General features: G+C 45.7%; 58 protein-coding genes, 2 tRNA genes and 1 pseudogene (1 of these 61 cut by a window edge). 49 read left to right on the top strand and 12 right to left on the bottom strand.

The features are described 5' to 3' along the window. From rpsF to dnaB, 6 genes are all read left to right on the top strand, one after another. A protein-coding gene (gene rpsF / locus ABSY64_RS07145) for a 30S ribosomal protein S6 (RefSeq protein WP_349642398.1) crosses the window boundary here: on the top strand, positions 1–172 show its 3' portion. The gene continues 125 nt to the left of window position 1, outside the view; 172 of the gene's 297 nt are visible here — the last part of the coding sequence; its start codon lies beyond the left edge, outside the window; its stop codon occupies positions 170–172. 31 nt (positions 173–203) lie between these two features. Beyond that, positions 204–755, top strand: a complete 552-nt coding sequence (gene ssb, locus ABSY64_RS07140; protein ID WP_349642397.1) for a single-stranded DNA-binding protein — start codon at positions 204–206, stop codon at positions 753–755. A 27-nt stretch (positions 756–782) separates the two neighbouring features. Next, on the top strand, positions 783–1046 hold the full coding sequence (gene rpsR, locus ABSY64_RS07135; protein ID WP_349642396.1) for a 30S ribosomal protein S18: 264 nt from the start codon (positions 783–785) through the stop codon (positions 1044–1046). Positions 1047–1155: 109 nt separating this feature from the next. Continuing rightward, on the top strand, positions 1156–3189 hold the full coding sequence (locus tag ABSY64_RS07130) for a DHH family phosphoesterase (protein ID WP_349642395.1): 2034 nt from the start codon (positions 1156–1158) through the stop codon (positions 3187–3189). Between the two features lie 12 nt (positions 3190–3201). Beyond that, a complete protein-coding gene (rplI, locus tag ABSY64_RS07125) occupies positions 3202–3654 on the top strand; it encodes a 50S ribosomal protein L9 (protein WP_349642394.1) in 453 nt (150 codons plus the stop codon). Positions 3655–3659: 5 nt separating this feature from the next. After that, positions 3660–5156, top strand: a complete 1497-nt coding sequence (gene dnaB / locus ABSY64_RS07120) for a replicative DNA helicase (RefSeq protein WP_349642393.1) — start codon at positions 3660–3662, stop codon at positions 5154–5156. A 35-nt stretch (positions 5157–5191) separates the two neighbouring features. Here the strand turns inward: dnaB and ABSY64_RS07115 are convergent, their stop codons facing one another. Beyond that, positions 5192–5497, bottom strand: a complete 306-nt coding sequence (locus ABSY64_RS07115; protein WP_349642392.1) for a hypothetical protein — start codon at positions 5495–5497, stop codon at positions 5192–5194. 9 nt (positions 5498–5506) lie between these two features. Next, positions 5507–6004, bottom strand: a complete 498-nt coding sequence (locus tag ABSY64_RS07110; protein ID WP_349642391.1) for an aminoacyl-tRNA deacylase — start codon at positions 6002–6004, stop codon at positions 5507–5509. Positions 6005–6074: 70 nt separating this feature from the next. Between ABSY64_RS07110 and ABSY64_RS07105 the strand changes: the two genes are divergently transcribed. The 19 genes from ABSY64_RS07105 to rlmH all read left to right on the top strand — a co-directional run bounded on the left by ABSY64_RS07105 (position 6075) and on the right by rlmH (position 22555). Further along, entirely contained in the window at positions 6075–6803 is a 729-nt protein-coding gene (locus ABSY64_RS07105; protein ID WP_349642390.1) for a GntR family transcriptional regulator, read from the top strand. Positions 6804–6974: 171 nt separating this feature from the next. Then, positions 6975–9428 carry a phosphoketolase family protein gene (locus ABSY64_RS07100; protein WP_349642389.1) on the top strand — a complete coding sequence of 818 codons (2454 nt, stop codon included), beginning with the start codon at positions 6975–6977 and terminating at the stop codon, positions 9426–9428. A 120-nt stretch (positions 9429–9548) separates the two neighbouring features. Continuing rightward, positions 9549–10361, top strand: a complete 813-nt coding sequence (locus tag ABSY64_RS07095; RefSeq protein WP_349642388.1) for a Cof-type HAD-IIB family hydrolase — start codon at positions 9549–9551, stop codon at positions 10359–10361. A gap of 121 nt (positions 10362–10482) precedes the next feature. Next, positions 10483–10605 (top strand): hypothetical protein, encoded by a 123-nt coding sequence (locus ABSY64_RS07090; RefSeq protein WP_349642387.1) that lies wholly within the window; start codon positions 10483–10485, stop codon positions 10603–10605. 207 nt (positions 10606–10812) lie between these two features. Continuing rightward, a complete protein-coding gene (locus tag ABSY64_RS07085; RefSeq protein WP_349642386.1) occupies positions 10813–10935 on the top strand; it encodes a hypothetical protein in 123 nt (40 codons plus the stop codon). Positions 10936–11123: 188 nt separating this feature from the next. Next, on the top strand, positions 11124–11246 hold the full coding sequence (locus ABSY64_RS07080) for a hypothetical protein (protein WP_349642385.1): 123 nt from the start codon (positions 11124–11126) through the stop codon (positions 11244–11246). Positions 11247–11392: 146 nt separating this feature from the next. Further along, complete coding sequence (locus tag ABSY64_RS07075) at positions 11393–11515, top strand: hypothetical protein (protein ID WP_349642385.1); 123 nt, start codon at positions 11393–11395, stop codon at positions 11513–11515. Between the two features lie 233 nt (positions 11516–11748). Then, complete coding sequence (locus ABSY64_RS07070; RefSeq protein WP_349642384.1) at positions 11749–11871, top strand: hypothetical protein; 123 nt, start codon at positions 11749–11751, stop codon at positions 11869–11871. A gap of 194 nt (positions 11872–12065) precedes the next feature. After that, complete coding sequence (locus tag ABSY64_RS07065; RefSeq protein ID WP_349642383.1) at positions 12066–12188, top strand: hypothetical protein; 123 nt, start codon at positions 12066–12068, stop codon at positions 12186–12188. Between the two features lie 132 nt (positions 12189–12320). Continuing rightward, positions 12321–12443: a hypothetical protein gene (locus ABSY64_RS07060; RefSeq protein ID WP_349642382.1), complete on the top strand. Its 123-nt coding sequence runs from the start codon at positions 12321–12323 to the stop codon at positions 12441–12443. A gap of 144 nt (positions 12444–12587) precedes the next feature. After that, positions 12588–12710, top strand: a complete 123-nt coding sequence (locus tag ABSY64_RS07055; protein WP_349642382.1) for a hypothetical protein — start codon at positions 12588–12590, stop codon at positions 12708–12710. 185 nt (positions 12711–12895) lie between these two features. Continuing rightward, entirely contained in the window at positions 12896–14539 is a 1644-nt protein-coding gene (locus ABSY64_RS07050; protein WP_349642381.1) for an ABC transporter ATP-binding protein, read from the top strand. Positions 14540–14616: 77 nt separating this feature from the next. After that, positions 14617–15597: a ribose-phosphate diphosphokinase gene (locus ABSY64_RS07045; RefSeq protein WP_349642380.1), complete on the top strand. Its 981-nt coding sequence runs from the start codon at positions 14617–14619 to the stop codon at positions 15595–15597. 115 nt (positions 15598–15712) lie between these two features. After that, a complete protein-coding gene (gene yycF / locus ABSY64_RS07040; RefSeq protein WP_349642379.1) occupies positions 15713–16426 on the top strand; it encodes a response regulator YycF in 714 nt (237 codons plus the stop codon). Positions 16427–16474: 48 nt separating this feature from the next. Beyond that, a complete protein-coding gene (locus ABSY64_RS07035; protein ID WP_349642378.1) occupies positions 16475–18346 on the top strand; it encodes an ATP-binding protein in 1872 nt (623 codons plus the stop codon). After that, positions 18339–19637, top strand: coding sequence for a hypothetical protein (locus ABSY64_RS07030; RefSeq protein ID WP_349642377.1), 1299 nt, complete (start codon positions 18339–18341; stop codon positions 19635–19637). The genes ABSY64_RS07035 and ABSY64_RS07030 overlap by 8 nt, the downstream gene beginning before the upstream one ends. Before the next feature lie 14 nt (positions 19638–19651). Beyond that, positions 19652–20431 carry a two-component system regulatory protein YycI gene (yycI, locus tag ABSY64_RS07025; RefSeq protein WP_349642376.1) on the top strand — a complete coding sequence of 260 codons (780 nt, stop codon included), beginning with the start codon at positions 19652–19654 and terminating at the stop codon, positions 20429–20431. Between the two features lie 66 nt (positions 20432–20497). Continuing rightward, entirely contained in the window at positions 20498–21613 is a 1116-nt protein-coding gene (locus tag ABSY64_RS07020; protein WP_349642375.1) for a S1C family serine protease, read from the top strand. 462 nt (positions 21614–22075) lie between these two features. After that, on the top strand, positions 22076–22555 hold the full coding sequence (rlmH, locus tag ABSY64_RS07015) for a 23S rRNA (pseudouridine(1915)-N(3))-methyltransferase RlmH (RefSeq protein WP_349642374.1): 480 nt from the start codon (positions 22076–22078) through the stop codon (positions 22553–22555). A gap of 25 nt (positions 22556–22580) precedes the next feature. Here rlmH and ABSY64_RS07010 read toward each other — a convergent pair whose 3' ends face one another. Further along, positions 22581–23231, bottom strand: coding sequence for an NAD(P)H-hydrate epimerase (locus ABSY64_RS07010; protein ID WP_349642373.1), 651 nt, complete (start codon positions 23229–23231; stop codon positions 22581–22583). 81 nt (positions 23232–23312) lie between these two features. Between ABSY64_RS07010 and ABSY64_RS07005 the strand changes: the two genes are divergently transcribed. From ABSY64_RS07005 to ABSY64_RS06985, 5 genes are all read left to right on the top strand, one after another. Further along, positions 23313–23642 carry a hypothetical protein gene (locus ABSY64_RS07005; protein ID WP_349642372.1) on the top strand — a complete coding sequence of 110 codons (330 nt, stop codon included), beginning with the start codon at positions 23313–23315 and terminating at the stop codon, positions 23640–23642. Positions 23643–23689: 47 nt separating this feature from the next. Next, a tRNA-Ser gene (locus ABSY64_RS07000) sits at positions 23690–23777 on the top strand. 110 nt (positions 23778–23887) lie between these two features. Continuing rightward, positions 23888–24469, top strand: a complete 582-nt coding sequence (locus tag ABSY64_RS06995; RefSeq protein ID WP_349642371.1) for a TMEM175 family protein — start codon at positions 23888–23890, stop codon at positions 24467–24469. Positions 24470–24500: 31 nt separating this feature from the next. Continuing rightward, entirely contained in the window at positions 24501–24950 is a 450-nt protein-coding gene (locus ABSY64_RS06990; protein WP_349642370.1) for a GNAT family N-acetyltransferase, read from the top strand. A gap of 88 nt (positions 24951–25038) precedes the next feature. Continuing rightward, positions 25039–25392, top strand: a complete 354-nt coding sequence (locus tag ABSY64_RS06985; protein ID WP_349642369.1) for a DUF1516 family protein — start codon at positions 25039–25041, stop codon at positions 25390–25392. A gap of 36 nt (positions 25393–25428) precedes the next feature. On the opposite strand, the gene ABSY64_RS06980 is transcribed toward ABSY64_RS06985, so the two are convergent. From ABSY64_RS06980 to ABSY64_RS06965, 4 genes are all read right to left on the bottom strand, one after another. After that, positions 25429–25818, bottom strand: coding sequence for a tautomerase family protein (locus ABSY64_RS06980; protein WP_349642368.1), 390 nt, complete (start codon positions 25816–25818; stop codon positions 25429–25431). A gap of 34 nt (positions 25819–25852) precedes the next feature. Beyond that, entirely contained in the window at positions 25853–26953 is a 1101-nt protein-coding gene (locus tag ABSY64_RS06975; RefSeq protein WP_349642367.1) for an SLC13 family permease, read from the bottom strand. Next, the gene (locus ABSY64_RS06970; RefSeq protein WP_349642366.1) at positions 26953–27498 is read right to left on the bottom strand and encodes a TetR/AcrR family transcriptional regulator; all 546 of its coding nucleotides are present in this window, start codon (positions 27496–27498) and stop codon (positions 26953–26955) included. The genes ABSY64_RS06975 and ABSY64_RS06970 overlap by 1 nt, the downstream gene beginning before the upstream one ends. Before the next feature lie 120 nt (positions 27499–27618). Then, positions 27619–28188 carry a TetR/AcrR family transcriptional regulator gene (locus ABSY64_RS06965; protein WP_349642365.1) on the bottom strand — a complete coding sequence of 190 codons (570 nt, stop codon included), beginning with the start codon at positions 28186–28188 and terminating at the stop codon, positions 27619–27621. 148 nt (positions 28189–28336) lie between these two features. Between ABSY64_RS06965 and ABSY64_RS06960 the strand changes: the two genes are divergently transcribed. The 3 genes from ABSY64_RS06960 (at position 28337) to ABSY64_RS06950 (ending at position 32299) form a co-directional block, all read left to right on the top strand. Further along, the gene (locus tag ABSY64_RS06960) at positions 28337–29824 is read left to right on the top strand and encodes a DHA2 family efflux MFS transporter permease subunit (protein WP_349642364.1); all 1488 of its coding nucleotides are present in this window, start codon (positions 28337–28339) and stop codon (positions 29822–29824) included. Next, the gene (locus ABSY64_RS06955; RefSeq protein WP_349642363.1) at positions 29821–30351 is read left to right on the top strand and encodes a DUF4811 domain-containing protein; all 531 of its coding nucleotides are present in this window, start codon (positions 29821–29823) and stop codon (positions 30349–30351) included. Before ABSY64_RS06960 ends, ABSY64_RS06955 begins: the two co-directional genes overlap by 4 nt. A 238-nt stretch (positions 30352–30589) precedes the next feature. Next, entirely contained in the window at positions 30590–32299 is a 1710-nt protein-coding gene (locus ABSY64_RS06950; protein WP_349642362.1) for a peptidoglycan amidohydrolase family protein, read from the top strand. A gap of 42 nt (positions 32300–32341) precedes the next feature. Here the strand turns inward: ABSY64_RS06950 and ABSY64_RS06945 are convergent, their stop codons facing one another. Further along, complete coding sequence (locus tag ABSY64_RS06945; protein ID WP_349642361.1) at positions 32342–32917, bottom strand: cadmium resistance transporter; 576 nt, start codon at positions 32915–32917, stop codon at positions 32342–32344. 121 nt (positions 32918–33038) lie between these two features. Here ABSY64_RS06945 and lepB point away from each other — a divergent pair, with 121 nt between their 5' ends. Further along, a complete protein-coding gene (gene lepB, locus ABSY64_RS06940) occupies positions 33039–33653 on the top strand; it encodes a signal peptidase I (RefSeq protein WP_349642360.1) in 615 nt (204 codons plus the stop codon). A 42-nt stretch (positions 33654–33695) separates the two neighbouring features. Here the strand turns inward: lepB and ABSY64_RS06935 are convergent, their stop codons facing one another. The 3 genes from ABSY64_RS06935 to ABSY64_RS06925 form a co-directional block, all read right to left on the bottom strand. Then, positions 33696–34235 (bottom strand): YagU family protein, encoded by a 540-nt coding sequence (locus ABSY64_RS06935; RefSeq protein WP_349642359.1) that lies wholly within the window; start codon positions 34233–34235, stop codon positions 33696–33698. A 122-nt stretch (positions 34236–34357) separates the two neighbouring features. After that, a tRNA-Lys gene (locus ABSY64_RS06930) sits at positions 34358–34430 on the bottom strand. Positions 34431–34485: 55 nt separating this feature from the next. Continuing rightward, complete coding sequence (locus ABSY64_RS06925; RefSeq protein ID WP_349642358.1) at positions 34486–34815, bottom strand: VOC family protein; 330 nt, start codon at positions 34813–34815, stop codon at positions 34486–34488. An 88-nt stretch (positions 34816–34903) separates the two neighbouring features. Between ABSY64_RS06925 and ABSY64_RS06920 the strand changes: the two genes are divergently transcribed. The 13 genes and pseudogenes from ABSY64_RS06920 to ABSY64_RS07620 all read left to right on the top strand — a co-directional run. Beyond that, positions 34904–36463: an ABC-F family ATP-binding cassette domain-containing protein gene (locus ABSY64_RS06920; protein ID WP_349642357.1), complete on the top strand. Its 1560-nt coding sequence runs from the start codon at positions 34904–34906 to the stop codon at positions 36461–36463. A gap of 130 nt (positions 36464–36593) precedes the next feature. After that, complete coding sequence (locus ABSY64_RS06915) at positions 36594–37331, top strand: amino acid ABC transporter ATP-binding protein (RefSeq protein ID WP_349642356.1); 738 nt, start codon at positions 36594–36596, stop codon at positions 37329–37331. Between the two features lie 18 nt (positions 37332–37349). Continuing rightward, entirely contained in the window at positions 37350–38219 is an 870-nt protein-coding gene (locus ABSY64_RS06910) for a transporter substrate-binding domain-containing protein (protein ID WP_349642355.1), read from the top strand. Continuing rightward, on the top strand, positions 38216–38857 hold the full coding sequence (locus tag ABSY64_RS06905; RefSeq protein WP_349642354.1) for an amino acid ABC transporter permease: 642 nt from the start codon (positions 38216–38218) through the stop codon (positions 38855–38857). Before ABSY64_RS06910 ends, ABSY64_RS06905 begins: the two co-directional genes overlap by 4 nt. A 3-nt stretch (positions 38858–38860) precedes the next feature. Then, entirely contained in the window at positions 38861–39520 is a 660-nt protein-coding gene (locus ABSY64_RS06900; RefSeq protein WP_349642353.1) for an amino acid ABC transporter permease, read from the top strand. 67 nt (positions 39521–39587) lie between these two features. Next, a complete protein-coding gene (locus tag ABSY64_RS06895; RefSeq protein ID WP_349642352.1) occupies positions 39588–40451 on the top strand; it encodes a transporter substrate-binding domain-containing protein in 864 nt (287 codons plus the stop codon). A 148-nt stretch (positions 40452–40599) separates the two neighbouring features. Further along, positions 40600–42246 carry a peptide ABC transporter substrate-binding protein gene (locus tag ABSY64_RS06890; protein ID WP_349642351.1) on the top strand — a complete coding sequence of 549 codons (1647 nt, stop codon included), beginning with the start codon at positions 40600–40602 and terminating at the stop codon, positions 42244–42246. A gap of 11 nt (positions 42247–42257) precedes the next feature. Beyond that, positions 42258–43175, top strand: coding sequence for an ABC transporter permease (locus ABSY64_RS06885; protein WP_349642350.1), 918 nt, complete (start codon positions 42258–42260; stop codon positions 43173–43175). A gap of 9 nt (positions 43176–43184) precedes the next feature. Then, positions 43185–44207 carry an ABC transporter permease gene (locus ABSY64_RS06880; protein WP_349642349.1) on the top strand — a complete coding sequence of 341 codons (1023 nt, stop codon included), beginning with the start codon at positions 43185–43187 and terminating at the stop codon, positions 44205–44207. A 12-nt stretch (positions 44208–44219) separates the two neighbouring features. Beyond that, positions 44220–45269: an ABC transporter ATP-binding protein gene (locus ABSY64_RS06875; protein WP_349642348.1), complete on the top strand. Its 1050-nt coding sequence runs from the start codon at positions 44220–44222 to the stop codon at positions 45267–45269. Position 45270: 1 nt separating this feature from the next. Beyond that, complete coding sequence (locus ABSY64_RS06870; RefSeq protein WP_349642347.1) at positions 45271–46194, top strand: ABC transporter ATP-binding protein; 924 nt, start codon at positions 45271–45273, stop codon at positions 46192–46194. A 64-nt stretch (positions 46195–46258) separates the two neighbouring features. Then, positions 46259–47770, top strand: coding sequence for a peptide chain release factor 3 (locus ABSY64_RS06865; protein WP_349642346.1), 1512 nt, complete (start codon positions 46259–46261; stop codon positions 47768–47770). Between the two features lie 175 nt (positions 47771–47945). Then, a pseudogene (locus ABSY64_RS07620) lies at positions 47946–48056 on the top strand (KxYKxGKxW signal peptide domain-containing protein); the annotation flags it as partial. Positions 48057–48874: 818 nt separating this feature from the next. On the opposite strand, the gene ABSY64_RS06860 reads toward ABSY64_RS07620, so the two are convergent. Then, positions 48875–53164 (bottom strand): hypothetical protein, encoded by a 4290-nt coding sequence (locus ABSY64_RS06860; RefSeq protein ID WP_349642345.1) that lies wholly within the window; start codon positions 53162–53164, stop codon positions 48875–48877. 106 nt (positions 53165–53270) lie between these two features. Here ABSY64_RS06860 and ABSY64_RS06855 point away from each other — a divergent pair, with 106 nt between their 5' ends. Next, entirely contained in the window at positions 53271–53642 is a 372-nt protein-coding gene (locus ABSY64_RS06855) for a hypothetical protein (protein WP_349642344.1), read from the top strand. Positions 53643–53881: 239 nt separating this feature from the next. After that, positions 53882–56740: KxYKxGKxW signal peptide domain-containing protein (locus ABSY64_RS06850; protein WP_349642343.1), on the top strand; the 2859-nt coding region annotated here is incomplete at its 3' end.

Here is a 56740-nt window from a genome sequence, read left to right as displayed (position 1 = left end):
TGACTGGGCAAACCGCCGTTTCGCATATGAAATTGCAGGTTACCGTGAAGGTACTTACCATGTTGTCGACTTTACTGCCGATGACAACAAGGCTGCCGCTGAATTCGATCGTTTGGCAAAGATCTCATCTGACATCTTGCGTCACATGATCGTTAAGCGCGATGCTGAATAATTTCTAATTCCACTGGGAAAGGACCTAAAAGATGATCAATCGAGTTGTTTTAATTGGGCGCTTAACCCGTGACGTGGAATTGCGCTACACTCAATCTGGTGTTGCGGTTGGAACATTCAGTTTGGCGGTTAACCGTCAGTTTACTAATAGCAATGGGGACCGCGAAGCGGACTTCATTAACTGTGTAATCTGGCGTAAGTCCGCTGAGAACTTTGCCAACTTTACTGGTAAGGGTGCCCTTGTGGCAGTGGAAGGTCGCTTGCAGACCCGTAACTATGAAAATAGTGCTGGTCAGCGAGTTTACGTGACCGAAGTCGTCGTTGATAACTTCTCACTTTTGGAATCCAAGAGTGAAAGCGAACGTCGTCGTGCCCAGAACGGTTCTTCTAATGGGGGAAACGATTTTGGTAACGGTGGTTTCAACAACCAATCGGCTGGTAACGTTGATCCTTTCGCATCAGCTAACCAAAATAATCAGAACAATAACAATCAGGCACAGTCGAATGGAAACGATTCAACGAACCCATTTGCCGCTGGTAATGGCGATTCGATCGACATTTCCGATGATGACTTGCCTTTCTAATAACTCTTTCAGAAAGGAGCTAATATCATGACTGAACAAAACTCACGTCCACAACGTCGTCGTCTTCAAGGTGGCCCACGTCGTCGCCGCAAGGTTGACTACATCGCTGCTAACCACATCGAATACGTTGACTACAAGGACACTGAATTGCTAGAACGTTTCATCTCAGAACGAGGCAAGATTTTGCCACGTCGCGTTACTGGTACTTCAGCTAAGAACCAACGTAAGGTTACGACTGCTATCAAGCGTGCTCGTATCATGGCTTTGTTGCCATTCGTTGCGGAAGACTAATCGCAATTTAATTAAAAGTCGAGACTTCGGTCTCGTCTTTTTTTATACAAAAGTGACGGCCGTCCTTGTGTTAAACTAAAGGTATTAGAGGCTCTTACGAGGGGAAATTATGAAAAGTTTATGGAACTTTGCCAACTTACCAAAGTTCATTAAAAATTCCAATTTTACTGCCGTTAACTGGCTGATTGTCGTTATCAGTGTTTTCTCAGTTATCTACGCTTTTATGGTCTACTGGTTGCTGGGTATTTTCTGGCTCCTAGCAGTCGTTTTTGCGCTGCGCTTTGCCATCCGTTCCATGAGTACGGTCAGCCAGGATACCGAAGAGTACCTGAATGATTTGACCTACCGCGTTTCCAAGACACAGCAAGAAGCATTGATTGATATGCCGATTGGAATCGTGATTTTGGACGATGACAACGAAGTCGACTGGATTAACCCTTACATTCAGACCTTCTTGGGTAGCGAAGATGTCCTGGGACACAAGCTCAGTGACATCGATAGTCAGTTGGCCCTGGCGGTTAAGAATTACGAGGAATCCGACACGAACCCAACGATTACTTGGTTGGGCCAGACTTTCTCAGTCTTCGTACAAAAAGGGATGAACGCCATCTACTTGATGGACGTAACTCAATCGGCTGAAATCCAAAAGCAGTATGAAGACCACCGACTGGTTGGCGGTTTGGTTTCCGTTGATAACTACGAAGAAGTGACCGATGGCCTCAGCGAATCGGAAACGTCGAAGTTGCGTACCTACGTGACGAGCGAATTGTCGGACTGGGCGATTGCCCACGGACTCTACCTTCGCCGTCTTAGCCCAGTTTCTTACATTCTTTTTGGTTACCAGACTGGTTTGCATGCTGCTGAAAAGGACAAGTTCGACGTGATTAAGCACATTCGTGAAGCCACGGCGCAGAAGAATTCGCCTTTAACCCTGTCGATGGGTATCGCCTATGGCGAAGAAGACATTAACCGCTTGATTCGTCTGGCCCAAACCAATTTGGATTTGGCACTGGGTCGTGGTGGTGACCAAGTGGTCGTTAAGGCCGAAGACGCTTCCGCCCGTTTCTATGGTGGTACTACTAACCCCATGGAAAAGCGGACCCGTGTCCGTGCCCGCGTAATCTCCCAGACGATTGCGGAGTTGATTGACCAGGCCGACAACGTCATGGTCGTTGGCCACATGATGCCTGACCTCGATGCCATTGGTTCGGCGCTGGGTATCTGGCGCTTTGCCCAGACCCGCAATAAGCCGGCCTATGTAGTTGTCGATGAAAGCAACACTTATAGCGATATTCAGTTGCTTTTAGCCGAGTTGCGCAAGACGACGCCGAAAGACCCAACGCCCGGTCGTGATATCGGAGTTTCCATCATTAACGAGTCCGACGCGATGGAAAAGAGTGATGAACGAACGTTGATGGTCCTTGTTGACCACGCCAAGGAATCTTTGGATGGCGCACCCGAGCTTTTGCATCAACTAAAGAACCGTTTGGTAGTTATCGATCACCACCGTTTGGCCGAAAAGGGCTTGGAAGCTAAGCCTTTGCTGTCCTACATCGAACCTTACGCCTCATCAACTTCTGAACTGGTCACGGAACTCTTGCAGTACCAAAACCAGACGGGCGCCCCCATCACCAAGTTGGAAGCTACCGCTATGTTGGGCGGTATTCAGGTCGACACCAAGAACTTTGTTTTGCGGACGGGTTCCCGTACTTTCGACGCCGCAAGTTACTTGCGTGCTAACGGTGCGGATGGTAACTTGATTCAGGCCTTTATGAAAGAAAAGTTTACGGACTTTAAGGCCCGGACGCACTTGATTAACTTGACTGAAATCGAGGACAACGTTGCCATTGTTACTGGTGAAGAAGACGAGATTTATGCTGGGGTTATCACAGCCCAAGCGGCTGACGAACTTTTGCAGATTTCGGGCGTGGATGCATCCTTTGTCATCACGAAACGTAAGGATGGTCGCGTCGGCATTTCGGCTCGGTCAACTGGTAATTTCAACGTTCAAACGATTATGGAAGCGCTGGGTGGCGGTGGTCACTTGTCCAACGCGGCAACGCAGATGGCCGACGTGACAACCGAAGAAGCACACGAAGAGCTAGTGAAAGCCATTGCTAAACAAAATGAAGCACAAGAATAAGGAGGCAGATTCATGAAAGTTGTATTTTTAGAAGACGTTAAGGGTCGCGGTAAGAAGGGCGAAATTAAGGAAGTTCCTGATGGCTACGCCAACAACTTCTTGATCAAGAACAAGAAGGCCGAACCCGCTACTGGAAAGAACTTGGGAGCCGTTAAGGGTCGCCAGCGCGCCGAAGAAAAAATTGCAGCCGAAGAATTGGCTGACGCAAAGAAGTTAAAAGACTTCTTTGAAGATGAAAAGACAGTTGTTGAATTAAAGGGTAAGACTGGTGCTGACGGCCGCCTCTTCGGTGCCGTTTCAAGCAAGCAAATCGTTGCTGCCCTTGAAAAGCAATACAAGATTAAGATGGACAAGCGTAAGATGCAGTTGGACCAGCCCATCCACTCCCTCGGATTTGTGGATGTGCCGGTTAAGTTGCACCGCGATGTAACGGCAAACCTACGGGTACACGTCAGCGAGGAATAAGGTGAATGGATAACAGTTTAGTATCAAATGAATACCGGCAAGCGCCGCAAGACATTGATGCTGAGCGAGCAGTTTTAGGGTCGATTTTCTTCGACGTTAACTCTGAGAGTGCCATGGCAACCGCTTCAGCTGTCTTGGAGCCCAGTGACTTTTACCGCCAGGCCCACCAAACGATTTTTAAGGCCATGCAGCTTCTTGTCGATGAGCAGCGCCCCATCGACATGCTGACTTTGCAGGATAAGCTTAACAGCATGCAACAGTTGGAAAATGTTGGGGGAATGGCCTACCTAGCCGAGCTGTCAGAAAGTACAGCTTCGGCCGCTAACTTGCGCCACTACGCGGATATTGTCCACGAAAAGGCCATTTTGCGGCGCATGATTGAAACGCTGACGCACACCATGACCCTGGCTTATGACGGCAGTGATAACAGCGAAGATTTGTTGGAAGAGCTTGGCCGTAAAATGGATAATCTGGCCGAAAATCGCTCTGACGACAACTTGCGCGCTATCAAGGATGTTTTGCGTGAGTTCCAGGATAATCTGGATAACGCAGCCGAAAATGATAGCGATGTGGTTGGCCTGGCTTCGGGCTATCCCGATTTGGACCACTTAACGCACGGTTTCCGTGAAGATCAGATGGTCGTTATCGGTGCTCGTCCGGCCGTGGGTAAGACGGCCTTCGTTTTGAATATCGCCAAGAACGCTGCCAAAAACGAAAAGGTGCCAGTCGTCGTTTTCAGTTTGGAAATGTCGGCGGTTGATTTGGTTACGCGTTTAGTTGCTGCAGAAGGGGCGATTGATTCTAACCACCTGACGACGGGTCAAATGGATCGAACGGACTGGCAGTCTTTGACGGTTGCCATGCAGTCCTTGGCTCAAATGCAGATTTATCTGGATGATACGCCGGGAATTCGCATGAACCAAATTTCGGCCAAGTTGCGTAAGCTCGAAAAGGATTTGCTCAGCCAAATGACCGAAGATGAGCGCGATGAGAATCCCCATCCACTTGGACTTGTCATGATTGATTACCTTGGTTTGATTGAGTCGGGTAACACGGAAAGCCGTCAACAAGCGGTTTCTGAAGTTTCTCGTCAAATTAAGAAGCTCGCCAAGGAATTGCACACACCCATCATCGCTTTGGCTCAGCTGAGTCGTGGTGTTGAGCAGCGTCAGGACAAGCGCCCAATCCTTTCGGATTTGCGTGAATCTGGTTCGATTGAACAGGATGCCGACATTGTTGCCTTCCTATATCGTGAAGATTATAACCGCAGTGATGGTGGCGAAGATGACGGTGGCTACGGTGCTAGCGCTGGACCTGATCCTCGTGACGAACAGGATGCCGTCGAAACCGAAGTCATTTTGGAAAAGAACCGTGCCGGTGCGCGTGGAACGGTCAAGTTGATGTTTAATAAACCGACTTTTAAGTTCTCGCCAATGGCGCCTTCCTTCCGGGATGACGGACCTGCAGGTGCAGGGGCTAACATTTCAAATGGATTTAACTAAAAAAAGCAGCTCACGCGAGCTGCTTTTTTGTATGTTTAATGATTTTGCGCGGGTGCCATCGAACTAGAACTAGCCGGTTGCGCCGAACTGCTCTGCGCAGGTTCGTGCATGCTGCTAGATGACGACGATGAAGAAGAAATAGAACTCGATGAAGAAGGTTCGTATTTGTCGCTAGAATTATCCGGACCAAAGCCATCCATCGAGCTTGTTGAAATCTCAGAGGAAGACGAACTCGAGGAACTGGATGAACTTTGATCGTGCGATGGTGCCGTCCCAATCGCATAACAGAAGACGATGAAGGCCAGCACCAAAATCGAGAGAATTATCGCTACTTTTTTCATAATTTAACCTTACTCCAGGAGATCAACAAAGGGGGCGTCAACCAATTTAGCAACCTCATCCGGATTGACTTGGTCGGAGCGACCGAGTTCGCCACCCGAGACCAGGAAGTAATCGCGGCCTTGCGCACTGGCATCAAAATAAATTGGGAAGTGCTTGTTTTGCCAAATTCCAACCGGATTGTTGGCACCGTGGATGTAGCCGGTCGTCTTTTGCAATTCCTTCAAATGAATCATTTGAACTTTCTTATTGCCAGAAGCGGCTGCCAATTTTTTCAAGGATAGATGTTGGCTAATTGGTAAAACAGCCACCACTGGACCGGTCTTGTCACCATGGGTAGCCAAGGTCTTGTAGACGTCTTCGTACTTGACGTTGTACTTGGCCAAAAGGGCATCGCGTTCTTCGTCCGTCTTATCCAAAATATTTAAGTCGAGGGGTTTGTAGTCAATCCCGTGCTTTTCTAAAACCTGCTCTGGCAGGGTTTTCTTGCTTTTTTTCTTCTTTGCCATAGCTTTATTTTAGCACATTCAGCCAATCACGGCGTCTGGTCGGACCAATTTATGGTATGATGAGATTACTATGTCAGATGCTATCTATGTTTCGGTGCAAGCCGATATTAAACAAAAAATTTATCAGGGCAAGTACCAAGATCTCAAGCTACCGGACGAACGTAGCTTGGCTTTGGAGTACGATGTTTCCCGTTCTTCGATTAAGCGTGCGCTTAACGTCCTCGTCCAGCAGGGTATTATTTTCAAAAAGCGCGGTAGTGGGACTTTCGTGAATCCTCTTTACTTAAAGAACCAAGCCATTTTCCAGCAGGAAGGTTCCAATCTAGGGGTCTCGGATTCTTTCCGAATTAACGGGGAAGCCCCCAGCATTAAGCTTTTAGATTTTAAAGTGGTGCCGGCCACGCCCGAACAGCAGCAAGCCCTCTTCCTTAATGAAGGCGATTTTGTTTACGAAATCAAACGGTTGCGCAGTATCAAGGACCAGCCCTTCATGATTGAGTCAGGTTACGTGCCCATTTCTTTGCTGCCGGGATTGAACCGCGATATTGTGGCCAAGTCGATTTACGAGTACGTTGAACAGAAAAAGTCGCGTTCTGTGACCAAGTCCTTTATGACCATCATGGCTGAGCCTAGCACGCCCGATGACCAGAAATTGCTTCATCTAAAACCAACCGAACCAGTCGGTATCATGGAAGGAATTTTCTTCATGGACGATGGCACCCCTTTGGAATACTCAACGATGCGTTTGCATTACCGTTACTTGCGTTACAATGCTTTCGTTTCCTTGGATTCCGAATAATTGGTACCTACCAATTTAATTTAATATACGACCAAAATGCTAAAAATCCCGGACCAATCGGGCTTTTTTTCTTGAATTGAATGAAAGCATCCCTTATACTGGTAACTGTAAATAACGGAGCAAATTCGTGTTTATGAATTCTCGTAAAAACACTAAGGAGTACTGGAATCTATGGTTGATTACAATTCAAAAGATTACTTGGAACTCGTTGATAAGTGGTGGCGTGCAACCAACTACTTGTCAGCTGGAATGATCTTTCTTAAGAGCAATCCATTGTTCTCTGTAACAAATACCCCAATTCAGGCTGAAGATGTTAAGGTTAAGCCAATTGGACACTGGGGAACTATCTCAGGTCAGACTTTCTTGTATGCTCATGCTAACCGCTTGATCAACAAGTACGACTTGAACATGTTCTACATTGGTGGTCCTGGACACGGTGGCCAGGTAATGGTTACGAACGCTTACCTTGATGGTGAATATACTGAAGACTATCCTGAAGTCACTCAAGACTTGAAGGGTATGTCAACTTTGTTCAAGCGTTTTTCATTCCCAGGTGGAATTGGATCTCACATGACTGCTCAAACTCCAGGTTCATTACACGAAGGTGGAGAATTGGGTTACTCATTGTCACACGCTTACGGTGCTGTTTTGGATAACCCAGATCAGATCGCCTTTGCCGTTGTTGGTGATGGTGAATCAGAAACTGGTCCATCAATGACTTCATGGCACTCAATCAAGTTCTTGAACGCCAAGAACGATGGTGCTGTTTTGCCTATCTTGGATTTGAACGGATTCAAGATTTCTAACCCAACTGTCTTCTCACGTATGTCAGATGAAGAAATCACTAAGTTCTACGAAGGACTTGGATTCTCACCTCGTTTCATCGAAAACGATGACATTCATGACTACATGGCTTACCACGAAAAGGCTGCTAAGATCTTTGATCAAGCCATCGAAGATATCCAAGCTATCCAAAAGGATGCTCGTGAAAACGGTAAGTACGAAGATGGTACTATCCCTGCATGGCCTGTAATTATTGCTCGCCTTCCTAAGGGTTGGGGTGGTCCTACCCACGACCAAAACGGAATGCCTATCGAAAACTCATTCCGTGCCCACCAAGTTCCATTGCCTCTTGCACAAAAGAAGCTTGAAACTTTGCCACAATTCGAAGAGTGGATGAACTCATACAAGCCAGAAGAATTGTTTAACGCTGATGGTTCATTGAAGGATGAAATCAAGGCTATCGCTCCTAAGGGCGACAAGCGTATGTCAGCTAACCCAATCACTAACGGTGGTCGTAAGCGCGGTGAAGATCTTAAGGATCTTGACTTGCCTGATTGGCACGCATACACCAACAAGATCGACGACTCAAACCGTGGAACTTTGTTGCCAGACGCCAACCACAACATGGACATGTTCACTTTGTCAACTTACCTTGAAAAGGTAATGCAAATGAACCCTAAGTCATTCCGTGTATTCGGACCTGACGAAACCATGTCAAACCGTTTGTGGAGCTTGTTCGACACGACTAACCGTCAGTGGATGGAACAAGTTAAGAACCCTAACGACCAATATGAAGCGCCAGAAGGTCGTATCTTGGATGCACAACTTTCAGAACACCAAGCTGAAGGTTGGCTCGAAGGTTACACTTTGACTGGTCGTGTTGGAATCTTCGCATCATACGAATCATTCTTGCGCGTTGTTGATTCAATGATCACTCAGCACTTCAAGTGGTTGCGTCACGCTTCAGAACAAGCATGGCGTAATGACTACCCATCATTGAACTTGATTTCTACTTCTACTGCCTTCCAGCAGGACCACAACGGTTACACTCACCAGGATCCTGGTATGTTGACTCACTTGGCCGAAAAGAAGTCAAACTTCATCCGCGAATACTTGCCAGCCGATGGTAACGCTGCTTTGGCCGTTATGGACCGTGCGTTCTCAGAACACTCAAAGGTTAACCACATGGTTATCTCAAAGCAGCCTCGTCAACAGTGGTTTACTGCTGATGAAGCCGAAGAATTGGCTAGCGAAGGTTTGAAGACTATCGAATGGGCTTCTACTGCAATCAATGGTGATGTTGACATTACCTTTGCCTCAGCTGGTACTGAACCTACTATCGAAACTTTGGCCGCATTGTGGTTGGTTAACCAGGAATTCCCTGAAGTTAAGTTCCGCTATGTAAACGTTGTTGAATTGCTTCGTTTGCAGAAGAAGTCAGAAGCTGCCGGTAACGACGAACGTGAATTGTCAGATGACCAATTCAACAAGTTCTTCCAAGCTGACACTCCTGTAATCTTCGGATACCACGGTTACGAAGACTTGGTAGAATCATTCTTCTTCGAACGTAAGTTCCGCGGTGACGTGTATGTTCACGGTTACCGTGAAGATGGTGACATCACTACCACTTACGACATGCGTGTATACTCACACTTGGATCGCTTCCACCAAGCTAAGGAAGCCGTTAGCGTTCTTTCAGGACGTGGCGTAATTGACCAAGCTGCTGCTGATACATTCATCTCAAAGATGGACGACATCTTGGCAAAGCACATGAAGGTTACTCGTGAAGAAGGACATGATATTCCTGAATTCACTGACTGGAAGTGGTCAGCTCTTAAGTAAGCTGATATTACAAAAAGGACCGGTTTCCCGGTTCTTTTTTTGTGGAATGAAAACGCATAGTGTTGGGATTTGTTATAATAGAAATACGAATTTTAAGCCAAAAAATGGAGATAAAGCGTAATGACTGACATTAAAATTGTTTCAATTGATATCGATGGAACGCTCCTCAACGACAAGCATGAAATCACGCCTGCCGTTAAGGATGCAATCCACGCTGCTGAAGCGAAGGGTGTAAAGGTTGTTATCACGACCGGCCGCCCTTTAAGTGGTGTCCGTGATATCTTGAATGAGCTTGGTATGAATAGCGACGATCAGTACGTAATTACCCATAATGGTGGCCTCATGATGTCTGCCTCAGGCCACAAGACGCTTTTCCGGGCCGAACTATCATTTGAGCAATTTGAAGCCATTAACGCCTTCATGGAAGCCGAAAAGACCTATGTCCAAGTTGAAAGCGCTGACCAGGCTTATACGCTTGACCACAAGGTAGGCTATTGGGCCAGCTATGAAAACGTCTTGGTTGACTTGCCTTTGACGGTCTTTGATGACATGTCCGAATTGAAGAATATTGATTTCATTAAGGGCATCGCCATGGCCAACGAAGAAGAACTTGACCGTGTGCAAGCTGCCGTGCCAGCTGCCATCAAAGAAAGCACTGCTGTCGTTCGTTCTACGGCGCATAACCTCGAATTCATGAACAAGGATGCCTCAAAGGGAAACGCCCTCTGGGCCCTTGCTGATATCCTGGGCGTTGACCGCCAGGCTACCATGGCCATTGGTGACCAGGAAAACGATCATTCGATGATTGGACAAGCTGGGATTGGCGTTGCCATGGGGAACGCCATTGACTCAATTAAAGAGTTGGCCAACGTCCAAACTACTGACAATAACCATGATGGTGTTGCCGAAGCAATCAAAAAGTACGTGCTTTAATAGACTAAATGAACAGATTTATCTATTGTGTGTAACATTACTGTAATCTTAGTATTACATTTGACATAATCGTTATTTTGTTGTAATATTAACTCATCAATTAAGGAAGGAGTTTTCGCACATGTTTTCAATTAATTTCCCACACTTCTTGCCTGGTTCATCAAACACCACGCACGTAAGCAACTCAAACAACAGCCCATTGGCTAACGTATTCTCATTCTTCTTGCGTTTGTTCGGTAAGTAAGATAAATACGTAGATGGCTATAATATGTCATTTATCGAGTCGATCATCTTCGGATGGTCGGCTTTTTTGATGTCTTTAATCATTGAATGTATTGATAAACACTTTGAATAAATATGTGTAACATTGCTGTAATATTTGTATTATGTTTGACACATTCTGTAATTTGTTGTAATATATAGTCACCAAAGAGAGGAAGGAGTTTAGCACATGTTCTCAATTAATTTCCCACACTTCTTGCCTGGTTCATCAAACACCACACAAGTAAGTAACTCAAACAACAGCCCATTGGCTAACGTATTTGCATTCATCTTGCGTTTGTTTGGAAAGTAAAATAAATAAGGTTAACAGACCTTGTTATCATTGGTGAAAGTCGGCTACCTTCGGGTGGCCGATTTTTTTCTTCTCATTTTAATGTATCTGATATTTTTGAAAATATTTTCTGACCACATTTTAAAAAGTTGTCATTTATCTAGATAGTGTTATAATAGGGTTATCAAGAAGGAAAGGAGCTAACACACATGTTCTCATTGGATTTCTGGCACATCTTGCCTGGTTCATCAAACACTACTCATGTAAGCAACTCAAACAACAGCCCATTGGCTAACGTATTTGCTTTCATCTTGCGTTTGTTTGGAAAGTAAAATCAATAGAGTCATTTGACTTTATTATCATTGGTAAAGGGTCAGTTGCCTTCGGGCAGCTGGCTTTTTTGTTTGCTCTGTAATAATTGCATCTTTTTAGAAAGGTGCTATACTCAAAGTATCGAGAGAAGGAAGGAGATTAGCACATGTTCTCATTGGATTTCTGGCACATCTTGCCTGGTTCATCAAACACTACTCATGTAAGCAACTCAAACAACAGCCCATTGGCTAACGTATTTGCTTTCATCTTGCGTTTGTTTGGAAAGTAAGATTATTAATGAGTCGATCATCTTTGGATGGTCGGCTTTTTTGTTGCTTTAATTTACTTAAGATACTTTTCACATTTAATTGTTCAAAATCTATAATTATTACAAACATATTACAAAATAAACAAAACATTAGCGTTTAATTAGTATTATATTTTAATTTATTTAAAATAATTCTTGTATATTTGGAATCCTATGCTAAAATTAAAACATCAAGAGGGAAAGGAGATAAACACATGTTTTCAATTGCATTTTGGCACATCTTGCCAGGTTCATCTAACACTACTCACGTAGCAAACTCAAACAACGCCCCATTGGCTAACGTCGGAGCATTTATCTTGCGTTTGTTCGGTAAGTAAGATTAACCCTCAGGAATCACACGTACACAATATTCCAATTAATAAGATAGTAAAGACGAGCACCTTCGGATGCCCGTTTTTGCTGTCTTTTTTTAAAAATCTGTTTAAGACTGGCGATTTAGGCTTGATAAAATGATCGTTTTCGGGAAAGTTTGGTATAATGAAAGTATCAATAGGGAAAGGAGTTTGAATACATGTTCTCAGTTGATTTTTGGCACATCTTGCCAGGTTCATCAAACACTACTCACGTAAGCAACTCAAACAACAGCCCATTGGCTAACGTTTTTGCATTCATCTTGCGTTTGTTCGGAAAGTAAGATTTACTTTCGGAACGGTGTTTGTAACCGTTTAATGGAATGGATACCTGAGGGTGTCCGTTTTTTTTGTTGCTATTTTTCGGCATAATTGGTAAGCTATTATCATATCTTTTTATGAAAGGAGCAACACACATGTTCTCATTGGATTTCTGGCACATCTTGCCCGGTTCAGCAAACACTACTCATGTAAGCAACTCAAACAACGCCCCATTGGCTAACGTTGGTGCTTTCATCTTGCGTTTGTTCGGTAAGTAAAATAAATTTAGAATCGTTTTTAACGATTTTATTAAGAATAGGCACTTTTGCGCCTATTTTTTCTTTTTTTCGGGACTAAAATTGATTTTTGTCCAATAAACTGCTAAGATAGTTTATATCTTATTAAGAAAGGAGACCGTGTACATGTTCTCATTGGATTTCTGGCACATCTTGCCTGGTTCAGCTAACACTACTCACGTAAGCAACTCAAACAACGCCCCATTGGCTAACGTTGGAGCATTCATCTTGCGTTTGTTCGGTAAGTAAGATAAATCTTACTCACTACGTGTGAACCTAACTTATAAGGCCAGTATCTTCGGATACTGGTTTTTCTTATATCCAAATTACGGTCTACTTTATGTTAAAATGGCAGTACTAAGGTCTTTTCAGGCCATATTACTTGTCGATTAAGAGAAAAGGAAATGATCAGCAAAACTGATCATTAAATTAATATGAATTCAACAAACGGACTATTCCGCTTTATTAAAAAATACGCTGATATTAATTTCAAGAAGTTCTATGCAGGAATTATCATTACGGTAATTTCCGCCTTTAGTGCTTTGCTGTTTAACAGCAGTGTGACACCGGTCGTCAACTCCTTTAGCAAAGGAGGACTCCAGTATTCAAAATTGATTCTTCCAATATGCTTGTTGATTTTTGACTTGATTGCAGGTGTGATTTCCTTCTATCTATTGGCAACGGTGGCTTATTCTGCCGTGATGCAAATTCGCAAGAAGCTATGGCGCCGTTATAACTTCTTCTCCTATATGAAATTAAGCGAAAATTCATCTGGTGTCCTTGCTAGCCGCCTAGTGAATGATACGAACTTAATTTCAGATGTCTTATCATCTTCTTTACCCCAATTGTTAACGGCTGGGATTACGATTGTCGGTTCCTTTGTGATGCTGCTGATTATCAGCGTCAAGTTAACATTAGCTTTAGCGGTACTCTTGCCAATTCTTGCTTTCATCTTGGCGACGATTTCCAATAAGATTTCAAAGTATTTTGCGCAAACGCAAAAATTAACGGCGGATGCTAATCAAATTGCAGTTAGCATCTTGCAATCAGATATTGTAATTAAATCCTACGTCGCTGAAGATAAATCAACACGGCTTGGTGATGACATCTTCTCAAGGATTTACGGAGTTGCGCGCAAGCAGTTGAAGCTAATTGCTTTGCTTAATCCTTTGGTTTCAGTCTTGACCATGACAATGATTTTGAGTGTCATGGTACTCGGTTTCTTATCAGTTTCATCTGGTGGAATGACGATTGGAGCTTTGACCTCCTACATTTTGTATACCTTTACCTTGATGGCACCCTTGTCGAATGTAACAACGGCCTATGCCAACATGGCAAAAATGAAGGATGTTGTTGCCAACCTCGAACGCCTATTCGAAACGCCCGTCGAGGACGTTGAACCTGGTCAGCAGAACTTGATGGACATTGAAAGCTTGGAAATCGTGGAAGGCTCTTTCCAGTATCCTGGTGGCCACGCCCTTTACATCCCACGTTTGAAGATTGGCGAACACGAGTTGATTCGCCTTCGTGGTAAAAATGGGTCGGGTAAGTCAACCATCTTGAAGATTTTGGCTGGTATGTATGATTTGGACGAAGGTCATTTCTACATCAATGGCATCGACCGTCGTGACGTCAACATCTTCTCTTTCCGTGAGCACTTGGCCTTTGTTGACCAAAACTCATCAATGCTACCTGGCTCGATCCGCGATAACCTCTTGCTTGGTTTTGATAATCCGGCTACGGTTCCGGATGAAAAAATCTGGGAAGCCTTGCGTCAAGTTGAGTTGTATGACTTTGTCATGAATTTGAGTGACGGCTTGGATACCGATATTGCTGAAAACGGTGGTAACTTCTCTGGTGGGCAGCGCCAGCGTTTGGCGATTGCTCGTGCTTTGATTGCGGATTGTGATTTCTACTTCTTCGATGAAATTACTTCCGACTTGGATCAGCAAACGAAGGAAATTATTGTCACTTTGATGCGTTACTTGCACCATGTGCGCAATAAGACGGTGGTTTACATTGACCACGATGATATTTCAATCGATGGTGAACGTTCTATTACAGTTAACGCCGATTAAGAAAAGGCTCCCTGGAAGGGGGCCTTTTTTGTTATAATAACTTTAAGAAGAATGCATTTGCTATGACGGAGTAAATTATGCCTAAATCAAACATGAAGTTGTTTTCACTGAGCTCGAACCACCCTTTGGCTGAGAAAATTGCGGCTGAAGTTGGTGTTCCGCTAAGTGACATTTCGGTTAAACGCTTTGCTGATGGCGAAGTACAGATTAACATCGAAGAAAGTGTCCGTGGTAGCGAAGTCTACGTGATCCAGTCAACTTCATCACCAGTTAACGATAACTTGATGGAACTGTTGATTATGATTGATGCTTTGCGCCGTGCAAGTGCTGATCAAATTAACGTTATCATGCCATACTATGGTTACGCCCGTCAGGACCGTAAAGCCCGCTCCCGCGAACCAATTACGGCGAAATTGGTTGCCAACATGATCGAACGTGCGGGTGCAACGCGAGTTATGGCACTTGATTTGCACGCTGCCCAGATTCAAGGATTCTTTGATTTGCCAATGGATCACTTGCAGGGCGCACCGCTTTTGGCGGATTACCTTATCGAAACGGGAATTGCTGATAAGCAAAACGCCGTTGTCGTTTCACCGGATCACGGTGGGATGACGCGTGCTCGTAATTTGAACAACATGCTTGGTTTGGATGCGCCGGTTGCCGTAATTGACAAGCGCCGTCCAAAGCCTAACGTTGCCGTTGTTGGTAACATTGTTGGGGATGTGAAGGGTAAGACGGCCATCTTGATTGATGACATGATTGACACGGCCGGAACCATCACCCAGGGTGGTAAGCTGGTCATGGAACACGGTGCCAAGGAAGTTTACGTTGTGGCTTCGCACGCCGTCTTCTCTGGACCAGCGGTAGAACGTTTGAAGAATTCACACTTCAAGAAGGTTATCGTGACCGATTCCATTAACTTGCCGGAAGACAAGAAGTTCGACAAGTTGGAAATCGTTTCAGTCGGTGAATTGATTGGTGAAGCTATTCGTCGTGTCAGCTTGAACGAAGCGATTAGCCCACTCTTCCACCACCGCTTCCACCGTCGTAATCAGTAATTATTGGAGCTCCCGAAAGGGGGCTTTTTTCTTACAATTAGATGTCAGATTGTGACCACTTGTGGACCTATGTTATAATTGATACTGATAAACTAGGCGGAGAATGGGGGCCAGTATGACTAAGATTTTGGTTGTCGACGATGAGAAGCCAATCTCAGATATTATTCGATTTAATTTGACGAAGGAAGGTTACGATGTCGTAACCGCGGCTGATGGCCAGGAAGCTTTGGATTTGTTCGAAGAAGAACATCCAGACTTAGTTTTGCTGGATCAAATGTTGCCTGAAGTTGATGGAATCGAAGTTTTGCGACAGATTCGTTCCAAGACTGAGACTCCAATCATCATGGTAACGGCTAAGGATAGCGAAATTGATAAGGTCTTGGGACTCGAAATGGGTGCCGATGACTACGTCACAAAGCCATTCTCAAACCGTGAATTGGTTGCGCGTGTTAAGGCGAACTTGCGTACGCGTCGCGTACCGACGCCTACTGCAGATGAACCAATGGCGATCACCGAAGATATCCATTTGGGTAAGTTGACTATTCACTCACAGGCCTACATGGTTACCAAGGGCACGGAAGACATCGAATTGACGCACCGTGAGTTCGAATTGCTCTTCTACCTTGCTCAACATATCGGTCAGGTTATGACCCGTGAACACTTGTTGCAACAGGTTTGGGGTTATGACTATTTTGGAGATGTTCGTACTGTCGATGTGACGGTTCGTCGTCTTCGTGAAAAGATTGAAGATAATCCAAGCCATCCAACTTGGTTGGCAACACGACGCGGAGTTGGTTACTTCTTGCGCGCCTCGGCTGATGAATCTTAATTTCAAACGGGTTCGGGGCATTTGCCCCATGCTAGGTGTTTAATTTTCATGACACATATTTTAAAGTTCTTACAATCGATCCGTTTCCGAATCGCCTTAGTGTTTGTGCTCTTCCTTGTATTTGCACTTGAATCACTGGGCGTTTTTTTCGTGCACCAAATGGAAAAACAGGATTTGGTGGCCTTTCAGGATCAAATCACTTTGCCACAGTACGTAACGAACCGAGTGAAGATTGCCCTGACCAACAGCAACAAGGCGGCCGGGGACAAGGAAATCGAAGGCTTGCTTGCGGGATTTACCAACAATAACATCGAAAACATTCAAGTTATCGATAAGAGTGGGACGATTCGTGGAACTTTGATTGCTGGTCAGCAGGAACGTGGTCAAAAGACTGAAGATCCCAATACGCTGAAGGCTTTGACCGACGATCCTAACTTCTTTAACACGCGAGATGTTACCAGCAACAACGAACGTCAGGAAATTATGACGATTCCGCTGGAAACAACTAAAGAGGGAAATAACCGCGAACTCCTCGGGGTTATCGTCGTCAATGCCAGCTTGAAGCGCCTTTATGAAAACATCAATAAGATTATGTGGCTCTTCATCATTGCAGGGCTGGTTGCGCTGTGTTCCTCAATTTTGCTGGCGATTTTCCTATCCAAGACGATTACACAACCGATTGAAATTATTAACAAACAAACGGCTAGCATCGCTGCCGGTGATTATTCCATGATTAACCACATCTATGGAACGGATGAAGTCAGTCAGCTGGCCCATTCGGTTAACGAGCTATCGCAGCGAATTGAAGATTCCACTGAAACCATTTCGGCTGAGCGAAACCGTTTGAATTCGGTTTTGACCCACATGGCCGATGGGGTGCTATTGGCGACGCGCCATGGGCAGGTCACCATCATTAACCAGGCGGCCTCCAACTTCCTGGAAGTTGATGAAGGCCAAGCCTTGGGTAAAAACGTCATTGATCTTTTGCATCTGGAAGGGAAGAAGACGGTTGAAGATCTATTGGAAGACCAAACGGACTTCCCCGTTAACTTCTCTCGTGATGGTAAGAATCTGATTGTCCAAACTTACGTTTCCTTGATTAAGCGTCAGTCCGGTTTGATTTCCGGTATTGTTTTGGTTTTGCATGATATTACTGAACAAGAAAAGATTGATGCTGAACGACGGATGTTTGTTTCCAACGTTTCGCACGAATTGCGGACGCCTTTGACCTCTGTGCGTTCCTATGTCGATGCATTGGCCGATGGTGCCATTGATGACAAGGAAGTCGCTAAAAACTTCTTGTCCGTTGTCCAAGGTGAAACGCAGCGGATGAATCGTATGATTAACGATTTGCTGGAGCTTTCTCGTTTGGACCAGGGAACCATGGAAGTTCGGACCGAATTGGTCAACTTGAACTCGCTCTTTAACTTTGTCTTGGACCGCTTCGACATGATTTTGGATAACGAAAGCTTGGACGAGCAGGTTAAAAACAAGAAGGACTACAATATTGTCCGCAACATCACCAAGGAAGACGTCTGGGTCGAAGTTGATCCGGACAAGTTCACCCAGGTTTTGGACAACTTGATGAACAATGCCGTTAAGTACTCCCCTGATGGTGGAACCATTACGGCCACGCTTGAAAAGCGTAAGGGTCAGGCTTTGATTTCCATTAAGGATCAGGGTCTTGGAATTCCTAAGAAGGACCTTGAAAACATCTTCAACCGCTTCTTCCGTGTGGATGAATCGCGGTCACGTATTCAGGGTGGTTCTGGCCTTGGTTTGGCCATTTCAAAGGAAGTGGTCGAAAAGTTTGGCGGCCGTGTTTGGGCTGAATCCGTGGAAGGCAAGGGTTCAACTTTCCACATCGCACTCGACGCTGTCGAAGATGACTTGCTAGAGGGGGATGACTGGGATGCTTAAACGTGCTCTTTGGGTCGATTCAACTCTGAAAGTTGTCTTGGCCATCGCTTTTTTGACTTCGGTTTTGCTGACTTTTGGAATCTTTAATTTGGCTTCCAACGCCGGTACCGGAACGACAGGAGTGGAAGATCTCCAACTCCAGAACTCCCTTTTCCAACCACGACAGTTCCTCTACACCGATAAAAGCGGTGACTCTTATCAATATAATTTATCCACGAAGCAGGAAGGTAAAATCATAGATTTGCTTTCCACTGCTGAATTTGGCTCATTTCGTGAAGATGAATACAACAACCGTAGTTTGGCCGATCTTTTGAGCCAGCCTGAAACGGTTGTTTTGCACTATAGTGACGTAACGCCGGTGGCTTATTTTAACGGCCACTCGGAAGACACCAATCGTCACATTAAAAACAAGAATTTCGATTATGTGATTTTTTCAATTCATGGGGGCCATAACGTCTACTTCGTTGATAGCCGTCAAGGAACTGTTAACCAGACGACCTTTAAACAGGTCAACTGGCACCGAATTCAAGCAGCAGTTAATGACTGGGGCGATTCGCAGCCGGTCATCTTTGCGCCAATCAAGAATCAGATTAATGTTCTGTATAGCCAGTCCTTTAGCCGTCCGGTTTATACTTACCAAATTCACACGTCCAGCGTGGATGACTTTAACGCAGCCATGTTGGGCTCGGTTAACCAGTTCTCAACCAGTAAGGTCGGGGATTTGCAGAACTATCACAACAATTATTCCGGTCAGAGTAACACTTACCACCCTAATAATCAGACCTTGGTTTTCCAGTCGGAAAACGAGGTGGCTGACCCAGCCAAGACCTATTTGGGGCGTCTAAAGGTTAGTTTTGATCAGCTTGAAGTTTTGAAGAAGGAGCTCCCCAATTTGGGACTCTTCCAAAGCTCTGATCACGGTGGAACGATTTCATTTCGAACTTATGTTGATAACGTGCCAATCTTCTTTGATGGTGGTTTGCCAACGCTTACGAGTCAAATTGATGACAAGGGCCGCCGTCAGGCAACCTACAAGCTTGAAGGGTTGGGCATTCCAGCGCCGAACTCAGAAGGTCAGGTCAAGCTGGATTCGACCAACACCGTTTTGAAGAAGCTGAATAATAGCCAAAAGAGCGAAAATTCATATCAGCAGTTAATGGTGGGCTATGTTTGGCAAGTTAATAAAGACAACAAGAACTTGGTTGATTTAGTGCCAACTTGGATGGTTCAGGATAAAAACGGTACTTGGTATAGCCTAGACGATTATCTTGAACGCACTCAGACAGATTAAGAAAGGAGGCTCATATGCAGTTTCGTCGAATTTTAATACTAATGTTGGGACTTGCTTTGGGCCTCGATCTTTTCTTGTTTTCCGTTTGGCGAACGGGCGTGACCAGCCGTGAAATGGATAATGATCCTAATGCTAGTGCGGTCGCTGCCATTGAAAAGCAGGGAATCAAGCTAGAGTCCTTGTCGACCAAGACGCGTCGTATCAACTACGTGGCCGCTCAGTCGGATTCCTCCTTCTCTGCTACGACCAACAAGCTAAATTTGGACGACCAATCGATTAAGGGCAGCGCCCTGCTGGGAACCGTTAATTTGGATAAGAACACCGGTAACGAAGCTGTCCCAGCCTATGCCCGCGCCCTTGCTAAAAAACTTGGCTATCAGGAAAATACATTGATGACCAAGTTTTACAAGGGTAATGAACCGGAAGCTACCTATGTCTTCGGGCAAATGGTCGATGGCCTGCCGGTTGTAGCCAAAGAGGGGCAGTTGCAGCTGTCTTATAACCGTTCCAACCACAGTTTTGATTTTTCACAGCACCATTTGACGGCAATCAAGACTTTGCACGATTCGCGTGAAATTATTTCCGAAGAAGCCGCCATTGTGGCGCTCTACCGTTACAATCAGCTGAATAAGGGGGAACATCTTTCCTCCGGAACGCTGGCCTATGACACGGAAGACACGCTGAACGGTTACCAAATTTATCAGCCGGCTTGGGTCTTCTTAAAGACTGACAAAGCAGGCAACAAGACCTTCTTGAAGATTAACGCCTTCATGGGGAAGCAAACGATTGATTAAATTTAATGTATAATTAAAAAAGTGCAAGTATCCTAGTTCATATATTCAACTGGAGTTTTAGTCAGCATGCAAAAGAGTTTAAGTAACATTATACTAATCGGCGCCGCTGCAGGATTACTAGGCGGGGGCGGGGTTTTAGTTGGCCAAGAAATCTACGACAATTACCAGACGACCCACAGCCCGGTCCGTTTAAAGTCAGAAAATACACAAGAGTTATCGTCTAGCAGCAATGCTACCAGTGCCTATAACAAGGTGGCGAATGCCGTTGTTTCGGTTTTGAACTTTAAAAAATCTGGCGGTAGTTACACGGAATCTTCCGAAGGTTCCGGCGTTGCTTACCGTAAGGCCGATGGTTCCGCTTTTATCGTGACCAATAACCACGTTATTGATGGTGCCGACAAAGTTCAAGTCATCAATAACCAAGGCAAGCAGGTCATGGCCACGGTTGTCGGAAAGGATTCGACGACCGACTTGGCGGTCTTGAAGGTTGAAGATTCCGCGATTAATTCCGTTGCCTCTTTCGGTGATTCGGACAAGATTTCAGTTGGGCAAACGGTTTTGGCGATTGGCTCGCCACTTGGCTCCCAATATGCTTCAACGGTGACGGAAGGAATTATTTCCGCCACGAAGCGTTTGGTGGAAGCTAATAATGGCGGTTCAACGGTTATCCAAACCGATGCAGCCATTAACCCTGGAAATTCTGGAGGACCATTAATTAACTTGGCTGGTCAGGTCGTTGGAATCAATTCAATGAAGCTGTCGGCCTCAACAACTGGTTCAACGGTCGAAGGAATGGGCTTTGCTATTCCTGCCGACCAGGTTGTCGATATTGTTAATAAGCTGGCTAAGTACGGTAAAATCACCCGTCCTGCGCTGGGCATCGAAATGGTTAACCTGTCACTGGTTCCAGCCGACGACCAAAAATCAACGCTCAAGCTTCCAACATCCGTGACTGGTGGGGCCGTCGTTATGAAGGTAACGAAGGGCTCTGTTGCCGAGAAGGCAGGGCTGTCTCAGTACGACGTCATTACAGCAATCGACGGTAAGGCTGTTAATAACATTGCTGATTTGCGTGAAAACCTCTATCAGCACAGTGTCGGCAGCAAGATCACGATGGACTTCTACCATGGTTCAACCAAGAAGACCGTTAAGATTAAATTGACACAGCGTTTAGCAAACTAATCCTTTGGGATTAGTTTTTTTACTTGGATTTTTCCTGACTAAAATGAATTTTAAAAAAGTAAATGTTCGGAAATAGTCGATTTTGGCTGACTTTAATCTTGATTTAATCTACTTTTTTGGTTGGCATAAATGGTAAAATCCGAATGAGAAATCCGACTTCTGTGGGGCGAACATTTGTGCTTATGCACAGCTGTGGATATTAATGTGGATAACTGTGGAAAAGTTAAGGAATGGTAAAGCAAATCCGTTGAAAAAGGGCTTTTTATGCCAAAGATGTTATCCACAATTTGATGAACTTATCCACTGCGTAGAGCTTATCAGTGGTAATAAGTCCTCGAAACGCCCATGTAGAGCGCTTCGTTCGGAAATAATTTTCTGGGGATACTTGTGGATAACTGTGGATAAGTCCTGCTAATAAATTAGTGGATTATGCCGTAAAATATTAAGAAAAGGTAAAGAACTATGAAAATTAAGATGATAACTGTAGGAAAACTTAAAGAAAAGTACCTCAAAAGTGGCATTGAGGAGTATGCCAAGCGCATGTCACGTTTTGCCAAGTTGGAATTAATTGAGGTGCCGGATGAAAAGACACCAGAAAAAGCCAGCGATGCCGAAAACACGGAAATTATGGCCAAAGAGGGTGCCCGCATCCAAGCCAAGATTGGTGAACGTGATTACGTCGTAGTCTTAGCCATTGAAGGCAAGCAGTTCCCCTCTGAGGAGTTCTCGGAAAAGTTATCCCAGGCTATGTTAAACGGCTATGGCACGCTGACCTTTATCATCGGCGGCTCCCTAGGGCTCGATCCAGCCATCAAAAAAAGTGCCAACTTGCTCCTCTCTTTTGGAAAGTTGACCCTGCCCCATCAATTGATGCGTTTGGTTTTGATTGAACAAATCTATCGGGCCTTCATGATTCGCGAAGGTTCTCCATATCATAAATAAAAAAGCACTGCTGTCAGCAGTGCTTTTATTTGGCTTGTGAGAAGATGAAATTTTCGGGGGTGAGTAGGCCGATGTCTTTAACGATAACCTCGCCAGAGAACTTCTTGCCGCCGCCCTTGGTTAAACCAACCTTTTCGTAACCAAAGGTCACGGTTGACTTGGCCTTGAGTGCGGATCCTAGAACTTCACCAGTGTTGGCTGAAATACCAGTTGGAACGTCGATTGCGACCACACTGTTATCGGCGTGGTTAGCAGCGCGCATCATCTTTTGCAAACCGTCGGGGATGGTATTGTTCAAACCGGTTCCGAAGATGGCATCGATGATGAGGGTTGCCTTTTGGAAGTCTGACTTTTCCGAACGGGTCAAACCACAGTGTTCCGCGATTTTAAGTTGGTGTTGGACGCTGTCCTTAGCGCGGTTGAGGTTCCCCACGAATTGTAGGGAAACGTCGATGCCTTGCAGGTGGAGCAGGCGGGCGAGAGCGACCCCGTCAGCGCCATTATTGCCTAAGCCAGCGAGGACTAGCACGTTGGAAAGGTCAAAGTTGCCGGCTCCAATCACTTCTTGGACAGCCATGGCAGCCCGTTCAATGAGAACTTCCTGGGGCACCGCCATGGTTTGCATGGTGTATTCTTCAATTAGTTGCAGCTCAGATGTTGTAACGAGTTGTGTCATCTTACCTACCAAATCTAGTATAATGAGTTATGTTTCATTATACTAAAGTATCGTTAAAATACCAATTTGAAGGGGATTAGCATGGATCAACTTGATGTTGCAGAAGATTTACAAACAGTGAAGGACCAAGTCGCCATTTTGACGGCCCGTGGTTTTGATGTGACGGAAGACCAAGTTATGGCCGATGCCTTGCAGCGCGGTTTGCAGGAAATGGTTGATGAACGCCTTGGCGCAGGCTATGACACGGTTAAGTGGTCAGACAAGCAGGAACTGCAGATTTGGGATATGTACAATGAGCTTGTCGGTACCTTGAGTCCGCAGGGCGACAGCCTTTTGGATGATTTTCGACAAAACGATGATAAAATCTGGGATTACTTCCACGAGCAATTGCGCCGCATCGTTAGCCGCTAAAAACTATTGCAGCTTGAAGCCGAGTCTGGTATGATATTATCTGTTATGGAGAAGTACTCAAGCGGCTGAAGAGGCGCCCTTGCTAAGGGTGTAGATGTGTAAAAGCATGCGAGGGTTCGAATCCCTTCTTCTCCACTCGGTTAAAGCCACAGCGTAAGCTGTGGTTTTTTTGTGCCTACAGACGCTTGAAAGCGGAATGGTGTAGGATAAAGGCTGAAGTATTTGATAGGAAATGGAGCATCTTCATGACTAAAGAACGATTGAATGCAGTAACTGATGGTGTTTTCGCCGTGATTATGACCTTACTAGCCTTAGATTTGCCACAGCCTAAACAACCTTTGACTATCGGCAGTTTCGCTGACGTCAACGTGCGTTTGTTGGCTTACTTGCTCTCTTTTTTGGTACTGGTAAGGCTCTGGATTTATATCAATAATGGCTGGCAGTTCGTTCAGCGTATAAACAACCGCGTTATTTGGTTGAACTTTATTTCACTCTTTATTTTGACCCTCTTTCCCTATGCTACGACCATGGTTGCGGAAAATTTTAATAATAAAATCGCGCAAACCATCTATGGCGTTTTAATTTTTTTGACCAATGCACTTAATGCCTATATCTACACTGAATTGGGTAAGTTGCATCAGGATAACCCGACGACATTGCAGCAATTCGATGTGCGAATGAAGACGATTCGGTTTGATCTTGTGCTTAAAGCAGCTGGAATTTTGCTGACTTTGACGATTTGGACGCCGGCGGCCTTCTTTGCTGTCATGCTTTCCATGGTCAGTCCGACCTTGGTGAAGTGGGTTAAGTTTGCTATCAGGAAGTAATTGATTGAATTTTAATGATTGGAGAAAAATTATGGAAGATACTCAGTTTCAAGTTCGAGCAACTGATGAATTAAAGGCGCAGGAACTACTAGAAATTTTGAAGGAACGAGTTAAAGTCTTCGTTGTAGAGCAAAACTGTGCGTACCAAGAAGTTGATGATAAGGATGGGGATGCAGTCCATGTTGTTTTGAAAAATTCGGCCGGCGCCATTTTAGCTTATGCTCGAATTGTTTCGAGTGACGAACCCGGCTACATTAGCTTCGGGCGTGTCTTAGTGGTCCAAGAATACCGTCGCCATCACTTAGGCCGTCAATTGATTGAAAAGACGCTGCAAGAGTGTGAGCGGCTTTATCCGGACAAGAAAATTAAAATCGCTGCACAAGCATACTTGCAGAATTTCTATGCTTCCTTTGGTTTTCAGGCGGTTTCGGAGATTTATGATGAGGATGGCTTGCCCCACATCGATATGATCCGCGGATAAAACACCTATACCAATATTTCAGTTTGCGTTAAGATTGTAGGTGAACTAGTTTCGATTTGGTTCCTAAAAAATTTTAAGAAGGTAAATTATGTATCTCTGGCTTCACATCATCGTCGCCTTGGCCATGATCGTACTTTTGATTGTGGACTTGCGCAAGGAAAATGGTTCACTGCCCGTGGCCATGACTATTCGTACTTTGTACTTGGTTATGCTGGCCGACGGAATCTACCTGGCCTTTAAGGCTTGGCACCGTGCACCGGTCTTGGTTTCGTTTAAAATCGTCGCTTCGATTCTGGTCATCGGCTACATTGAATACTTGATGGCTCGCCGTGCCCGTAACCAACTCAGGCAGTCCGATTATTACATCGCGGCCGGTATCATTGTGCTTTTGGTCATTTTAGGCCTCTTCACAGCCGGTTTCCGTCCTTGGATTCACTTGTAAAATAAAAAAGACCCGTGTGGGTCTTTTTTATTAGGCTTACAAATCGCCGTTGATAAACTGGGCCTTACCTTGACCGAATGACCAGTCTTCGGAATCGTTGTTGACGATTGAAACGACCAAGTCATCGGGATTCAAACCAAGCTTAGCCTGCAATTCGCTGGCCAATTGGGCGTAGAAGGCTTCCTTGTCGGCGCGTTCGCGGGGACGTGAAATGATGGAGAAGACAATGGTGTCCTTAGTTCGCTTGAAACCAAGACCAGCATCGCCAACCTTCATTTGGTAGTCCTTGTGTTCGTTAACGACCTGGTAGCGATCACCATCGGGCGTGTGGAAATTCTTTTGCTGAGCAGCGTAGGCCACGTCCAAGAGGGTGTTAATGTAATTTTCATCGTGACCTTCGCGTAGGTCAATTTTCATCAATGGCATAAAAAGTCTCCAATCAGTTTTTTTAATGGTAACACTAATGCAAGAGCAGCGCGGCGATTCCTGTCAGAATTAATAACAGCAAGAGATTAATTCCGAGAAAGACTGGCCAAATTCGTTGGGCGCGTACTCCAAAGTGAAGGCGATACTGGCGCAAGGCCAATAAGTTGGCGAGGGACGCAACTAGCGTACCCAGTCCACCGATGGAAACACCCCAGAAGAGAGGTTGTAGGGCAAAGTGGAACTTGTCGAGTAGAATTGCGACCGGAACATTGGAAATGATTTGGCTAGTCAGAGCGGCAGCGATAAACTGGCCAAATCTTGAACTAATTTGGCCATACAAGTCGCTGACGAAGGGCAGGCTGCTAATGGCGCCGACAATCAAGAAGAAGTTGAAGAAGGTGAGCAAAATTCCATAGTCTAACTTGGTGAATTGGCTGGGCGCTAAATAAAGAGTAATCACGACCAGAAGAACTAAGCCGACGGTTAGGTTCATGAAATTCAGCAGGGTTGCTAAACCAGCCAGACTTCCAACAACCAAGCAGAAAACAGCGGGTGCCGTCAAAGTTAGGGCTTCGACCTTAACTTGGCTCTGCACAGGGATTTTAGGCGTGCTGAGCAAGATAATTACAAGTAGAAGTACAGTTATGCCAGCTAGCGGCAGGGCAATTTGCCCAAAATATGCCAGGCTGGGCTGGAACTTGCTTACGAGGTAGATATTTTGCGGATTACCGAAAGGCGAGAGGGCCGAACCAAGGTTGGCGAAGATGGCTAGATAGGTAATGACGCGGGCATCGCTCAAATGGAATTCGTGGTGCAAGTGATAATAAAGCGGCACGAGGGTCAAAATCGCAATGTCGTTGGTAAAGAAAAAGGATGTGCCGATAGCCAAGAGTAAGAGACTGCCAAGCAGGCCACGTTGATTATGCGAACTAGCCAGTAACTTGCGCGCCAACCAGGTAATAATTCCTAATTTTTCGTAGATGCCAATCAGGAGCATTAGGGTAAAGAGCTCGAAAATTGTTTTCCAATCAACGGCAGCTATACGAGCGCGACCAAATAAAACGACCAGCAGCATGAGCAGCGTGGTCGTTAACAAAGTTTTATCGGCTATGAATTTGTGTACGAATTTAGTCATTAAAGTAATTCTTGCACACCAACCGCGATTTTGCCACCAAGAGCCGACATTTCGCGAGGAGTATGGTTGAAGTCGTTTTCGACCCAGTTATCAATCAAGTTGATAATGCCCCCGATGGCGAAGATGTGTAGCTCGGGTGACTGCCGCGCAAAGTTGATCAAATCAGAGTTGTAGCGATCGGCGTAGAACAGACCGTCGCGGACCAAGTACATCTTGTCGTTGTCGTGTAGAATCCGCAGGAAGTCCTTTTCCCGTGATAGCACGGTAAAAAGATTAAATAGAATTGACTGAAAATTTTGCGGATTGTCGGACTCAATCAATTCGAAGAGCCGCTGGGACATCCGCCGAACCAACAAACCGAGTAGCTGGTCGGTGTTATCAAAATGGCGGGAGAAGGTACGCCGTGATAAATGAGAATTTTCACAAATCTGATTAACAGTAATATCCTTATAAGGAACAGTTTTTAACAATTGGGCTAAACTGTCCGTAAAACGATCTTGTGTGGCCTGGACTTGCTTTTGGCGTTTCACAACTGTTTGTGGCATGGCGCTACCCTCTCTCATTGGTATATCTGATATTTTTCAATTAATTTCGACTCTAGTATACGCCTTATATACCTAAATGTCTATATCAGACAGATGTTGGACAGTTACCAATTTTGTGTCTCAGGAATGCCTAGCTTCAACCTTTTGACGCAGTTCGGGGCTAAGCGAAGCGGTGAAAATTTTTGCTAGTTCTTCGGGACTCTCTTTCGCGCCGCTTTTGAGCCATTCCACTTGCAAACTATAAATGGCTCCTGAGATGACGGCGTGTTCGTAATGGTTAACGGGGGTATTCCGGTGAGCATCATCAGAGATGCGCAGATCCTGTAAAAATTGGAAGAAGTAGCCTGACAGACCGCTATCGATAAGTTGTTGCAACTTCACCTGATTTTCTTGGAAGAAGCGAAAAGCAATCACGAAGCGCTGTTCAAAGGGATGTTCGATATCATGATGCTGCTTGAAGTATTCGATCAGCTGCTGATGCCCAGTTTTGGTTAAGTCCGTTAGGTAGTAGCGTAGGATTTCTTCCTTGTCATCGAAGTTACGATAGTAGGAAACACGGGCGACGCCGGAACGTTCGATTAGTTCTGAGATTTTGATGTTGGACAGGGGCTTTTCTTTTAATAGAGAAAAAAGTCCTTCAACGATTTGATTTTTGACCCGGATGTTTTCCGGAGAACAATTGTTAGCCATGAATCTGCTCCGCTATTTGATACCGCTAGTGTATGTGATTTATTTTCGAAATGCTAGCGGGAATTTCTTTGTTGACGAGAAAAATTTCTGGTGCTAGAATCAATTTAACATAACTGATACAAAATGTATCACCGAAAGGAAAAGAATTATGATTACTGATCAAAACGGTAAGCAATATAACCGTTGGTTGGTCATGGCGGTCATGATGATTGCGATGATGGGTGGAGCCCTCATGCAGACATCTTTGGGAACTGCCTTGCCAACTTTGATGACGTCTTTCGACATTAACTTGTCAACGGCGCAACAGGCAACCACTTGGTTCTTGTTAATTAATGGAACGATGATTCCTTTGACGGCCTACTTGGCCAACCGCTTCTCAACGAAGTACTTGCACATTGCAGCTTATGCCTTGCTAACAGCGGGGGTCTTGATTTCAATGTTGACCCCTGAAAAGTCCAGCATGTGGTGGCTTTTCGTTGCTGGACGAATTGTAGCCGCAGCTGCCGTCGGGGTGATGATGCCCATGATGCAGATTATCGTGGTGAACATGTTCGGTGCTAAGGAACGTGGTGCGGCCATGGGTCTGATGGGCTTGGTTATCGGTATGGCGCCAGCCTTTGGTCCAACTTTGACTGGTTGGATTTTGGAAAAGGATCATACCATCCTTGGTTTGACGCTGTCTGATAGCTGGCGTTCAATCTTCGTGATTCCTTTGATTTTCATCGTGGTGGCCCTTGTTTTGGCACCATTCATGATGAAGAATGTCATGAAGACCAAGAAGATGAAGGTTGATTTCCCTTCATTGGTATTGTCTGTTATCGGTTTTGGCCTCTTCCTCTGGGGCTTCACCAACGTCGGAAGCCAAGGTTGGGGTGACTTTGGACAAGTTATCTTGCCAATCGTGGTCGGTTCTTTGATGCTTGCCCTCTTCGTATGGCGTCAATTGAAGTTGCCAGTACCATTCTTGGACGTGCGCGTCTTTACCAAGAAGAACTTTACGATGGCAACGATTGCCTTGATTTTGGCTATGATGGCCATGTTCGGGGTTGAAATGATCTTGCCAACTTACTTGCAAAACGTTCGTGGTTTGACACCTTTGAACTCTGGTTTGGCCCTCTTGTGGGGTGCCTTGATGATGGGATTGCTCTCACCAGTTGCCGGTGTTTTGTACAACAAGGTTGGTATCTGTCGTTTGGCCTCATTTGGTTTCTTGATTATCATGTTGGGTTCATTCCCTTACATCTTCTTGACTGCCGAAACGCCAACGATTATCATCACGGTTTTGTATGCCGTTCGTATGGCGGGGGTTGCCTTGGTTATGATGCCTGTTACGACAGCAGCCATGGGTGCCTTGCCCGATGCAAAGGCTGCCGATGGAACTGCTGCTAACAACACCTTGCGTCAGGTTTCAACGTCAATCGTTGTGGCCATCTTGACCTCTGTTGTTCAGGATACGATTAACCGTAATGCGCCAAGCAGCGGCTTGAAGCTAACTGATCCTTTGAAGTTTGCTAGCCAAAGTTTGGATGCCTCATTGGACGGCTTCCGTATCGCCTTCATCATTGCCTTCTCATTTGCCCTTGTTGGCTTTATCTTGGCTTTCTTCTTGAAGGATGAAAAGGGGGATGCAGAATGATTATTTGGATTATTTTGATTCTGGTCATTTTGACCGGAGTGGCATTCTTTGCCATCAATAACAGCGCCTTGCGTTGGCTTGTCTCAGGTATTATGGTTCTTTTGACTGCAGCGGCAGTTATTGCATTGGCCATGAACATGCATAGCCACTTCGGCATGGAAAAGCAAACGGTTACCTCAACCAAGCAGGTTTATTCAATCTTGCCAGCTCAGTCACCGATTGGTGCGGTAGCAGCGAAGAAGATTGGTTCTAACGACTATGTTTTGGTTTATAAGGATCATGCTAACGATGCCAAGCCGGAAACACACTTTGCACCCGACCAAAAGCACATTGTTGAAACAGTGAAAAAGTCAGCCGGCTACAAGCAGACTGATGTAAGTAATGCTCAGGTCGTTACCAAGACGACACGCTGGGTTTACAAGAATAACATGACGAAGTGGCTCTTCCAGCAGAAGAACGAAGATAACATTATTTCCGTTCGTCACACTTTGGAAATTCCACAAAACTGGCTCGTGAAGAGCTTGTAATATCGCTATAAAAGAAAAACGGCCCGAATCGATTTTTTAAATCGGATTTGGGTCGTTTTTTCCATATTTATAGATACGAACAGATGTTTTTTGTCTAAAATATCCCTTAACTTTGTTAACGAACTGTTAAATAACTGTTAAGAAAATGAAATATTGTTGCGGATTTGTGTTCTCACTATCCCGGCTTTCTGTTATGATAATAAGCGGATACTTCTACCGTTTGGAGGTTGTAGAGAATATGGATAAAGCTGAAAAGGCCAAGCGACCAGGCACGCACCAGTTTTTCAATGCTGGGGCAACGACCTTGATGGTCACGGGGGCAATGATTCCCGTCGCTGGTATGGGGAACAGCCATAAGGTTGCTGCTGATACCACGAATAATAATGCCAACCAAAAGCCACAACAGGCTGATTGGGTCGAAAATAATGCTGACCAAGTACGTGGTCAAGTAACTAAGCAAGGCGTTCAAAATGACATGGACCGCTATACGGTACAGTGGGGTGACACTGTTGACAGTATTGCGGCAGCTTTTAATGTGTCTTCAGATCAGTTGGCAAGTCGTTACCACTTGTCAGACAAGAACGTTATTTTGGCAGGCTACAAGTTGGTTGACCAAGCCAACACCATCGCTGGCTTCCAAGACAAGGGCTACGATGTAACCGGTCAAAGTTCGTCAACGACTTATTCAGCTCCAGACAACATGGTCATGGTTGATCCAAACGTTGGGGCTGCCATCGAACAGATGACGCAAAGCTACCACGTTGCCACTGGCGACCAGGTTCAGCCAACCAACGGCAGTGTTTCATTTGCCGCTTCAACGCAGGCTGTTGATTCTAACGCTGCTTCTCAGGCCAACTCTACTTCAACCTCAACTTCAATGCTCGCCTCTTTGACGTCTTCGCTTTCTCAAGCAACGCAAAAGGCAAACTTCCAGGGACCTGACGATATTTTTGTTGGCAAGGCCAATGTTTCAGATCCTGCAGCTGCCGCCGAAGCACTTAATTCTTCATTGGCAACTTCTGAAAGTGCTAATTCACAATCAATGGCTCAATCTGTGTCAGTGGTTAACTCAGCAAACCTTTCAGCGGCTAACTCACGCGGTTTGGCAGCCAATGCTACCCCAACGGTTAACACTGAAAATGCTTCGGCACAATCATTTGGTTCCTTCTTGCAGCCATTGCAAAACGGTTTGAAGAACATCGCCCAAGGCTTGTTCAACACTGATGTGAACCCAATCGAAAACACTGGTACTGGCGGTGCTAATACTTCTGCTAACACGTCAGCCAACACTTCGATTGATGGAACGATTAATGACACGCCAGATTTGACTGGTTTGCCAGGCTACGATTCAACGTCTACGACGCCATCATCAACTACACCGGCCCCTTCACAAGCACCAAGCAAGGCTCCGGTACAACCTTCTACTGCACCAGCCGTTACGCCGTCTGATTCGACGACACCTGCAGCTACGACGCACAAGGTTGATAACGATAAGTTGATTGATTGGTTCCGAAGCCATGAAGGCAAGTTGACCTACAGCATGAACGGTTCACGTAACGGTTCTGATGGAACGGCTGACTGTTCTGGTGCCATGACCGAAGCTTTGGAAGAAGCTGGTGCCACACCAACGAACACTTTGTACAATACCGATTCATTGCACGGTTACTTGAAGCAAAACGGTTATTCCTTGATTGCTGAAAACCAGCCTTGGGACGCCCAAAAGGGTGACATCGTTATCTGGGGTCAGCAAGGTGCTTCAGGTGGAGCAGCCGGACACGTTCAGGTCATTACTTCAAATGATCCTGACGCCCAAGCAACTTCCGTTAACTATTCAACTGGTGGCGCACAAGGTTCAGCCGTGACTGAATACAGCTACGATGCTTATTACAACCAAGCCGCTAAGGCCGAAGGCGCAGCGCCTTACTATTACGTATACCGTCAGGTATAAAAGAAAAAGCCCATTTGGGCTTTTTTCTTTGGCATAAATCGCCTATAAAAAGTGGCTAATCCAAGCGAAGACGTGGGCAAGAAAGCCGCTGTCATAAAGGACGTAAAGGCCAATCAAAATGTAGCAAATCCTCATGAGTTTTTCGCCATACTTGTCGATGGTCGCCGTGACCCACTTGTTTTGATTAACTCGCTTTAGGATGAAAACGATGATGATGGTCAAAGCGCCGATGTAGAGTATTGTTTCACCAAAGGTTGCTAGACTCTCGCCGAGCAAGACGGGAAGGAAGATGGAAAGATTGCAGCCGGCACAAACGGAAAGGTAAGTACCTAGTACGGCCAAGAAGGGCGAACTCGCCCTACTGCCGCCCTCTTCGTCATCGTCATCACGTAGGGCCAAGTAGATGGGGATGAGACCTAGAATTCCAAGTAGCCATTCCGGCATGAAGGTTTCAAGTATCTGGCCCGCCCCGAAGGAAAGTGTCATTAGCAAGATATTCCCGACCAAATAAGCCAGCAAGACCGAACGGAAGGGATATTTTTTCAACAAGAAGAGCAACATGATGAAGAAATCGAGGTTAACGGCAAAAAATGTTAAAGTTAGTAATCCAATATTCATATGAACTCCATTTCATATGAATAGAATATCATGTATGAGAAATGATTCAAGTGTTTGTGGCATAAATAACGGGCGAAAAGCGCGAAGTAACTCGTATAATAATTGGCAGAGGGCTTTTACTATGATGAAAATTATTAAGGGATGGTGGCCATTTGTCGCGATTTTCCTGCTTGTTTTCCTATTCCTGCATTTTATCTTCACGATAACGACAATTTCTGGGAATTCGATGGAACCTGTGCTTTTGGATAAGCAAAAAGTCGGTGTTAACCGACTTGCTAAGTTGAAGCGCGGCGATATCGTCGTTTTCAATGCCAAGGAAGAGGATCCGCGGATTAAGGCGGGCAAAGTCGACTATGTTAAGCGCATTATTGGTCTGCCTGGCGACACGGTTTCCTATAGCAAGGGAAATCTTTACGTCAACGGGAAGCAAGTCAACCAGGATTACCTTTCCGAATCAGAACGCAATGAAGGAACTGCTGGAGACTTTGGTTCCCACTGGGATTTGAAGAGCCTATGCACAACTGGCTTGTGGAAGAGCAAGGATGCCAACACTACGAAGGTACCAGCGGATAGCTACTTTGTGATGGGGGACCATCGCTCGGTTTCAAATGACGGTCGCTACTATGGTTACGTTAGCCGGAAGCACATTACTGGTAAAGTGGTGGCGCCTTTCTGGTATAGCAAGACCATCAAGGATGAAGTTAATCATCAGGACCAACATTTCTTTGCAAAATAAAAAACACCCACCAATAATGGCGGGTGTTTTTCGTATAACGAATTAGATGTTCGTCAACTTGCCATGCTTGCTCTTTGCAATCAGGTAGTAGACGGTCGCAGCAATCGACCAGGCCCAAATGATGTGGCCGAAGAATTCTGAGAATTGTTCGTCGAATGGCAACTTCCATGCGGCTGGGGTAGTGCCCATCAAAGGCATGATAATCAAGTGGAAAGCAATCCAGATGACGATACCATAGATAGCACCTTGTCCCATACCAACCGTTGGCCAGTACTGTGACAACAAGACGAAGAGGCCAGCGAAGACGATTGAGAATCCGAAGTGGATAATCAAGGCCGTGAAGAAGACCTTTTGGTCATGTGAATAGTAAACGTAGGCGTGAGTTTGGTCGTAAGTGAATCCCATTTGTTGCAACATTTCCTGGGGAGGATTAGTAGCGTCGCGGGCCAAAGTACGAGGTGGCAAAATCTTTTCCCAACCAATCTTGACCATTCCTGAGATCATACCGGCGATGAAGCCATACCAAACAGACTTGGTAATGATTTCCATAAAACTAGCCTTAGGCTTAGTAAGTGTAAACATTATTCTTTTTCTCCTGTTTTCTTTCGTGAATAACTTAACTATTCTAGCACTCGATAAGTGAAAAAGCAAACGTTTTCAGTAAAAGTGTACAAAAAAAGCACCGCCGAAGCGATGCTACTTAGTGGACAGTCAGGGGCTCGAACCCTGGACCCACGGATTAAGAGTCCGTTGCTCTACCAACTGAGCTAACTGTCCATGTCTCAAGAACAGAAAATATTATAGCACGAATTGGTACGGTAGGACAAGCAATTTATTGGTTTGCTTCCAAAATCACTTGGTTGCCCTCGCTGTCGCGGATGTAGAAGGCAATCTTATTGTTAAAGCGTTCCTCTTCCTTTTCAATTGGGATAAAGTTGTTGGCCAGGTGCTGGCGCAATTCGGTTTGGTGGTCACGAACAAGGATTTCAAAGGGACCGGCTGGTTGGCCCTCAACAAAGTGGATTTCTTCACCATCAAGGGTTAAACGTCGGTCGGTCTGTGCACCGGTTTGGGGTAAGTCGAAGGCGTCGCGCCAGAAGCGGTAGGCGCGGTTTGGATCCAAGGCGAGGATGGTTTTGTGGTCAAGTTTACGTGCTTTCATGATGACTCCTTTAAATCTTCTCTTAGTATACGGCTTATAGCCCAGTCTGACCATGCTTGACGGCCCAATCTGTGATAAACTTAGAGCTATGGCATTACTAGAAGTTTCAGGCCTTTCAATGGCCTACGCAGAAAAAACATTATATGAAGACGCTAGCTTTGAACTTCAAGTTGGCGAGCACATGGGGATTGTCGGACAAAACGGGGCTGGAAAGTCGACTTTGATCCGAATTATCACTGAGCAAATCCTGCCCTTGTCTGGGAAAATCGAATGGGCTAAAGGCCTTAAGATTGGTTACTTGGACCAGTACGCCGAGATTCCGGCGGGGATGACCTTGGTGGACTTTCTCCACACGGCTTACCAAGATCTCTATGACAAGCAGGCGCGCATGACCGATTTGTACAACAAGTACGCCGAAACCATGGACGACAAGTTCATGGAACGGGCCGGTCGGATGCAAGAAGAGCTGGATGCGGCTAATTTTTACGACATTGATACCCAAATTGAACAGGTCATCACCGGTTTAGGCTTGGATGCGATTGGTCGTGACCGCGAATTGGAAGCCATGTCTGGTGGACAGCGTGCCAAGGTTATCTTGGCCAAGCTGCTTTTGGAAAATGATGACGTCATCATCCTTGATGAGCCCACCAACTACCTGGATGTGGCCCATATTGAATGGTTGGAAGGTTTCTTGCAGTCCTTTGAAGGGGCGGCCATGATTATCTCCCACGATTTCGATTTCTTGGATCAGGTAACCAACGCCATCATCGACGTTTCCTTTGGAAAGATTACCAAGTACCGTGGTTCTTTCAAGAAGGCCATGCACCAAAAGGAAGAGCGCGCCGAACAGCAGTTGCGTGAATACGAAAAGCAGCAAAACGAGATTGAAAAGGCGGAGAAGTTCATCGCCAAGAACAAGGCTCGTGCTTCAACTTCCAAGCAGGCCCGTTCTCGTGAAAAGATGCTAAATCGTATGGAAAAGATTGATCCGCCTTCTTCTAATCAGAAGGCGAAGTTCAACTTCCCTTACGTTAATTCCCAGTCGGCTAACGCCGTTACGGTTAAGGACTTGTCGGTTGGTTATGACGGGCAGGCGATTTTGGAACCCGTTACTTTTTCAATTACGACGGGGCAAAAGATTGTCTTCCAAGGATTTAACGGTGCTGGTAAGTCAACTTTGATTAAGACGATTCTTGGCATCATTCCTGCCATTGCCGGAACGAGTGACTTTTCACCTTCCGCCATTGTCAACTACTTTGACCAGGACTTGGAATGGGATGACGACCAGAAGACGCCTTTGCAGGAAATGCAGGACCGTTTCCCAACCATTATGCCCAAGGAACTGCGGACACGTTTGGCAGGAGCCGGCATCAATGCCGAAAATGCTTCCAAGCCGCTCTACCAGCTTTCTGGTGGTGAACAGACCAAGGTTAAGTTGGCTATTATGGAAATGAAGCCATCGAACTTCTTGATTCTCGATGAGCCGACGAACCACTTGGATGAAGAAACGAAGCAGGCCCTTTACAAGGCCATTCAAGCCTTCCCTGGAAATGCCATTATTGTTTCCCACGAAACGAGTTTTACGCAAGGATTGGCCGACAAGACTTTGAACGTCGCTGCCCTTTCTTACAAAGAAAATCCAGATTAAAAAGAAAAGCAATGTCGAGAGACATTGCTTTTTTATGAGAGCTTTCCTGACAATTTGCTTGGATAAACTTGTATTAATACCATATATAGATTAAGATAAATTAAAATTTGCTAAGGGGATGTGACCGCTCATGGCCATGATTGAATTTGATAACGTTGAAAAGTACTATGGGGATTTCCACGCCCTCAAGGACATTAATTTAAAGATTGATGCCGGTGAAACGGTGGTGCTTATAGGACCTTCTGGTTCAGGTAAGTCGACCTTAATTCGAACCGTCAATGGCTTAGAAGAAATCCAAAGCGGCCATTTATTGGTTGACGGTTTTGACCTTTACGATAACAAGACGGACATGAACAAGATTCGTAAGAACGTTGGAATGGTTTTCCAGCACTTTAACTTGTACAACAACATGTCTGCGATTGACAACATTATGTTGGCACCGCGTTTGGTTTTGCACCGTCCGGAAGAAGAAAACCGCAAGATTGCCATGGAATTATTGGACCGCGTTGGTTTGGCTGATAAGGCCGACAACATGCCGTCCATGCTTTCTGGTGGACAAAAGCAGCGTGTTGCCATTGCCCGTTCTTTGGCGATGAAGCCCAAGGCCTTGCTTTTCGATGAACCAACCTCTGCCTTGGATCCCGAAATGATTGGTGGTGTTCTTAAGATTATGAAGGACATCGCCCGCGACTCCGACATGACTATGCTGGTGGTTACCCACGAAATGGGCTTTGCCAAGGAAGTGGCCGACCGAGTAATCTTCATGGCGGATGGCCGGATTTTGGAAGATTCAAGTACGGATGAATTCTTCGCTCATCCTAAGGAAGAACGTGCGCAAAAGTTCTTGCAGCAAGTTCGCCAGCACTAAGCCGGGCGGTTTGCACACATGGAACAGATAAAAAAGAGGCGCTTTGGAATTTGGGCGGCTTTGACCTTGGCCCTCGTGTTGGTCTTGTTCACTGCCTGGGCCCTTTTCCGAGTGCAACAAAATCAGCGCCACCAAGATACTTTGGACCGCGTTCTAAAGTCGGGTACCATCACCTGGGGCGTTAAGAGTGACACCAAGCTTTTCGGCTTGATGGATACTAAAGAAGGCGAACCCGAAGGGTTTGATGTGGACTTGGCCCGTGCGGTTACAAAAGAAATTGGCCGTGAAAAGGGTAAGCAGCTGAAGGCGAAGATTATGCCAACGGCAACTGCTTCCCGAATTCAATTGCTTAAAAGTACTAACATTGATGCCACCATTTCGACCATGACCATTACGCCTGAACGTGCCAAGGTGGTTGATTTCAGTCAATCTTATTTTTCGGCGGGTCAATCACTCTTGGTTGCGCAAAACAGTGGGATTCATTCCCTACAGGATTTGAATTCACCTAAGAAAACGGTCTTAGCCGTAGTTGGAACAACGGCGGCCCAACAAATTAAGCAGTTGGCACCCAAGGCTAAAATCGTTGCTTTGCAGGATTATGCTTCTGCCATGCAAGCTTTGAAGGCCGGGCAGGGTCAGGCAGTTTCGACCGATAATGCCATTCTCTTTGGTTTGGCTGCTGAAAATCCTGGCTATCACCTGGTGGGCGGCAACTATAGCCAAGCGTCCTATGGAATTGCTTTTTCTAAGGACCAAAAGGCCATGGTTAAGGCAACGAACAATGCTTTGGATCGAATCAAAGCTGATGGCACCTACAACCGCTTGATTAAAAAGTGGTTCCAGAATATTCCTGGTGTCGACTGGCATCAATTGGAGGTTAAGGAATGAACTTACTACAAACATACTGGTCTTCCTTCATCCAAGGCTTTGGCTATACCTTGTTAGCCTCCATTATTGCCTTGGTGGGAGCCCTAATCTTGGGAACGCTTTTCGCGCTCTTTCAGGTTCAACCGATTAAATGGTTGCGCCAAGTGGGAAATGCTTACGTCCAGTTTTTCCGGAACGTGCCCCTGCTTGTTATCGTCCTTTTTATGTACTTGGTTTTGGCCAAAATCATTCCGATGAACGGTTTTGCTGCCGGTAGCCTTGGCTTGACCCTTTACACTTCAGCCTTTATTGCCGAGGCGGTTCGTGCGGGAATCCAGTCCATTGATTCGGGTCAGTACGAAGGGGCGCGGGCCAATGGTTTGACCTACGTTCAGGCGATGCGTTACATCATTTTGCCCCAAGCCTTTAAGGTTTCTTTGCCGGCTTTGGGCAACCAGTTCATCAACTTGGTTAAGAACTCTTCAATCTTGGCCTTCGTTGGTGGTTTGGATTTGATGTACCAAGGAAACTTGGTCGCTGCCAACTCATACGAAACATTGACATCTTACTTAATTGTCGGGGCCTTCTACCTTGTCATCACACTGCCGCTGTCATACAGCATGCAGTACTTGGAAGAACGTCTAGGAAAGGGGGCCTAAAAAATGCTAACACTAACGTCTACTTCAGTATTTTCTAGTGCGAACATGGGCTACTTTGCCTGGGGAATTGGCATCACCGTCGGAGTTTCCCTGGTCTCCATCATCTTCTCGATGATTGGTGGTTCAATTATCGGGATCATCGAATTTGAAAAGTACCCTTATTTTTCAAGCTTTGTCGGCACCATCAACAACATCGTGCGCAACTTGCCGCTCTTGTTGATTATCTTCTTTACCTACTTTGCTTTGCCAAGTATTGGCTTGCACTTCTCTGTTTTCTGGGCAACGGTTATCGCCATGTCCGTCTTTGAGTCGGCCATGCTGGCTGAAATTGTCCGCGGTGGTCTTGCTGCCGTTGATCATGGCCAGTACGAAGGGGCCCGGACGAATGGTTTGACCGATGGCCAGGCCATGCGCTACGTCATCTTGCCGCAGGCTTACAAGAAGATGATTCCGCCAATCATTTCACAGTTGATTTCTTTGGTTAAGGATACGAGTTTGGCTTCTGGAATCGTTTTGGCCGAAATGACTTATCGTGGGCAGACGATTTATGCCCAGAACTCAAATTATATTTTGCCAATTTTGGCTTTGCTAACGGTTGTTTACTTCCTCTTGAACTATGGTTTGTCCAAGTTGGCTGACTGGTTTGACCGTCGTTTGGCCTAATTTTATATAGAAGAAACAATCATTTTATGTGCTGATTGATTTTTCAATCGGTCGGGAGAGGGAGAGTATGGAAGCAAAAAAGAAAAAGCGTTTTGGTTTAATTGCCGCCGTTGTGACCTTACTATTGTTAATCGGCGCGATTAGCTGGATGTCCTTTGCCGTTACGCAAAATTCAAAGCACCAAGACACGCTTGCTCGTGTTGAATCCCGCGGTAAAATCGTTTGGGGCGTTAAGTCGGACACCAAGTTGTTCGGTTTGATGAACACGAAAACGGGTGAACCGGAAGGTTTTGACATTGATATGGCTAAGGCTTTGACCAAGCAAATTGGTCGCCAGACTGGCAAGAATTTGACTGCTGAAATCAAGCCCATTGCCACGGCATCAAAGATTCAGCAGTTGAAGAACACCAATATTGACGGCAGTATCGCCGTTATGACGATCACGCCTGAACGTGCTAAGATTGTCGATTTTACTCAGCCTTATTTTGACGCTGGGCAATCACTCTTGGTAGCTAAAAACAGTGGGATTACGCGAATTGAAGACATGAATTCGCCTCGCTACACCGTTTTGGTCGTTGTTGGAACGACGGCCGCTAACGAAGTCAAGAAATTTGCGCCAAAGGCTAAGGTTGTGGCCTTGCAGGACTACGCTTCTGCTATGCAGGCTTTGAAGGCCGGCCAGGGACAAGCCTTGTCGACGGATAATGCCATCTTGTATGGTTTGGCCAAGGAAAACCCTGGATATGTCATCACGGGGCCAACCTTCACGCACGGACCGTACGGAATCGCCTTCGATCATAATCAACCTAAGATGGTCAAGCAAACCAACGAAGCTTTGGACACTTTGAAGAAAAATGGTACATACAACCGTTTGATTGAAAAGTGGTTCAAGGGAATTCCTGGTTTGGATTGGCATCAATTAGAGGTCTAAATATTTAAAAAAGCTGACGTTTTGTCGGCTTTTTTATTAAGAAAAGGCTTACATAGATAAGCTTTTCAGATTAATATGAGAAAAATATTTGAATATTAAAAACTAGAGTGATAAAGTTAATTCAACATTAAAAACAAGGGGCCGCATTATGGCGAGATGGAAAAAGATAGCAATTGTAATTATCAGTGCGGGTGCAATTTTCACAATTGGTAAGGCTTGCGGCTGGTGGGGTAAGACCACAGCCAATGACCCCAATACTTTAAGTTACGCCCTGGGCGCTGATATCCAGACGATGGATATGTCGAAGGCGACGGATCAGTACTCCATGTCAATTATGGGAAACACGGAAGCAAACCTGTTGCGGATGAACGCAAAGGGCGAGCCGGAACCTGAACTGGCGAAGAGTGTTGATGTTTCTGCCGATGGTTTGACCTACACGGCCAAGCTTCGACCTAACTTGCGTTGGTCGGATGGTTCTAAGTTGACGGCCCAAGATTTTCTTTACAGTTGGCGTCGTGTTGTTGATCCAAAGACGGCTTCACAGTATGCCTACCTTACTTCCGGTGTAAAGAATGCCGATGACATTGTGGCGGGTAAGAAGCCGGTCAAGTCACTCGGCGTTTCTGTTGATGGTGACACGATTACCTTCAAGTTGGAACATCCAATGCCACAGTTCAAGGACCTTTTGACATTTGGTACTTTCATGCCACAAAAGGAATCCTTTGTTAACAAGCAGGGCAGCAAGTACGGTACGACTTCAGATACGCAGATTTATTCTGGGGCTTACAAGTTCGAAGGTTGGAACGGAACCAACAACCGCTTCAAGATGGTTAAGAATCCTTACTACTGGGATGCTAAAAACGTGAAGACCGAAACCATCAAGTGGCAGGTCGTTAACAAGCCTGAAACCATTGTTCAGCTCTACAAGCGTGGCGTGGTTGATCGTGCTCAGATTTATACTTCTCCAGAAATTTATAAGTCCAATAGTAAAGATAAAGACGTTTCAAACTCACCAATGGCCGCAACGACCTATTTGGAATACAACCAGTCCGGAGCTAACAAGTTCCTTTCAAACACCAAGATTCGTCAAGCTTTGAATCTCTCGACCAACCGTCAGGTCATGGTTGACCAAGCCTCTGGTGGTGCTCGTAAGGTCGCAACTGGCTATGCTCCAACTGGTTTGATGAAGACACCGTCGGGTGAGGATTTGGCGAAGTATGTCAATCCTCACTATGAATACGATGCTGATCAAGCCAAGAAGCTTTTTGCTGAAGGAATGCAAGAACTTGGCCAAAAGCAGATGAAGGTTACGCTTTTGACAGATGCTGATAACCCAATTTCCAAGAACATGGTTGATTATTTGAAGCAGTCTTGGGAATCGAACTTGAAGGGCATTCAGGTTACTGAAAAAATTGTGCCTTTCAAGCAACGTATTCAAGATCAAGCTGCCGGAAACTTCGACATCGTTTTGAACAACTGGACCGGTGACTATCCCGATGGTTCAACCTTCTATGATTTGTTCAAGGGTGTCGATACCGGCCAGAACAACGGTCGCTTTAAGAACCAAACTTATATTGATGCGATTGAAAAGTCCGATACAACGGATGCCAACAATCCTGAAGCTCGCGTGAACGACTTTAAAACAGCCGAAGCTGCTTTGAAGGATCAGGCCAACATTAACCCAATTGCCTTCTGGCCAGGTTATGCTTTGAACCGTAAGAACGTGAAGGGTGTCATCATCAACGCAACTGGAATCCCAATTGACGTTACCCACGCCTACCGGACGGGTAAGTAGGAGGAAAATTCATGGCAAAATACATTTTAAAACGAGTTTTAATCCTGATCTTTACCCTCTGGGTCGTGGTGACGGCAACCTTCTTCATGATGCAAGTCATGCCGGGGACGCCCTTTAACAATCCCAAGTTGACGCCACAGGCCATTGCTCAATTGAAGCAGACTTACGGTTTGAATCAGCCTCTTTGGGAGCAGTACTTCCACTATCTCTGGAATGCTTTGCAAGGCAACTTTGGAACTTCCTACCAGTACCAAAACCAAGCCGTTTCAACCTTGATTGCGCAACGTTTGCCGGTTTCAGCTCAGCTGGGCTTGCAGGCCTTGGTTGTTGGAGTTTTGGCAGGAATTTGGATGGGAGCTGTTTCAGCCCGCCATCACAACCAAAAGGCTGATGGTTTCCTTGGAATTCTTTCCTCACTTGGGATTTCAACACCATCCTTCATTTTGGCCATCTTCTTGCTTTACGTCTTCGGATATAAGTGGCAGTTGATGCCGGTTGCTGGCTGGGGAGATACCTTCTCTGAAACCATCTTGCCAACCATTGCGTTGGCCGTTGGTCCGGCAGCGGTTACAACCCGCTTTGTCCGTTCCGAAATGATTGAATCCTTGCAGTCCGACTACATTTTGTTAGCCCGGGCCAAGGGTTTGAGTGAAACGGAAATTGTGGACCATCACGCTTACCGTAACTCAATGATCCCAGTTTTGACCTTGATTGGCCCTTTGGCCGCTCAACTCTTGACTGGATCGACTTTGGTGGAAAGTATCTTCTCGATTCCTGGAATCGGACAGCAGTTCGTTTCCTCGATTCCAACCAAGGACTATCCCGTTATCATGGGAACGACCATCGTCTATGCTTTGATGCTGATGGTGATGATTTTAATTACTGATGTTTTGACTGCCCTGGTGGACCCTCGCGTCCGCTTGCAATAGGAGGGGAAGATGGATAATCAAGCTGAATTTGCCCTAGTTGGCATTAAAAATAAAGCGGCTGCACAGACCATTTTGAAGCCAACCCTGTCCTTTTGGCAGAGCGTTTGGCGCCGATTGCGGCAAAATAAATTGGCCGTCTTCTCGCTTTTCTTCCTGATTGCGGTTTTGCTCTTCGCTTTGATTTCGACGGCCTTTGTTAGTCAAAATCAAGCCAACCAGTTCGATACCAACCAAGTTAACCGTTACAAGAATTTGCCACCTAATTCTGGTTTGCCAATTCCCGGCTGGAACGGTTACAGCAAGGAGCTCGGCAGCGACAAGAAGGTTGATTTTTACAAGACTAATCACATTAAAGAACATTTCCTTTTCGGAACTGATACGTTAGGCCGTTCATTGGCAAAACGTGTGGTGGTTGGACTGCGAATTTCTTTGTTGGTTGCCATCTCGGCAACGGCGATTGACTTGCTGATTGGGGTTACCTACGGTTTGGTTGCGGGCTGGAAGGGCGGTTGGCTCGACACGGTTATGCAGCGAATCATCGAAGTGATTTCGTCAATTCCAAACCTGGTTGTCGTGACCATGCTGGCTCTTTTGTTAGGATCCGGAATTACCGCCATCATCTTGGCGATTGCTTTGACCAACTGGGTTAACATGGCCCGGCAGGTTCGTAACATGACGCTGACCTTGAAGGAACGTGATTATATTTTGGCAGCTTTGACTTTGGGTGAGCGCCCAAGCAAGATTGCCATCAAGCACTTGATTCCCAACATGGCTGGAACCATTATCGTGCAAATCATGATGACCATTCCTGCAGCTATCATGTTCGAAGCGGTTTTGTCAGCGATTAACTTGGGGGTTAAGGCACCGACAGCTTCGCTGGGATCTTTGATTGCCGATGCTCAGAACATGTTGGAATACTATCCATATCAGATTTTGATTCCAGCTGCGATTTTGATCTTGGTATCGCTCGCCTTCATCCTTTTGGGCGATGGTTTGCGCGATGCCTTTGACCCTAAGGCTGCGGATGAATAATAGAGGTAGCTTATGACTGCGCCAATTCTTGAAGTAAAAAATTTAAAAGTAAACTTTAACACCTATGCCGGCACGGTAAAGGCCATCCGTGACATTTCTTTTGATTTGCAGCCGGGTGAAACCCTGGCCATTGTGGGTGAGTCAGGTTCTGGAAAGTCGGTAACGACTAAGACCCTTTTGGGTTTGAATGCCGAAAACGCCATTATCCCGGATTCTAGCCAATTGATCTTTAAGGGCCAAAACATGTTGGACTTTAAGGAAAAGGACTGGGAAAAGGTTCGTGGTAATGAAATTGCCATGGTTTTCCAGGATCCAATGACGGCTTTGGACCCCACGATGACGATTGGCAAGCAGATTGCCGAACCGATTTTGAAGCACCAAAAGTTGAGTAAGGCCGCCGTACAAAAGCAGGTTTTGGACTTGATGAAGGGTGTCGGGATTCCAAATGCGGAAGCCCACGTTAAGGATTATCCACACCAATGGTCTGGTGGAATGCGTCAGCGTGCTGTTATCGCCATTGCCTTGGCCGCTGACCCTGAAATTTTGATTGCTGACGAACCAACGACTGCGCTGGACGTTACTATTCAAGCTCAGATTTTGAAGATGATGAAGGAACAGCAGCGAAAGGACAATACTTCGATTATCTTCATCACCCACGATTTGGGGGTTGTGGCGGGTGTTGCCGACCGAGTTGCCGTCATGTATGCCGGAAAAATTGTCGAATATGGTAAAGCGGATGAAATTTTCTACAATCCGCGGCATCCTTATACCTGGGGCTTGTTGGATTCGATGCCAACAACCGACACGGAACGCGGCCAATTGCATTCGATTCCGGGAACGCCACCTGATCTTTTGCAGCCGCCGAAGGGGGATGCTTTTGCCAATCGTAACCGCTATGGCCTAGCCATCGACCACGAAAAGCAACCGCCATTCTTTAAGGTGTCCGATAGTCATTATGCAGCCACCTGGTTGCTTGATGAGCGCGCGCCCAAGGTGGAACCACCAGCCCCTATCGTAGAACGTTGGGCCCGCTGGCAAAAATTGCAGGCACAGGAGGGTTAAGATGAGTGATAAGAATCTTGTTCAAATTAAAAATTTATCGCTGACTTTTAACCCTGGTAAGGATAAGGAAGTCAAAGCCTTGGACAACATCACCTTCGATATCAAGGAAGGGGAAGTCTTTGGTTTGGTGGGTGAATCTGGTTCGGGTAAAACCACGCTAGGTCGCACCATCTTGAAGCTCTACGATGCCAGCGATGGTGAGATTGATTTTGATGGCAAAGACGTTCGTAAAATGAAGGGCGGCCAGTTGGCGGACTTCCGCAAGGATTCTCAGATGATTTTCCAGGATCCGCAGGCCTCTTTGAACGGCCGAATGAAGGTCGAAGATATCATCGCCGAAGGTCTGGACATCCATCACATGGTCAAAAACAAGGAAGAACGCCATGCCCGCGTTTTGGAGTTGTTGGATCTTGTTGGTTTGAACCCGGACCACGCCACGCGTTATCCCCACGAATTTTCTGGTGGGCAACGGCAGCGGATTGGAATTGCCCGAGCCTTGGCCGTTGACCCAAAGTTCATCATCGCTGATGAACCCATTTCAGCCTTGGATGTTTCGGTGCAAGCCCAAGTTGTTAATTTAATGAAGGATTTGCAAAAGAAGCACTCGTTGACTTATCTTTTCATCGCCCACGATTTGTCGATGGTTAAGTACATCTCAGATCGAATCGGTGTTTTGCACTGGGGTAAGCTCTTGGAGTTGGGAACGGCCGATCAGGTTTATAACCACCCGCTGCATCCTTATACTAAGTCGCTTTTGTCAGCCATTCCGGTTCCTGATCCGATTGCTGAACGTCAGCAAAAGATCGTGGACTACGATCCTAGCGCTGAAACGGACGGACAGGTCCGCCGAATGGTTGAAATCGAGCCGGGACACTCCGTTCTGGCCACGCCAGCTGAGGCAGAGGCCTACCGTTCACAAGCTTAAATTTAAAGCTCAATTAGCTCTAACCCTAGCGGTTAGGGCTTTTTTAATGTAAAATAAACTCACTATGGAAAACTTTCAAGAAGAACTAAAAAAGCGGCGCACATTTGCCATCATTTCTCACCCCGATGCTGGTAAAACGACTTTGACCGAGCAACTCTTGCTTCATGGAGGAGTTATTCGTGAAGCGGGTACTGTTAAGGGGCGTGGCGCCAAGAAGATGGCCTCATCCGATTGGATGGCCATTGAGCAGCAGCGTGGAATTTCGGTTACTTCATCTGTTTTGCAGTTTGATTATGAAGGCAAGCGCATCAACATTTTGGATACGCCAGGGCACGAAGATTTCTCTGAAGATACCTACCGAACTCTGATGGCCGTCGATTCAGTTGTCATGGTTGTCGATGCCGCCAAGGGTATTGAGCCCCAAACGAAGAAGCTTTTCGAAATTGTTTCGCAGCGTGGGATTCCAATCTTTACCTTCTTTAACAAGATTGATCGTGATGCTCGTTCCCCATTGGACTTGGTCGATGAAATCGAAACGGTTTTGGGCATTCAAGCCTACCCAATGAACTGGCCAATTGGTTCTGGTCAGATTTTGCAGGGGATTTACGACTTGCAAACGGACAAGCTCGACCCATTCAAGAACGCCACGGACCAGCCCGAGGTCATGGAAGAGGGAATGGACGAAATCGAACTTCTCAAAGATGCCGGAAACGAATTTGATGAAGATGCGATTGCTCACGGAAAGTTAACGCCTGTCTTCTTCGGATCTGCCTTGGCCAACTTCGGTGTGACCGAGTTCTTGCGCGAATACTTGAAGTATGCGCCAGCGCCAATGCCAATGAAGACGGTTGATGACCGAGTTATTGAACCGGACGACAAGCAGTTTACTGGTTTCGTCTTTAAAATTCAGGCCAACATGGATCCTCGTCACCGTGATCGCATTGCCTTCGTTCGTATCGTTTCTGGTGAGTTCGAACGCGGCATGGACGTCACCTTGCAGCGTACTGATAAAAAAATGCGCTTGTCCAACGTGACCCAGTTCATGGCTGAAGAACGTGAAAACGTGCAAACAGCTGTGCCGGGCGACATCATCGGTGTTTACGATACTGGTAATTTCCAGATTGGGGATACGATTTTCTCTGGTAAGAAGAGCGTGCAATATCCGGATTTGCCAACCTTTACGCCGGAATACTTCAACAAGGTTATCGCCAAGGATGTCATGAAGCAAAAGTCCTACCACAAGGGAATCACCCAACTGGTTCAGGAAGGTACCATCCAGCTTTATAAGTCATGGACCGGTAACGAATACATTCTTGGAGCCGTCGGACAATTGCAGTTCGAAGTATTCAAGTTCCGAATGGAAAACGAATATAACGTCGAAATCCAATTTGAGCCAATCGGTTCAAAGGTTGCTCGTTGGATTAAGCCTGACCAGCTTGACGAAAAGATGGCTTCATCACGTAACCTCTTGGTACGTGATCGCTATGACCAACCGGTCTTCTTGTTTGAAAACAAGTTCGCTTTGAACTGGTTTAAGGACAAGTATCCCAATGTTGATTTGGAAGCTAAAATGTAATTTAAGCACTAAAAAGGACTCGTCTCGGACGGGTCCTTTTTTTATTAAGAATTCATTAAATTTAATTGACATTACAATCTTTAGAGTGCCATAATGGGATTAACCATGACAATGAGCCTGAATTCGTATTATAACTCCCAGAATTCGACCCGTTTTTTAGAGAGAGGAACAGTCGATGGAAAAACAGTCCAAAACAAATTTTAAAATGTATAAGGCTGGGAAACGCTGGATGGTTGCCGGAATGACAACTATTTTCGCCGTCGCTTTGGGTCAGCAAGGACAAGCACATGCCGACAATCAATCCACGACGACTAGTACCACACCAACCGAATCGCAATCTGTTAATGTAAACGGTCAAAGCAGCGCTGATGAGAAGGCAGCAGCTGCAGCAGACATGGATATTGATGCGACGAGCACAAGTATTGCCGGTCAAAATCAGGTCGGGGATGACCAGGCTAATTCTGAAAACTGTGTCAGTGAAAGTGCCAGTTTATCAACGGATGCAAGCAAAGTTAATTCTGAAAGCCAGAAGTTTTCTTCATATAGTAGTGACGTTAGTTCGACCAGCCAGTCTGACTGCGCCAGTGACAGTGTGAGTCTTTCGACTGACGCAAGCAAAACGAAGTCAGAAAGTCAGAAGTTTTCTTCGGATAACAGCAAGGTTGATTCTACCAGTGCGTCAGACAGCGCATCCGATAGTAAGTCGGAGTCGGAGAGTAAGTCTGCTGCAAACTTGAAGTCAAACTCACTTTCAGTTTCCGTTAGTCAGTCAACTTCAGCATCTGCTTCAAAAAACAATTCGGAGAACTCACAGTTTTCGAAGTCAGCTAGTGCGGTTACTTCGCAAAGTGCCAGCCAATCTGGTTTTGCCAGTGGGGTTAACTCACGGTCAAATGATATTTCCGGCGTAGCTAGTCGAACAAAGTCCTTGAGTAACAAGGTTTCGCAAGCTTTAAGTGGGGTTAATTCCCGTAAGGCTTCTGGTTTAAGCTCCACAAGTCAATCGACTTCAACGAGCTCTTCAGCCAGTGCTAATCTTTCCAAGAGTACTTCGCTTTCCACAGAAAATAGCAAAGTCAACTCGGAAAGTATTTCCGATTCGACTCATAATTCAAACGTTGATTCACAGTCTGACTCAGCATCAAAGGCTGCGAGCCAGATCAATTCAATCAGTAATTCGGTTTCGAAAGATGCAAGCAAGTCTGACAATGAATCGACGAGTGAATCAAAGTCCAGTTCAACTTCAGAATCAATTTCGAAGGCCGCAAGTGAATCGAAGTCTGCTTCAACTTCAACAGAATCAAAGTCTGTAAGCGAGAGTACTTCAACCTCAAAGAGTACTTCAGAGTCAAAGTCAGTCTCTGAATCAACATCGGATAGCAAGTCAGCGAGCGAAAGTGCCTCGATTTCGAAGAGTACTTCTGAGTCAAAGTCCGTGTCAGACTCAACGTCAGATAGAAAGTCAGTTTCCGATTCCGCCTCAACTGGATCAAAGTCGGCCAGTGAAAGTGCGTCAACTTCAAAGAGCACTTCAGTGTCGAAGTCTGTATCTGATTCAATTTCAGAGAGTAAGTCAGTATCTGATTCAGCTTCGACAGAATCAAAATCCGCAAGTGAAAGTGCTTCGACCTCGAAGAGTGCATCTGAATCCAAGTCGGTTTCAGATTCAACATCGGATAGCAAATCAGTCTCTGATTCTGCTTCAACCGAATCGAAGTCAGCGAGCGAAAGTGCCTCGACTTCGAAGAGCACTTCCGAATCTAAGTCAGCATCTGATTCAGTTTCAGATAGTAAGTCAGTTTCCGATTCTGCTTCGACCGAATCCAAGTCAGCGAGCGAAAGTGCCTCGATTTCGAAAAGTTCATCAGATTCCAAGTCAGTTTCTGACTCCGCCTCAACCGAATCAAAATCTGCTAGTGAAAGTGCCTCGACATCAAAGAGCGCCTCTGAGTCAAGATCTGTTTCTGAATCAACATCAGATAGCAAGTCAGCTTCTGATTCAGCTTCAACAGAATCAAAGTCTGTAAGCGAGAGTGCATCAACCTCAAAGAGCGCTTCAGAGTCGAAGTCCGCCTCTGAATCAACATCGGATAGCCAATCAGCTTCCGATTCTGCTTCGACCGAATCAAAGAGCGTAAGCGAGAGTGCTTCGACTTCGAAGAGCACTTCGGAATCGGAGTCTGTATCTGATTCAATTTCAGAGAGTAAGTCGGTTTCTGATTCAGCGTCGACCGAATCAAAGTCAGTTTCAGATTCAACATCAACTTCGAAGAGTGCTTCAGAATCGAAATCTGCATCTGATTCAACATCAGATAGCAAATCAGCCTCTGATTCAGCATCAACTGAGTCTAAGTCAGTGAGCGAAAGTACTTCAACTTCGAAGAGCGCATCCGATTCAAAGTCGGTTTCAGATTCAACTTCAACCTCAACCTCAAAGAGTTCGTCAGAGTCAAAGTCTGCATCTGAATCAACATCGGATAGCAAATCAGCTTCTGACTCTGCTTCAACCGAATCAAAGAGCGCAAGCGAAAGTACTTCGACTTCGAAAAGTGCATCAGATTCCAAGTCGGTTTCAGATTCAACATCAACTTCGAAGAGCACATCAGAATCCAAGTCTGCATCTGATTCAGTTTCGGACAGTAAGTCGGTTTCCGACTCTGCCTCAAGAGAATCGAAGTCAGTAAGTGAAAGTGCTTCAACTTCAAAGAGCACTTCAGAATCGAAGTCCGCATCTGAATCAACATCAGATAGCAAGTCGGCTTCTGATTCAGCTTCAACTGAGTCAAAGTCGGCAAGCGAAAGCACTTCAGCCTCAAAGAGTGCTTCAGATTCTAAGTCCGTTTCCGAATCAACATCATTTTCGAAGAGTGCTTCCGAGTCAAAGTCAGCCTCTGAATCAACGTCAGATAGCAAGTCAGTTTCTGATTCTGCTTCAACCGAATCAAAGTCGGCAAGCGAAAGCACTTCAACCTCGAAGAGCGCATCTGAGTCAAAGTCAGCATCTGAATCAATCTCAGATAGCAAATCAGTTTCTGATTCTACTTCGACCTCGAAGAGTGCATCTGAAGCGAAATCTGCTTCAGAATCAACATCAGACAGCAAGTCAGTCTCCGATTCAGCTTCAACCGAATCTAAGTCAGCAAGTGAAAGCACTTCAACCTCAAAGAGTGTCTCGGATTCTAAGTCGGTCTCGGATTCTAAGTCGGCTTCAGATTCAATTTCAACCTCGAAGAGCGTTTCTGAGTCGAAGTCAGCTTCCGAATCAACATCAAAGAGCACCTCAGATTCAAAGTCAGTTTCGGATTCAACCTCAACGTCAAAGAGTTCTTCAGAATCAAAGTCAGCTTCTGATTCAGTCTCAGATAGCAAATCAACTTCTGACTCCGCTTCAACGGAATCGAAGTCAGCAAGTGAAAGCACTTCAACTTCGAAGAGTACGTCTGAATCGAAATCTGTAAGCGATAGTACTTCAACGTCAAAGAGCGCATCTGAATCAAAGTCAGCTTCTGAATCAACATCAGGCAGCAAGTCAGCCTCTGACTCCGCTTCAACAGAATCCAAGTCGGCAAGCGAAAGCACCTCAACTTCGAAGAGTGCGTCTGAATCGAAATCTGCTTCAGAATCAACGTCAGATAGCAAGTCAGCCTCTGATTCAGCCTCGACCGAATCCAAGTCGGCAAGCGAAAGCACTTCAACCTCGAAGAGCGCCTCTGAGTCCAAGTCGGTTTCAGATTCAACTTCAACCTCAAAGAGTTCGTCAGAGTCGAAGTCAGCTTCTGATTCAGTTTCAGATAGCAAGTCAGCCTCTAATTCAGCTTCAACTGAGTCTAAATCTGTAAGCGAAAGTGCTTCGACCTCGAAGAGTGCTTTTGAATCGAAATCTGCTAGCGAATCTACCTCAACGTCGGAGAGCGCTTCTAAGTCCAAGTCGGCTTCCGAATCAACGTCAGATAGCAAGTCAGCTTCCGATTCTGCTTCGACCGAATCAAAGAGTGCAAGCGAAAGTACTTCAACATCAAAGAGCGCCTCAGATTCCAAGTCAGTTTCGGATTCAACCTCAACATCAAAGAGTTCTTCAGAATCAAAGTCAGCTTCTGAATCAACATCAGACAGCAAGTCAGCCTCTGACTCCGCTTCAACTGAATCGAAGTCGGCCAGCGAGAGCACTTCGACTTCGAAAAGTGCATCAGATTCAAAGTCGGTTTCAGATTCGACCTCAACCTCAAAGAGTACTTCAGAGTCAAAGTCCGCCTCTGAATCAACATCTGACAGTAAATCTGCCTCTGATTCAGCTTCAACGGAATCCAAGTCTGCAAGCGAAAGTACCTCAACCTCGAAGGGTGCCTCTGAATCAAAGTCGGTTTCATATTCGACCTCAACGTCAAAGAGCACTTCTGAGTCAAAGTCTGCATCTGAATCAACGTCAGATAGCAAATCAGTTTCCGATTCTGCTTCAACCGAATCGAAGTCAGTGAGCGAATCCACTTCAACATCAAAGAGTGCTTCAGAGTCAAAGTCTGCATCTGAATCAACATCGGATAGCAAATCAGCTTCTGATTCCGCCTCAACGGAATCCAAGTCCGTAAGTGAAAGTGCTTCAACTTCGAAGAGCACTTCTGAGTCTAAGTCGGCTTCCGAATCAACATCTGACAGTAAATCCGCCTCTGATTCCGCTTCAACGGAATCCAAGTCAGCAAGTGAAAGCACTTCAACTTCAAAGAGTGCGTCTGAATCGAAATCTGCTTCTGAATCAACGTCAGATAGCAAATCAGCTTCCGATTCTGCTTCGACCGAATCAAAGAGCGTAAGCGAAAGTACTTCAATCTCGAAGAGCGCTTCAGATTCCAAGTCAGTTTCGGATTCAACCTCAACATCAAAGAGTTCTTCAGAATCAAAGTCGGTTTCAGATTCAACTTCAACGTCAAAGAGCGCATCTGAATCAACATCAGACAGCAAGTCAGTTTCTGATTCCGCTTCAACTGAATCAAAGTCAGCGAGCGAAAGCACCTCAACTTCGAAGAGCGCATCTGAATCCAAGTCGGTTTCCGATTCAACCTCAACTTCAAAGAGCACTTCAGAATCAAAGTCTGCATCTGAATCAACATCCGACAGCAAGTCAGCCTCCGACTCTGCCTCAACAGAATCGAAGTCAGTAAGTGAAAGTACCTCAACTTCGAAGAGTGCTTCCGAATCCAAGTCAGCATCAGAATCAATTTCTACTTCGGCTTCGGTTTCAAAGAGCACCTCAACGGTAAAGTCGAGATCAGATTCTATTTCGGACAGCAATTCAGCAGCAACTTCAACGTCTGCTTCGACGGTTAAGAGTGCTTCAACGTCAACCTCAAAGTCGACCTCTGAATCAGCATCAAGTTCGAAGTCGACTTCAGAATCCACGAGTTCATCAATCTCAAAATCAACTTCGGAATCAACTTCAACCTCTGTGAGTGATTCAGAATCTGCTTCTAAATCAACCTCCGAGTCATTAGCTGCTTGGGATAATATGCCTGACGGAACCTATAAGTTGGCCTATACCATTACAACGACAAATGATGACTCGACTGACTATCAAGATGCATTCGATGAAGTGGATGCAGATGTTAGTGGTGATCAAGTTAAGGTAACCTTCTACTTTAAGAATTCAGGTATCTATAACATCAGAACTCGTACTACTGATATCGAATTGAATGGTCAAGACGGGGATGGTATGAGTATCTTTGACAATACATTGTCGGTTACGCTATCAAAGGAGGACTTCACAAAGGATATTTCCTTTGTTGCTGCTCATGATGCCGTATTCCACTTCAGGGGAAACTTCGATGTAAGCTCATTCACCAACAAAGACAACGGCGAAACCATCAACGTTCCAAAGTAACCTTAAAAGTACAGTTAGGGTTTCTAATTTAAGCTCTAAATGTCCCATAAATACGGGAAATAGACTCATCGAAAGATGGGTCTATTTTTTGTTATCTGCCGATAGAATTCACTAGCTTTTGTATAAAAACCATGGCATAATGAACCTATTGTTTTTCTTTATTACAAGAATATTACAATTTTGTAAAAATCTTGTTTCAAAGTCTCTTGATTCAGAAAAAGTAAAAGGGGAGAGCCACGATGGAACAAAAATCCAAACTGAATTTTAAGATGTACAAAGCTGGTAAGCAGTGGATGGTAGCTGGAATCACCACTGCCGTCGCAATGGCGATGGGTCAACAGGCCCAAGCACACGCCGATGACACTGCTACGGCTAATTCGGCTGCTAACTCACAGTCCGAATCTCAAACGGCGGTACAAGACAGCCAAAAGTCCGCTGATCAATCGGCCGTTGTTAACGCCAACATGGACCAAGGCAGCGAAAGCACTGCGCTTTCATACAAGCTTGGCGATGATGACGACTGTCCCACTGACAGTTCTGCAATCACGATTGGTGGCAGTACTGCACTTTCATTAAGTACGCAAAACTCAGTCGTAACAAGTAATGTTGGTTCGCTTTCTGACAGCATGTCTGGCAACAGCTCAACGCGACAATCGGGCTCGCAAAGTCAGAGCAAGGCCAACGCTGCGTCTGCTTCACAATCACAAGCGCAAGCCGATTCAGACAGTGCATCACAACAACAGTCACAGTCTGATGCTGCTTCTAAAGCGGATAGTCAATCAAAGGCCGATTCTGAGGCCGCTGTAGCCGAAAACTCTGCTTCAATTTCAAGCAGCCAATCGGTTTCAGCTTCTTTGGCAAACGATGCTTCTTCAAAAAGCAACAGCAGCTCAAACGCAACTAGTGGGGATGGATCGCGTTCTAACACCCTTTCTGACACGGTCAGCCGCACGGCCTCAACCAGCATTGCTGTTTCAGAACAACTTAGTGGCTTGAACTCTCGTCGTGGTTCAAAGACGCAGAGCACCTCAGCATCAACTAGCGCTGAAACTTCAAAGAACGACTCTGCATCAACTGACAGCAGCAAGGTTTCTTCTGAATCAAAGTCAAATGCTGATCTTGCATCCCAAAATGACTCCACGTCAAAGGCCGCAAGTGATTCTCAATCTGCCTCTGAATCACTCTCAAAGTTCGAATCTGAAAGTAAGCTAGCTGCCGATTCAACCAGCAACTCCCTTTCAACGGAGCAGTCTGACAGCACTTCAGCCTCAAATAGTACGGTCGCAAGTGCAGATAGTTCCAAGAGTGGTTCTGGCTCAAAATCTGCTTCAGACAGTACTTCAGCGTCGACTGTCGCCAGCGACTCAGATTCAAAGGCCGATAGTGCCGCTGCATCAACATCTACCAGCCTTTCATCTGTAAAATCTGACTCCGAAAGTAAGCAAGCTTCAGAGTCTCTTTCAGCGAGCCTTTCAAGTTCGAAGGCTGACAGTGAATCAGCTTCAAAGTCTGTTGCAGACAGTCAATCGGCTGCCACCTCAACGAACAAGTCAAACTCAGAATCGCTTTCAACTGTTGATTCCGATAGCGATTCAGCATCTGAATCGACTTCAAAGCAGGTTGCTGAATCAAAATCAGCTGCCGCGTCAACCGCTAAATCGGCTTCAGAAAGCGAATCAGCGGAAGATTCTGAAAGCACAATTGCATCAGATTCAGCTTCAAAGGCAATTGCTGACTCACAATCTGCAGCTGCATCGACTGCTAGTTCGGCATCCGATAGCCAATCAGCCGTGGATTCTGCCAGCGACGAAGCCTCTGCTTCAACCTCAAAGACCCGTGCTGAATCAAAGTCAGCTGCAGCCTCAACTGCAAAGTCAAACTCAGAATCTCAGTCTGCTGCTGATTCAGCTTCGAAGGCTGCCTCAGAATCAAATTCAAAGCAGGTTGCCGACTCAAAGTCAGCCGCAGCTTCAACGATTAGTTCCGCTTCAGACAGCCAGTCAACGGACGACTCTGCTAGTTCTGCGGTTTCAACATCAACATCACAATCAATTGCGGATTCGCTAGCTGGAAACACTTCAACGAATGCCTCTGCTTCCGAATCACTTTCAATCGTTGATTCATTGTCAAAGGTCGCTTCTGCCTCAACCTCAAAGGCGATCGCTGATTCGCAATCAGCTAACGCTTCAACTGCCAAGTCAGTTTCTCAGAGTTTGTCAAATGAAGATGCATCATCAACGAATGCTTCAACTTCAGCTTCACAATCAAAGGCCGACTCATTAGCGGGCAATGACTCAACCAACAAGTCAGCTTCAGCTTCACAGTCAACCGCAGACTCTGAATCGAAGGTGGCTTCTGAATCAGTTTCAAAGTCAATTTCAGACTCAAAGGCTGCTGCCGAATCAAGTAACAAGTCCGCGTCAGAATCACTTTCAAGTGCTGACGCTGCTTCAAACTCTGCAAGTACTGAAGTTTCAACTTCGGCCTCACAATCAAAAGCAGATTCGCTCGCTGGAAATGACTCTGCAACGAAGTCAGCATCTGAATCGCAATCGACTGCAGACTTAGAATCGAAGGCCGCTTCAGAATCAACCTCAAAGTCCGTTGTAGATTCAAAGTCCGCTGCCGAATCGACTAACAAATTGGCATCAGAATCACTTTCAAGTGCCGACGCTGCTTCAAACAGTGCAAGTGCCGAAGTTTCAACTTCAGCTTCTCAGTCAAAGGCCGATTCACTAGCCGGAAATGACTCTGCAACTAAGTCAACATCCGAATCGCAATCAGCTGCTGACTCAGAATCGAAGGCCGCTTCTGAATCAGTTTCAAAGTCAATCTCTGATTCAAGGGCCGCTGCCGAATCAACAAACAAGTCAGCATCTGACTCGCTATCCGGTGCCGACGCTGCTTCAAATTCTGCAAGTGCCGAAGTTTCAACTTCAGCTTCTCAGTCAAAGGCCGATTCACTAGCCGGAAATGACTCTGCAAACAAGTCAGCTTCTGCTTCACAATCAATTGCTGACTCAGAATCAAAGCTTGCTTCAGAATCTCTATCAAAGTCGATCTCAGACTCAAAGGCCGCTGCCGAATCGACTAACAAA

Origin of the sequence: Eupransor demetentiae (assembly GCF_963930865.1) — a bacterium.
Taxonomy (GTDB): domain Bacteria; phylum Bacillota; class Bacilli; order Lactobacillales; family Lactobacillaceae; genus Eupransor; species Eupransor demetentiae.
Note: the sequence above shows the minus strand (reverse complement) of the source record. Positions and strands in the feature narration are given on the sequence as shown.

Excerpts from the sequence above, each read along its gene's own strand:
- ssb (WP_349642397.1), top strand. The coding sequence starts at position 204 with ATGATCAATCGAGTTGTTTTAATTGGGCGCTTAACCCGTGACGTGGAA.
- rpsR (WP_349642396.1), top strand. The coding sequence starts at position 783 with ATGACTGAACAAAACTCACGTCCACAACGTCGTCGTCTTCAAGGTGGC.
- ABSY64_RS07130 (WP_349642395.1), top strand. The coding sequence starts at position 1,156 with ATGAAAAGTTTATGGAACTTTGCCAACTTACCAAAGTTCATTAAAAAT.
- rplI (WP_349642394.1), top strand. The coding sequence starts at position 3,202 with ATGAAAGTTGTATTTTTAGAAGACGTTAAGGGTCGCGGTAAGAAGGGC.
- dnaB (WP_349642393.1), top strand. The coding sequence starts at position 3,660 with ATGGATAACAGTTTAGTATCAAATGAATACCGGCAAGCGCCGCAAGAC.
- ABSY64_RS07115 (WP_349642392.1), bottom strand. The coding sequence starts at position 5,497 with ATGAAAAAAGTAGCGATAATTCTCTCGATTTTGGTGCTGGCCTTCATC.
- ABSY64_RS07110 (WP_349642391.1), bottom strand. The coding sequence starts at position 6,004 with ATGGCAAAGAAGAAAAAAAGCAAGAAAACCCTGCCAGAGCAGGTTTTA.
- ABSY64_RS07105 (WP_349642390.1), top strand. The coding sequence starts at position 6,075 with ATGTCAGATGCTATCTATGTTTCGGTGCAAGCCGATATTAAACAAAAA.
- ABSY64_RS07100 (WP_349642389.1), top strand. The coding sequence starts at position 6,975 with ATGGTTGATTACAATTCAAAAGATTACTTGGAACTCGTTGATAAGTGG.
- ABSY64_RS07095 (WP_349642388.1), top strand. The coding sequence starts at position 9,549 with ATGACTGACATTAAAATTGTTTCAATTGATATCGATGGAACGCTCCTC.
- ABSY64_RS07090 (WP_349642387.1), top strand. The coding sequence starts at position 10,483 with ATGTTTTCAATTAATTTCCCACACTTCTTGCCTGGTTCATCAAACACC.
- ABSY64_RS07085 (WP_349642386.1), top strand. The coding sequence starts at position 10,813 with ATGTTCTCAATTAATTTCCCACACTTCTTGCCTGGTTCATCAAACACC.
- ABSY64_RS07080 (WP_349642385.1), top strand. The coding sequence starts at position 11,124 with ATGTTCTCATTGGATTTCTGGCACATCTTGCCTGGTTCATCAAACACT.
- ABSY64_RS07075 (WP_349642385.1), top strand. The coding sequence starts at position 11,393 with ATGTTCTCATTGGATTTCTGGCACATCTTGCCTGGTTCATCAAACACT.
- ABSY64_RS07070 (WP_349642384.1), top strand. The coding sequence starts at position 11,749 with ATGTTTTCAATTGCATTTTGGCACATCTTGCCAGGTTCATCTAACACT.
- ABSY64_RS07065 (WP_349642383.1), top strand. The coding sequence starts at position 12,066 with ATGTTCTCAGTTGATTTTTGGCACATCTTGCCAGGTTCATCAAACACT.
- ABSY64_RS07060 (WP_349642382.1), top strand. The coding sequence starts at position 12,321 with ATGTTCTCATTGGATTTCTGGCACATCTTGCCCGGTTCAGCAAACACT.
- ABSY64_RS07055 (WP_349642382.1), top strand. The coding sequence starts at position 12,588 with ATGTTCTCATTGGATTTCTGGCACATCTTGCCTGGTTCAGCTAACACT.
- ABSY64_RS07050 (WP_349642381.1), top strand. The coding sequence starts at position 12,896 with ATGAATTCAACAAACGGACTATTCCGCTTTATTAAAAAATACGCTGAT.
- ABSY64_RS07045 (WP_349642380.1), top strand. The coding sequence starts at position 14,617 with ATGCCTAAATCAAACATGAAGTTGTTTTCACTGAGCTCGAACCACCCT.
- yycF (WP_349642379.1), top strand. The coding sequence starts at position 15,713 with ATGACTAAGATTTTGGTTGTCGACGATGAGAAGCCAATCTCAGATATT.
- ABSY64_RS07035 (WP_349642378.1), top strand. The coding sequence starts at position 16,475 with ATGACACATATTTTAAAGTTCTTACAATCGATCCGTTTCCGAATCGCC.
- ABSY64_RS07030 (WP_349642377.1), top strand. The coding sequence starts at position 18,339 with ATGCTTAAACGTGCTCTTTGGGTCGATTCAACTCTGAAAGTTGTCTTG.
- yycI (WP_349642376.1), top strand. The coding sequence starts at position 19,652 with ATGCAGTTTCGTCGAATTTTAATACTAATGTTGGGACTTGCTTTGGGC.
- ABSY64_RS07020 (WP_349642375.1), top strand. The coding sequence starts at position 20,498 with ATGCAAAAGAGTTTAAGTAACATTATACTAATCGGCGCCGCTGCAGGA.
- rlmH (WP_349642374.1), top strand. The coding sequence starts at position 22,076 with ATGAAAATTAAGATGATAACTGTAGGAAAACTTAAAGAAAAGTACCTC.
- ABSY64_RS07010 (WP_349642373.1), bottom strand. The coding sequence starts at position 23,231 with ATGACACAACTCGTTACAACATCTGAGCTGCAACTAATTGAAGAATAC.
- ABSY64_RS07005 (WP_349642372.1), top strand. The coding sequence starts at position 23,313 with ATGGATCAACTTGATGTTGCAGAAGATTTACAAACAGTGAAGGACCAA.
- ABSY64_RS06995 (WP_349642371.1), top strand. The coding sequence starts at position 23,888 with ATGACTAAAGAACGATTGAATGCAGTAACTGATGGTGTTTTCGCCGTG.
- ABSY64_RS06990 (WP_349642370.1), top strand. The coding sequence starts at position 24,501 with ATGGAAGATACTCAGTTTCAAGTTCGAGCAACTGATGAATTAAAGGCG.
- ABSY64_RS06985 (WP_349642369.1), top strand. The coding sequence starts at position 25,039 with ATGTATCTCTGGCTTCACATCATCGTCGCCTTGGCCATGATCGTACTT.
- ABSY64_RS06980 (WP_349642368.1), bottom strand. The coding sequence starts at position 25,818 with ATGCCATTGATGAAAATTGACCTACGCGAAGGTCACGATGAAAATTAC.
- ABSY64_RS06975 (WP_349642367.1), bottom strand. The coding sequence starts at position 26,953 with ATGACTAAATTCGTACACAAATTCATAGCCGATAAAACTTTGTTAACG.
- ABSY64_RS06970 (WP_349642366.1), bottom strand. The coding sequence starts at position 27,498 with ATGCCACAAACAGTTGTGAAACGCCAAAAGCAAGTCCAGGCCACACAA.
- ABSY64_RS06965 (WP_349642365.1), bottom strand. The coding sequence starts at position 28,188 with ATGGCTAACAATTGTTCTCCGGAAAACATCCGGGTCAAAAATCAAATC.
- ABSY64_RS06960 (WP_349642364.1), top strand. The coding sequence starts at position 28,337 with ATGATTACTGATCAAAACGGTAAGCAATATAACCGTTGGTTGGTCATG.
- ABSY64_RS06955 (WP_349642363.1), top strand. The coding sequence starts at position 29,821 with ATGATTATTTGGATTATTTTGATTCTGGTCATTTTGACCGGAGTGGCA.
- ABSY64_RS06950 (WP_349642362.1), top strand. The coding sequence starts at position 30,590 with ATGGATAAAGCTGAAAAGGCCAAGCGACCAGGCACGCACCAGTTTTTC.
- ABSY64_RS06945 (WP_349642361.1), bottom strand. The coding sequence starts at position 32,917 with ATGAATATTGGATTACTAACTTTAACATTTTTTGCCGTTAACCTCGAT.
- lepB (WP_349642360.1), top strand. The coding sequence starts at position 33,039 with ATGATGAAAATTATTAAGGGATGGTGGCCATTTGTCGCGATTTTCCTG.
- ABSY64_RS06935 (WP_349642359.1), bottom strand. The coding sequence starts at position 34,235 with ATGTTTACACTTACTAAGCCTAAGGCTAGTTTTATGGAAATCATTACC.
- ABSY64_RS06925 (WP_349642358.1), bottom strand. The coding sequence starts at position 34,815 with ATGAAAGCACGTAAACTTGACCACAAAACCATCCTCGCCTTGGATCCA.
- ABSY64_RS06920 (WP_349642357.1), top strand. The coding sequence starts at position 34,904 with ATGGCATTACTAGAAGTTTCAGGCCTTTCAATGGCCTACGCAGAAAAA.
- ABSY64_RS06915 (WP_349642356.1), top strand. The coding sequence starts at position 36,594 with ATGGCCATGATTGAATTTGATAACGTTGAAAAGTACTATGGGGATTTC.
- ABSY64_RS06910 (WP_349642355.1), top strand. The coding sequence starts at position 37,350 with ATGGAACAGATAAAAAAGAGGCGCTTTGGAATTTGGGCGGCTTTGACC.
- ABSY64_RS06905 (WP_349642354.1), top strand. The coding sequence starts at position 38,216 with ATGAACTTACTACAAACATACTGGTCTTCCTTCATCCAAGGCTTTGGC.
- ABSY64_RS06900 (WP_349642353.1), top strand. The coding sequence starts at position 38,861 with ATGCTAACACTAACGTCTACTTCAGTATTTTCTAGTGCGAACATGGGC.
- ABSY64_RS06895 (WP_349642352.1), top strand. The coding sequence starts at position 39,588 with ATGGAAGCAAAAAAGAAAAAGCGTTTTGGTTTAATTGCCGCCGTTGTG.
- ABSY64_RS06890 (WP_349642351.1), top strand. The coding sequence starts at position 40,600 with ATGGCGAGATGGAAAAAGATAGCAATTGTAATTATCAGTGCGGGTGCA.
- ABSY64_RS06885 (WP_349642350.1), top strand. The coding sequence starts at position 42,258 with ATGGCAAAATACATTTTAAAACGAGTTTTAATCCTGATCTTTACCCTC.
- ABSY64_RS06880 (WP_349642349.1), top strand. The coding sequence starts at position 43,185 with ATGGATAATCAAGCTGAATTTGCCCTAGTTGGCATTAAAAATAAAGCG.
- ABSY64_RS06875 (WP_349642348.1), top strand. The coding sequence starts at position 44,220 with ATGACTGCGCCAATTCTTGAAGTAAAAAATTTAAAAGTAAACTTTAAC.
- ABSY64_RS06870 (WP_349642347.1), top strand. The coding sequence starts at position 45,271 with ATGAGTGATAAGAATCTTGTTCAAATTAAAAATTTATCGCTGACTTTT.
- ABSY64_RS06865 (WP_349642346.1), top strand. The coding sequence starts at position 46,259 with ATGGAAAACTTTCAAGAAGAACTAAAAAAGCGGCGCACATTTGCCATC.
- ABSY64_RS06855 (WP_349642344.1), top strand. The coding sequence starts at position 53,271 with ATGCCTGACGGAACCTATAAGTTGGCCTATACCATTACAACGACAAAT.